This is a genomic window from Streptomyces sp. NPDC088747 (assembly GCF_044751025.1).
Classification (GTDB): Bacteria; Actinomycetota; Actinomycetes; order Streptomycetales; family Streptomycetaceae; genus Streptomyces.
This window is the reverse complement of record NZ_JBIVKZ010000019.1, coordinates 57,672-115,342: the sequence shown is the minus strand read 5'-3', so window position 1 is coordinate 115,342 and position 57,671 is coordinate 57,672. Positions and strand designations below refer to the sequence as shown.

41 protein-coding genes, 1 tRNA gene, 2 pseudogenes and 1 riboswitch (1 of these 45 only partly in view) are annotated in these 57,671 nt (G+C 70.5%); of the genes and pseudogenes, 33 read left to right on the top strand and 11 right to left on the bottom strand.

The genetic code is table 11. The features are described from left to right. The 8 genes from shc to ACIP79_RS34660 form a co-directional block, all read left to right on the top strand. Positions 1-648, top strand: the final stretch of a protein-coding gene (shc, locus tag ACIP79_RS34695; RefSeq protein WP_401229890.1) for a squalene--hopene cyclase. Its footprint begins 1,359 nt before the window's first position; the window shows 648 of its 2,007 coding nt (coding positions 1,360-2,007); its start codon lies beyond the left edge, outside the window; it ends in the stop codon at positions 646-648. After that, entirely contained in the window at positions 645-1,286 is a 642-nt protein-coding gene (locus ACIP79_RS34690; RefSeq protein WP_401229887.1) for a 1-hydroxy-2-methyl-2-butenyl 4-diphosphate reductase, read from the top strand. Before shc ends, ACIP79_RS34690 begins: the two co-directional genes overlap by 4 nt. 5 nt (positions 1,287-1,291) lie before the next feature. Then, a complete protein-coding gene (gene hpnH, locus ACIP79_RS34685) occupies positions 1,292-2,314 on the top strand; it encodes an adenosyl-hopene transferase HpnH (protein ID WP_383687475.1) in 1,023 nt (340 codons plus the stop codon). 4 nt (positions 2,315-2,318) lie between these two features. Then, positions 2,319-3,476 carry a flavodoxin-dependent (E)-4-hydroxy-3-methylbut-2-enyl-diphosphate synthase gene (gene ispG, locus ACIP79_RS34680; RefSeq protein ID WP_401229884.1) on the top strand — a complete coding sequence of 386 codons (1,158 nt, stop codon included), beginning with the start codon at positions 2,319-2,321 and terminating at the stop codon, positions 3,474-3,476. 28 nt (positions 3,477-3,504) lie between these two features. Beyond that, entirely contained in the window at positions 3,505-5,400 is a 1,896-nt protein-coding gene (dxs, locus tag ACIP79_RS34675) for a 1-deoxy-D-xylulose-5-phosphate synthase (protein ID WP_401229881.1), read from the top strand. After that, the gene (locus ACIP79_RS34670) at positions 5,397-6,791 is read left to right on the top strand and encodes an aspartate aminotransferase family protein (protein ID WP_401229878.1); all 1,395 of its coding nucleotides are present in this window, start codon (positions 5,397-5,399) and stop codon (positions 6,789-6,791) included. The genes dxs and ACIP79_RS34670 overlap by 4 nt, the downstream gene beginning before the upstream one ends. A gap of 67 nt (positions 6,792-6,858) precedes the next feature. Then, positions 6,859-7,503: a helix-turn-helix domain-containing protein gene (locus tag ACIP79_RS34665; RefSeq protein WP_401229876.1), complete on the top strand. Its 645-nt coding sequence runs from the start codon at positions 6,859-6,861 to the stop codon at positions 7,501-7,503. Next, positions 7,500-7,652 (top strand): DUF6126 family protein, encoded by a 153-nt coding sequence (locus ACIP79_RS34660; protein WP_383686723.1) that lies wholly within the window; start codon positions 7,500-7,502, stop codon positions 7,650-7,652. The genes ACIP79_RS34665 and ACIP79_RS34660 overlap by 4 nt, the downstream gene beginning before the upstream one ends. A 55-nt stretch (positions 7,653-7,707) precedes the next feature. Here ACIP79_RS34660 and ACIP79_RS34655 read toward each other — a convergent pair whose 3' ends face one another. Then, the gene (locus ACIP79_RS34655; protein WP_401229873.1) at positions 7,708-8,505 is read right to left on the bottom strand and encodes a tyrosine-protein phosphatase; all 798 of its coding nucleotides are present in this window, start codon (positions 8,503-8,505) and stop codon (positions 7,708-7,710) included. 513 nt (positions 8,506-9,018) lie between these two features. Next, positions 9,019-9,194, top strand: a riboswitch (cyclic di-AMP (ydaO/yuaA leader). A gap of 4 nt (positions 9,195-9,198) precedes the next feature. Between ACIP79_RS34655 and ACIP79_RS34650 the strand changes: the two genes are divergently transcribed. From ACIP79_RS34650 to ACIP79_RS34640, 3 genes are all read left to right on the top strand, one after another. Continuing rightward, the gene (locus ACIP79_RS34650; RefSeq protein WP_401229871.1) at positions 9,199-10,119 is read left to right on the top strand and encodes a peptidoglycan DD-metalloendopeptidase family protein; all 921 of its coding nucleotides are present in this window, start codon (positions 9,199-9,201) and stop codon (positions 10,117-10,119) included. A 201-nt stretch (positions 10,120-10,320) separates the two neighbouring features. Next, positions 10,321-11,037 carry a DUF6250 domain-containing protein gene (locus tag ACIP79_RS34645; protein WP_401229868.1) on the top strand — a complete coding sequence of 239 codons (717 nt, stop codon included), beginning with the start codon at positions 10,321-10,323 and terminating at the stop codon, positions 11,035-11,037. A 143-nt stretch (positions 11,038-11,180) separates the two neighbouring features. Continuing rightward, positions 11,181-11,966, top strand: a complete 786-nt coding sequence (locus tag ACIP79_RS34640; RefSeq protein ID WP_401230082.1) for an SGNH/GDSL hydrolase family protein — start codon at positions 11,181-11,183, stop codon at positions 11,964-11,966. A 112-nt stretch (positions 11,967-12,078) separates the two neighbouring features. Here ACIP79_RS34640 and ACIP79_RS34635 read toward each other — a convergent pair whose 3' ends face one another. Next, entirely contained in the window at positions 12,079-12,699 is a 621-nt protein-coding gene (locus ACIP79_RS34635; RefSeq protein WP_383686733.1) for a TetR/AcrR family transcriptional regulator, read from the bottom strand. Positions 12,700-12,782: 83 nt separating this feature from the next. Next, a complete protein-coding gene (locus ACIP79_RS34630; RefSeq protein WP_401229865.1) occupies positions 12,783-13,961 on the bottom strand; it encodes a Glu/Leu/Phe/Val dehydrogenase dimerization domain-containing protein in 1,179 nt (392 codons plus the stop codon). Between the two features lie 367 nt (positions 13,962-14,328). On the opposite strand from ACIP79_RS34630, the gene ACIP79_RS34625 reads away from it, so the two are divergent. The 17 genes from ACIP79_RS34625 (at position 14,329) to ACIP79_RS34545 (ending at position 33,760) form a co-directional block, all read left to right on the top strand. After that, positions 14,329-15,564: an MBL fold metallo-hydrolase gene (locus ACIP79_RS34625; RefSeq protein WP_401229862.1), complete on the top strand. Its 1,236-nt coding sequence runs from the start codon at positions 14,329-14,331 to the stop codon at positions 15,562-15,564. Positions 15,565-15,957: 393 nt separating this feature from the next. Beyond that, a complete protein-coding gene (locus tag ACIP79_RS34620; protein WP_401229860.1) occupies positions 15,958-18,234 on the top strand; it encodes an ATP-binding protein in 2,277 nt (758 codons plus the stop codon). 146 nt (positions 18,235-18,380) lie between these two features. Continuing rightward, a complete protein-coding gene (locus ACIP79_RS34615; RefSeq protein WP_383689139.1) occupies positions 18,381-18,815 on the top strand; it encodes a roadblock/LC7 domain-containing protein in 435 nt (144 codons plus the stop codon). A 2-nt stretch (positions 18,816-18,817) separates the two neighbouring features. Beyond that, positions 18,818-19,189, top strand: a complete 372-nt coding sequence (locus tag ACIP79_RS34610; RefSeq protein WP_383689142.1) for a DUF742 domain-containing protein — start codon at positions 18,818-18,820, stop codon at positions 19,187-19,189. Beyond that, positions 19,167-19,766: a GTP-binding protein gene (locus ACIP79_RS34605; protein WP_401229858.1), complete on the top strand. Its 600-nt coding sequence runs from the start codon at positions 19,167-19,169 to the stop codon at positions 19,764-19,766. Before ACIP79_RS34610 ends, ACIP79_RS34605 begins: the two co-directional genes overlap by 23 nt. 123 nt (positions 19,767-19,889) lie before the next feature. Further along, positions 19,890-20,507, top strand: a complete 618-nt coding sequence (locus ACIP79_RS34600; protein ID WP_401229855.1) for a GAF domain-containing protein — start codon at positions 19,890-19,892, stop codon at positions 20,505-20,507. Positions 20,508-20,735: 228 nt separating this feature from the next. Next, complete coding sequence (gene tdh / locus ACIP79_RS34595) at positions 20,736-21,764, top strand: L-threonine 3-dehydrogenase (protein WP_401229852.1); 1,029 nt, start codon at positions 20,736-20,738, stop codon at positions 21,762-21,764. Between the two features lie 19 nt (positions 21,765-21,783). Then, on the top strand, positions 21,784-22,977 hold the full coding sequence (locus ACIP79_RS34590) for a glycine C-acetyltransferase (protein ID WP_401230079.1): 1,194 nt from the start codon (positions 21,784-21,786) through the stop codon (positions 22,975-22,977). A gap of 42 nt (positions 22,978-23,019) precedes the next feature. Continuing rightward, positions 23,020-23,922 (top strand): LysR family transcriptional regulator, encoded by a 903-nt coding sequence (locus ACIP79_RS34585; protein WP_383687669.1) that lies wholly within the window; start codon positions 23,020-23,022, stop codon positions 23,920-23,922. Between the two features lie 189 nt (positions 23,923-24,111). Beyond that, complete coding sequence (locus tag ACIP79_RS34580; RefSeq protein WP_383687667.1) at positions 24,112-24,471, top strand: MmcQ/YjbR family DNA-binding protein; 360 nt, start codon at positions 24,112-24,114, stop codon at positions 24,469-24,471. A gap of 542 nt (positions 24,472-25,013) precedes the next feature. Then, positions 25,014-26,315, top strand: coding sequence for an MFS transporter (locus ACIP79_RS34575; protein ID WP_401230076.1), 1,302 nt, complete (start codon positions 25,014-25,016; stop codon positions 26,313-26,315). A gap of 159 nt (positions 26,316-26,474) precedes the next feature. After that, positions 26,475-26,548: transfer RNA gene (locus ACIP79_RS34570), tRNA-Pro, on the top strand. 234 nt (positions 26,549-26,782) lie between these two features. Continuing rightward, entirely contained in the window at positions 26,783-27,661 is an 879-nt protein-coding gene (locus ACIP79_RS34565; RefSeq protein WP_401229847.1) for a helix-turn-helix domain-containing protein, read from the top strand. Between the two features lie 167 nt (positions 27,662-27,828). After that, positions 27,829-28,692: an ABC transporter ATP-binding protein gene (locus tag ACIP79_RS34560; protein ID WP_401229844.1), complete on the top strand. Its 864-nt coding sequence runs from the start codon at positions 27,829-27,831 to the stop codon at positions 28,690-28,692. A gap of 106 nt (positions 28,693-28,798) precedes the next feature. Beyond that, positions 28,799-29,860, top strand: a complete 1,062-nt coding sequence (locus ACIP79_RS34555; RefSeq protein WP_401229841.1) for an iron-siderophore ABC transporter substrate-binding protein — start codon at positions 28,799-28,801, stop codon at positions 29,858-29,860. Continuing rightward, positions 29,857-31,962 carry an iron ABC transporter permease gene (locus ACIP79_RS34550; RefSeq protein WP_401229838.1) on the top strand — a complete coding sequence of 702 codons (2,106 nt, stop codon included), beginning with the start codon at positions 29,857-29,859 and terminating at the stop codon, positions 31,960-31,962. Before ACIP79_RS34555 ends, ACIP79_RS34550 begins: the two co-directional genes overlap by 4 nt. A gap of 625 nt (positions 31,963-32,587) precedes the next feature. Further along, positions 32,588-33,760, top strand: a complete 1,173-nt coding sequence (locus ACIP79_RS34545) for a peptidase C39 family protein (protein ID WP_401229835.1) — start codon at positions 32,588-32,590, stop codon at positions 33,758-33,760. Here the strand turns inward: ACIP79_RS34545 and ACIP79_RS34540 are convergent. The 3 genes and pseudogenes from ACIP79_RS34540 to ACIP79_RS34530 form a co-directional block, all read right to left on the bottom strand. After that, positions 33,679-35,565 carry an FHA domain-containing protein gene (locus ACIP79_RS34540; RefSeq protein WP_401229833.1) on the bottom strand — a complete coding sequence of 629 codons (1,887 nt, stop codon included), beginning with the start codon at positions 35,563-35,565 and terminating at the stop codon, positions 33,679-33,681. The two genes, ACIP79_RS34545 and ACIP79_RS34540, sit on opposite strands and share 82 nt — an antisense overlap. Before the next feature lie 129 nt (positions 35,566-35,694). After that, a complete protein-coding gene (locus ACIP79_RS34535) occupies positions 35,695-36,231 on the bottom strand; it encodes a hypothetical protein (protein ID WP_401230096.1) in 537 nt (178 codons plus the stop codon). A gap of 576 nt (positions 36,232-36,807) precedes the next feature. After that, a pseudogene (locus ACIP79_RS34530) lies at positions 36,808-37,734 on the bottom strand (serine/threonine-protein kinase); the annotation flags it as partial. Positions 37,735-38,167: 433 nt separating this feature from the next. Between ACIP79_RS34530 and ACIP79_RS34525 the strand changes: the two are divergent. Next, positions 38,168-39,649 (top strand): glycerophosphodiester phosphodiesterase family protein, encoded by a 1,482-nt coding sequence (locus ACIP79_RS34525; protein WP_401229831.1) that lies wholly within the window; start codon positions 38,168-38,170, stop codon positions 39,647-39,649. Positions 39,650-39,786: 137 nt separating this feature from the next. On the opposite strand, the gene ACIP79_RS34520 is transcribed toward ACIP79_RS34525, so the two are convergent. Further along, a complete protein-coding gene (locus tag ACIP79_RS34520) occupies positions 39,787-41,340 on the bottom strand; it encodes a polysaccharide lyase family 1 protein (protein ID WP_401229828.1) in 1,554 nt (517 codons plus the stop codon). 464 nt (positions 41,341-41,804) lie between these two features. Between ACIP79_RS34520 and ACIP79_RS34515 the strand changes: the two are divergent. Both ACIP79_RS34515 and ACIP79_RS34510 read left to right on the top strand, forming a co-directional pair. Then, a pseudogene (locus ACIP79_RS34515) lies at positions 41,805-42,453 on the top strand (SDR family NAD(P)-dependent oxidoreductase); the annotation flags it as partial. A 75-nt stretch (positions 42,454-42,528) separates the two neighbouring features. After that, positions 42,529-42,933, top strand: coding sequence for a cupin domain-containing protein (locus tag ACIP79_RS34510; RefSeq protein ID WP_401229826.1), 405 nt, complete (start codon positions 42,529-42,531; stop codon positions 42,931-42,933). 87 nt (positions 42,934-43,020) lie between these two features. Here the strand turns inward: ACIP79_RS34510 and ACIP79_RS34505 are convergent, their stop codons facing one another. After that, positions 43,021-45,357: a M4 family metallopeptidase gene (locus ACIP79_RS34505; RefSeq protein WP_401229824.1), complete on the bottom strand. Its 2,337-nt coding sequence runs from the start codon at positions 45,355-45,357 to the stop codon at positions 43,021-43,023. Positions 45,358-45,973: 616 nt separating this feature from the next. On the opposite strand from ACIP79_RS34505, the gene ACIP79_RS34500 reads away from it, so the two are divergent. After that, the gene (locus ACIP79_RS34500; RefSeq protein ID WP_401229822.1) at positions 45,974-46,684 is read left to right on the top strand and encodes an ATP-binding protein; all 711 of its coding nucleotides are present in this window, start codon (positions 45,974-45,976) and stop codon (positions 46,682-46,684) included. After that, positions 46,681-47,337, top strand: coding sequence for a response regulator (locus ACIP79_RS34495; protein WP_383684907.1), 657 nt, complete (start codon positions 46,681-46,683; stop codon positions 47,335-47,337). Before ACIP79_RS34500 ends, ACIP79_RS34495 begins: the two co-directional genes overlap by 4 nt. Positions 47,338-47,365: 28 nt before the next feature. On the opposite strand, the gene ACIP79_RS34490 is transcribed toward ACIP79_RS34495, so the two are convergent. From ACIP79_RS34490 to ACIP79_RS34480, 3 genes are all read right to left on the bottom strand, one after another. After that, positions 47,366-47,884, bottom strand: a complete 519-nt coding sequence (locus ACIP79_RS34490; protein WP_401229819.1) for a pyridoxamine 5'-phosphate oxidase family protein — start codon at positions 47,882-47,884, stop codon at positions 47,366-47,368. A gap of 146 nt (positions 47,885-48,030) precedes the next feature. Beyond that, the gene (locus ACIP79_RS34485) at positions 48,031-48,498 is read right to left on the bottom strand and encodes an SUKH-3 domain-containing protein (protein ID WP_401229817.1); all 468 of its coding nucleotides are present in this window, start codon (positions 48,496-48,498) and stop codon (positions 48,031-48,033) included. Between the two features lie 4 nt (positions 48,499-48,502). Further along, the gene (locus ACIP79_RS34480) at positions 48,503-57,379 is read right to left on the bottom strand and encodes a SpvB/TcaC N-terminal domain-containing protein (RefSeq protein WP_401229814.1); all 8,877 of its coding nucleotides are present in this window, start codon (positions 57,377-57,379) and stop codon (positions 48,503-48,505) included. Between the last annotated feature and the right edge of the window lie 292 nt (positions 57,380-57,671).

Genomic DNA, 57,671 nt, shown 5'->3' with positions numbered 1-57,671 from the left:
GACAACACCAGTGCCTTTCCCAACCGGCTGCCGTTCTGCGACTTCGGCGAGGTCATCGATCCGCCGTCCGCCGACGTCACCGCGCACGTCGTCGAGATGCTCGCCTTCGAAGGACTCTCGCACGATCCGCGTACCCGTCGGGGCATCGAGTGGCTGCTCGCGAACCAGGAGGCGAACGGTTCCTGGTTCGGCCGCTGGGGCGTCAACTACGTCTACGGAACAGGGTCGGTGGTGCCCGCCCTGATCGCCGCCGGACTGCCCGCCTCGCACCCCGCGATCCGCCGGGCGGTGGCCTGGCTGGAGACCGTGCAGAACGACGACGGGGGCTGGGGCGAGGACCTGCGCTCCTACCACGACATCGCCGAGTGGAGTGGCCGCGGCGCCTCGACTGCCTCCCAGACCGGGTGGGCGCTGCTCGCGCTCCTCGCGGCGGGGGAGCGCGACTCCAAGGCCGCCGAGCGTGGGGTGCGGTGGCTCGCGGAGACCCAGCTGGCGGACGGCTCCTGGGACGAGCCGTACTTCACCGGTACCGGGTTCCCGTGGGACTTCTCCATCAACTACAACCTCTACCGCCAGGTCTTCCCGCTCACCGCGCTCGGCCGGTACGTCAACGGCGAGCCGCTCACCGCGGCAGAGGGGGGCCGATGAGTACGAAGGCGGACCAGGCCCCGCTGCTCATCGCCTGCGCGCTCGGCATCGAGCACCTCGCGCTGCGCAGCGGCGACCGCGGCGGCGCCGGCGGACCCGTCACCGTGCTGCGTACGGGCATGGGACCCAGGGCCGCCGAGCGGTCGGTCACCCGGATCCTCGCGGATCCGGCACTGCACGAGGCGGCCGTCCTGGCCACGGGGTTCTGCGCGGGGCTCGCCCCGGGCATGCACCCCGGGGACGTGGTCGTCGCCGAGGAAACCCGGGACGCGCGCGGCAGCACGCCGTGCGTGGGCACCGAACTGCTGGTCAAGGAACTGGTGCGGGCCGTGCCCGGGCGCACCGTCCACACGGGGCCGCTCACTGGCTCCGATCACGTCGTCCGCGGTCACGAACGGTCGGATCTGTTCGCGACCGGCGCGATCGCGGTCGACATGGAATCGGCTTCCACGCTCCACAGCGCCGTGCGCATGGGCGCGCGCCCGGTTGCGGCCGTACGAGTGGTCGTGGACGCTCCAGAACATGAACTCGTCCGAATCGGGACGGTGCGCGGTGGAATATCAGCTTTCCGTGTTCTTCGTGCCGTCCTTCCCGCTTTTTATGAATGGCACCGTTCTTTGCTGCTCCCTCGGAGGTGAGCCAGATGGCCATGCCGCTTCGGCAGTCCATGAAGGTCGCTGCATACCTGTTTGAACAGAAGCTCAGGAAGCGGGACAAGTTCGCGCTGATCGTCGAGCTGGAACCTCTCTTCGCGTGCAATCTCGCGTGCGAGGGCTGTGGCAAGATCCAGCATCCCGCCGGGGTGCTGAAGCAGCGGATGCCCGTGGCCCAGGCCGTGGGCGCGGTGCTGGAGTCGGGTGCCCCGATGGTGTCCATCGCCGGCGGCGAGCCGCTGATGCACCCTCAGATCGACGAGATCGTCCGGCAGTTGGTGGCCAAGAAGAAGTTCGTCTTCCTCTGCACCAACGCGATGCTGTTGCGCAAGAAGATGGACAAGTTCAAGCCCTCGCCGTACTTCGCCTGGGCCGTGCACATCGACGGACTGCGTGAGCGGCACGACGCGTCCGTCGCCAAGGAGGGCGTCTTCGACGAGGCGGTCGAGGCCATCAAGGAGGCCAAGCGGCGCGGCTTCCGGGTCACCACCAACTCGACCTTCTTCAACACCGACACCCCGCAGACCATCATCGAGGTCCTCAACTACCTCAACGACGACCTGAAGGTCGACGAGATGATGCTGTCGCCCGCCTACGCCTACGAGAAGGCTCCCGACCAGGAGCACTTCCTCGGCGTGCAGCAGACGCGGGAGCTGTTCAAGAAGGCCTTCGCGGGCGGCAACCGGCGTCGCTGGCGGCTCAACCACAGCCCGCTCTTCCTGGACTTCCTGGAGGGCAAGGTCGACTTCCCCTGCACGGCCTGGGCGATCCCGAGCTACTCGCTCTTCGGCTGGCAGAAACCCTGCTATCTGATGAGCGACGGATACGTCCAGACGTACAGGCAGCTCCTGGAGGAGACCGACTGGGACTCCTACGGCCGCGGCAAGGACGACCGGTGTGCCAACTGCATGGCGCACTGCGGCTACGAGCCGACCGCCGTCCTCGCCACCCTGGGCTCCCTGAAGGAGTCCATCCGCGCCTCCCGTGAGACCTTCTCGGAAAGCCGCGTGTGACGCCATGACCGCCGTTTCCTTGGGCCTCCCCGGGGTGCCGGTCCGACCGATCGCGGAGCGCCGCCACTCGCGGCAGATCCAGGTCGGACCGGTGGCGGTCGGGGGCGGAGCGCCGGTGTCGGTGCAGTCGATGACGACGACGCGTACGTCGGACATCGGTGCCACCCTGCAGCAGATCGCGGAACTCACCGCGTCCGGCTGCCAGATCGTCCGCGTCGCCTGTCCCACACAGGACGACGCGGACGCCCTCGCGACCATCGCCAGGAAGTCCCAGATCCCGGTGATCGCGGACATCCACTTCCAGCCGAAGTACGTGTTCGCGGCCATCGACGCGGGATGTGCGGCGGTGCGGGTGAACCCGGGCAACATCAAGCAGTTCGACGACAAGGTGCGGGAGATCGCGCGGGCCGCCTCGGACGCGGGCACCCCGATCCGCATCGGGGTCAACGCCGGTTCGCTGGACCAGCGTTTGCTGAAGAAGTACGGGAAGGCGACGCCCGAGGCGCTCGTCGAGTCGGCGCTGTGGGAGGCGTCGCTCTTCGAGGAACACGGGTTCCGGGACATCAAGATCTCGGTGAAGCACAACGACCCCGTGGTCATGGTCAACGCCTACCGGCAACTGGCGGCGCAGTGCGACTACCCGCTGCATCTCGGTGTGACGGAGGCGGGGCCGGCGTTCCAGGGGACCATCAAGTCGGCTGTCGCCTTCGGGGCGTTGCTCAGCGAGGGCATCGGGGACACCATCCGGGTGTCCCTGAGCGCGCCGCCCGCCGAGGAGTGCAAGGTCGGCATGCAGATCCTGGAGTCGCTCGGACTGCGGGAGCGGCGCCTGGAGATCGTCTCGTGCCCGTCCTGCGGGCGCGCCCAGGTCGACGTGTACAAGCTGGCCGACGAGGTCACGGCCGGTCTGGAGGGGATGGAGGTCCCGTTGCGCGTCGCGGTCATGGGCTGCGTCGTCAACGGCCCCGGCGAGGCGCGGGAGGCGGACCTGGGGGTCGCCTCCGGCAACGGCAAGGGGCAGATCTTCGTCAAGGGCGAGGTCATCAAGACCGTGCCCGAGTCGAAGATCGTGGAGACCCTCATCGAAGAGGCGATGAAGATCGCCGAGCAGATGGAGAACGACGGCGTCGCTTCCGGCGAACCAGCCGTCACCGTGAGTTGATCAGCACGGACCGAGAGGGGGCCCGAGCGTGACAATTCTGGAGAGCATCCGGGGACCACGCGACCTGAAGGCGCTGTCCGAGGCAGAGATCGGTGAACTGGCCGACGAGATACGGGAGTTCCTGGTGCACGCGGTCGCGAGGACCGGCGGTCACCTCGGACCCAACCTGGGGGTGGTGGAACTCTCCATCGCGCTCCACCGTGCCTTCGAGTCGCCCGTCGACCGCATCCTGTGGGACACCGGCCATCAGAGCTACGTACACAAGCTGCTGACGGGGCGTCAGGACTTCTCCAAGCTGCGCGGCAAGGGCGGCCTGTCCGGCTACCCCTCGCGTGAGGAGTCCGAGCACGACATCATCGAGAACAGCCACGCCTCCACGGCGCTCGGCTGGGCGGACGGTCTGGCCAAGGCCCGTCAGGTGCAGGGCGAGAAGGGGCACGTCGTCGCGGTCATCGGCGACGGCGCGCTCACCGGGGGCATGGCCTGGGAGGCGCTGAACAACATCGCGGCCGCCAAGGACCAGCCGCTGATCATCGTCGTCAACGACAACGAGCGCTCGTACTCGCCGACCATCGGCGGTCTCGCCAACCACCTGGCGACCCTGCGGACGACCGACGGCTACGAGCGCGTTCTCGCCTGGGGCAAGGACGTACTGCTGCGGACGCCCGTCGTGGGGAACACCGTGTACGAGTCGCTGCACGGCGCGAAGAAGGGGTTCAAGGACGCCTTCGCGCCGCAGGGCATGTTCGAGGACCTCGGGCTCAAGTACGTCGGCCCGATCGACGGGCACGACGTGGGGGCCGTGGAGTCCGCGCTGCGGCGGGCGAAACGCTTCCACGGACCCGTGCTGATCCACTGCCTCACGGAGAAGGGGCGCGGCTACGAACCCGCGCTCGCGCACGAGGAGGACCACTTCCACACGGTCGGCGTGATGGACCCGCTCACCTGCGAGCCCCTCGCGCCCTCCAACGGGCCCTCCTGGACCTCGGTGTTCGGCGACGAGATCGTCAGGATCGGGGCGGAGCGGGAGGACGTCGTGGCGATCACGGCGGCCATGCTGCATCCCGTGGGGCTCGCCAAGTTCGCCGAGAGGTTCCCCGACCGGGTGTGGGACGTCGGCATCGCCGAGCAGCACGCCACGGTCTCCGCGGCCGGGCTCGCCACCGGCGGCCTGCACCCCGTCGTCGCCGTCTACGCCACCTTCCTCAACCGCGCCTTCGACCAGCTCCTGATGGACGTGGCGCTGCACCGCTGCGGTGTCACCTTCGTCCTCGACCGGGCCGGCGTCACGGGCGTGGACGGCGCCTCGCACAACGGCATGTGGGACATGTCCATCCTCCAGGTCGTGCCGGGGCTCAGGATCGCCGCGCCGCGCGACGCGGACCAACTGCGGGCGCAGCTGCGGGAAGCGGTCGCCGTCGACGACGCGCCGACGCTGATCCGCTTCCCGAAGGAGTCGGTGGGACCGGCGATCCCGGCGCTCGACCACGTGGGCGGAACGGACGTCCTGCACCGGGGGGAGAAACCCTCGGTGCTCCTGGTGGCCGTCGGTGTCATGGCACCGGTCTGCCTCCAGACCGCCGAACTCCTCGAAGCCCGCGGCGTCGGGTGCACCGTCGTCGACCCCCGCTGGGTCAAGCCGGTCGACCCCGCGCTGCCGGGCCTCGCCGCCGAACACCGGCTGGTCGCGATCGTCGAGGACAACAGCCGGGCGGCCGGGGTCGGCGCGGCGGTCGCGCTGGCGCTCGGGGACGCCGAAGTCGACGTGCCCGTAAGGCGGTTCGGCATTCCGGAACAGTTCCTCCCGCACGCCAAACGTGCTGAGGTGCTGGCGGACATCGGGCTCACGCCGGTCGAGATCGCCGGGCGGATCAGCGCCGGACTGGCAGTCAAGGACGAACTGTCCAAGGAGAAACAGGAATGACCATCGGAAAAGGGGAGTTCGACCTCGGCGCGCTGCTCGCCGAACGCGGGGCCGAGCGCTACGAGCTGCACACCAAGTACCTGAACCACCAGCTCCCGCGCATGCTGCACACCATCGGCTTCGACAAGGTCTACGAGCGGGCCGAGGGCGCGCACTTCTGGGACGCGGACGGCAACGACTACCTGGACATGCTCGCCGGGTTCGGGGTGATGGGCCTCGGCCGCCATCACCCCGTGGTCCGCAAGGCACTGCACGACGTCCTCGACGCCTCGCTCGCCGACCTCACCCGCTTCGACTGCCAGCCGCTGCCCGGACTCCTCGCGGAGCGGCTGCTCATCCACAGCCCGCACCTGGACCGGGTGTTCTTCGGCAACAGCGGCACGGAGGCCGTCGAGACCGCGCTGAAGTTCGCCCGGTACGCCACCGGGAAGCCGCGGATCCTGTACTGCTCGCACGCCTTCCACGGGCTGACCACCGGATCGCTCTCCGTGAACGGCGAGGACGGGTTCCGCGACGGGTTCGCGCCGCTGCTGCCCGACACGGCTCTCCCGCTCGGCGATCTCGACGCCCTGGCAAGGGAGTTGAAGAAGGGCGACGTCGCCGCGCTCATCGTCGAACCCATCCAGGGCAAGGGAGTGCACGAGACACCGCCCGGATACCTGCGCGCCGCCCAGGAGTTGCTGCACCGGCACAAGGCACTGCTCATCGTCGACGAGGTGCAGACGGGCCTCGGGCGGACCGGGGACTTCTACGCCTATCAGCACGAGGAGGGTGTGGAGCCGGACCTGGTGTGCGTGGCCAAGGCGCTGTCCGGCGGCTATGTGCCCGTCGGAGCGACCCTCGGCAAGGACTGGATCTTCAAGAAGGTCTACTCGTCGATCGACCGTGTCCTGGTGCACTCGGCGAGCTTCGGATCGAACGCGCAGGCCATGGCGGCGGGCCTCGCCGTGCTCTCGGTCATGGAGAACGAGCAGATCGTGGCCAACGCCCGTGTCACGGGAGAGCTGTTGAAATCCCGGCTCGCCGCGCTCGTGGACAAGTACGAACTGCTCAGCGACGTACGCGGCCGCGGGCTGATGATCGGCATCGAGTTCGGACGGCCCCAGTCGCTCAAGCTGCGCAGCCGCTGGGCGATGCTCCAGGCCGCGCGCAAGGGGCTGTTCGCCCAGATGGTGGTCGTGCCGCTGCTGCAACGGCACCGTATCCTCACCCAGGTCTCCGGCGATCACCTGGAGGTGATCAAACTGATCCCGCCGCTGGTGGTCGACGAAGGGGACGTCGACCGCTTCGTGGACGCCTTCACCGCCGTGATGGACGAAGCTCACGGCGGCGGCGGGCTGATGTGGGACTTCGGGAAGACACTGGTGAAGCAGGCGGTGGCGAACCGCTGAGACCTGAGGATTTTGCCTCTGAGGCAAGAAAATTGCCTCGGAGGCAAGCCTGGGGCTCAATGGAGGCATGAGTACCGCCGAGGGTTCCCACCCTTCCCCGCGCGGGGAGACCGACGGCCTGCACGTCGTCGCACCCCAGCTGCGTGAGCTGCGGCGCCGTGCCTCCCTGACCCTGGAGGCCGCGGCACGGGACGCCGGGCTCTCGCCGGCCCATCTCTCACGCCTGGAGACCGGACAGCGCCAGCCCTCGCTGCCGATGCTGCTCGCACTCGCCCGCATCTACGGTACGACGGTCTCGGAGCTGCTCGGCGAGACGGTCGCCGAGCGGGACGCCGTGGTGCGCGCCGCCGACATGGAGCCGACCGCGGCGGGCGGCTGGACCTACTGGCAGGCCGGCGGCTCCGGACGCGCGATGCAGGCTCTGCGCGTGCACGTCCCCCACGGCTCGCAGGGCGACATCGTGCGGGTCCACCCCGGTGAGGAGTGGCTCCACGTCCTGCGGGGGCGGCTGCGGCTGCGCCTCGGCGACACCGCGCACGTGCTCGCACCGGGGGACAGCGCGCACTTCGACTCGCTCACCCCGCACCGCATCGCCGCCGCCGACCGGGACGGCGCCGAGCTGCTCTTCGTACACACCCTGCTGCAGAGCCCTTCCGCCGCGCTGTGCCTGGGCCCGGCGACGGGCCACCCGAACCTGGGAGAGACGCCATGACCGAACCCACGGAACCCGGCCCGCGCCGCTCCATGGAGGACAAACTCCCGCCGGCGCTGTGGATCCGGCTGCTGATCTACGTCGCCGTGGGCCACCTCTTCGCGGGATTCGTCTACCTGCTCTTCACGCTGGGCGCGCAGAACCAGTAGGCGTCGGCCGGACCGGACGACCTGACCGGCAGGGCCGCCTGTCGAGCGGCCCGCGTCAGTCGAGGAGACGCTCGCGCAGCCGGTCGCGCAGCTCCGGGGTGATCCCGAGGGCCGTCTCCAGGTAGGCGTCGACGCCGCCCCACTTCTCCTCGATCGTCTCGAAGGCCGCGGTCAGGTACTCGGCGCGCGCGTCGAAGAGGGGGCTGAGCAGCTCCATGACCTCAGGGGAGTACGCCGAGGCGGAGGAACCGCTGCGCTGCACCCTGTAGCGGCGGTGCGCGGCGTTCGACTCCAGGTAGTCGGTGACGATGGCCTCGCGCTCGACCCCGACGGCGAGGAGCGTCACGGCTATGGAGAGGCCGGCGCGGTCCTTGCCCGCGGCGCAGTGCATCAGCGCGGGAACACTGTCCTCGGCCAGCGACCGCAGCACCTGGGAGTGCTCGGCGGTGCGGTCCCTGATGATCGCGCGGTAGGAGTTGATCATCCTGTCCGCACCCTTGCCGTCCGCGAGGAGGCCGCGCAGCTGATCGAGATCGCCGTCCCGGACCATCTTCCAGAACTCGGCGCCGTCGGCCGGGTCGGTCAGCGGGAGGTTCACGTTCCGCACGCCCGGGAGCTCGACGTCCGGGCCCTCCAGCTTCTGGTCCGAGGCGTTGCGGAAGTCGAAGATCGTGTGCAGGCCGAGTGAGCTGAGGAACACCGTGTCGTCCCCCGTGGCGTGCGCGAGGTGTCCGCTGCGGAACAGCACCCCGTACTTCACCCGGCGGCCGTCCACGGTGGGCAGGCCTCCTACGTCCCGGAAGTTGCGCACTGCGGTCAGCTCGGGCTCGGTCGACGGCACCTGCTGCGTCACGTGGGCTCCTCCCGGTCAGCCGTCGGCGCTGCTCGGCTCGCCCGCCGACGGACGTTGCGCTCCCGACGATACGACATGGGTTCGTGGGGCATGGAGTTGTCCACAGGCGTTGTTCTGGCGGGTGCGGAGCCGTTGCCCGCAGGGCGCCCGGCGGCGGCGGTGGCTGTCGCGGGCGGCGGTGGCGGTGCGAGGAAATCGATGCGGCAGATATCCACCCACGTAACATGTGACCGTTCTGTCCGTATTGGTTGCTTCATTCCAACTGGCCCTGGAATAGGGCATCCTGTGTCGACGTGCGTGAGCAGCGTCATATCCGTGACGATGTGTTGCGGCCCCGATTTGTCAACCTGCCGGAATTCCCGCGCGATTTGGCGGGTCGGAAAGGCCCTTTCTCCACGGAGGGTGACGGTGATTTCTGGATGGATCACGAATGGATCTTCCACAGAAAACCCACATGGTTGTAGGCGCGGTCTCATCTCGCTTACGTTCGCCCTCAATCCGGACGGACGCCCAATCCTGCCGCCGCCCGGAATCCGCACACTCACCCGTATGTGGCAGGAGCGGGGGACCCACAGGTATGACGCCTGTTCCGGTCTCCGGAACGGCTAGGGGTATAGCCGCGCAGCAGCGCGGCCGGGCATCTCCAGTCCGCACCCGACAGCTCACCTCGCAGGCGCCGGAGAGGAATTCGTCATGCCCGCGAAGGGTAAGCACCGCCGTCCCAAGTCCCAGCGTTTCACGCGCTCGATCGCCGTGGCCGGAACGGGTGGCGCCGCACTCGCGCTGCCGCTGATGGGAGCCACCGGAGCCCATGCGGCGACCCCGGCCTCCACCGTTTCCGCGGCAACGGGAAAGACCGCCACGGTTTCCCAGCAGACCGCCGCCACGCCCGCTTCGGCTCAGAAGACCGCGGCGAAGACGTACGCGGTTCGCGCCGGTGACTCGCTCTCGAAGATCGCCGACGACCAGAGTGTCAGCGGCGGCTGGAAGAAGCTGTACTCGGACAACCGCAAGGCCGTCGGCGAGGACCCGGCCCTGATCCATCCGGGTCTGAAGCTGACGATCGGCAAGAAGGCCGCCGCTTCGAGCGGCACGGCCAAGTCGTCCAAGTCCTCTAAGTCGACCGAGTCGTCGAAGTCGTCGGCCAAGGCGGCGACCGAGACCGCCACCACGGCCACCGACACCGCGGCTTCCAGCAGTGACTCCGGCTACACGCTGCCGGTCGAGGGCGCCACCATCGGCACCAACTACAAGGTCGCCGGCAGCATGTGGTCCAGCGGCTACCACACGGGCGTCGACTTCGTGGTCCCGACCGGCACCACCATCAAGTCCATCGCGGCCGGCACCGTCGTCTCCGCGGGCTGGGGCGGCGCGTACGGCAACCAGGTCGTCATCCAGCACGCCGACGGCCAGTACTCGCAGTACGCCCACATGTCCTCCCTCTCCGTCTCGGCCGGCCAGACCGTGACCGAGGGGCAGCAGATCGGGCTCTCCGGCGCGACCGGCAACGTGACCGGACCCCACCTGCACTTCGAGATCCGCACCACGCCGGACTACGGCTCGGACGTCGACCCGGCCGCGTACCTGCGCTCGCACGGTGTGACCGTCGGCTGACGCCGCCCCCTTCTCGCCGAAGGCCGGACCCCACGATCCCCGGGGCCCGGCCTTCGGCGTTTCTCTCAGCACATTGCGGTCTCGTGGCGCGGCCGGGGAAAGCGTCGACATGCCCGTCGAGGTGGTCGCACAGTGATCTCCGTAAGCGCTTGCCGCACCGGAGCGGACGTTCACCGGTGCCCCTCGTACGGAAGGTGTCGCATGACCACGCGCAGAGCCTTTGGAGCCCTGGCCGCCGGTGCCGCCCTCACGGCGCTCGTCCCGGCGGGGGACGCGAGTGCCGCGCCGAGGTACCGCCGCGGCGGACTGACGGCCGCGGACGACTTCCGGCACGGCCTGGGGCAGTGGGTCACCGAACTCGAGGACGGTGGCACCGTCACCGCCGCGCGCGGCGTGCTGGAGATCGACGTGCCGGGCGGCGCGACCGTCTGGTTCAGGAGGAGGCTGCGAGGGCCGTACGTCGTCGAGTACACCGCCACGCCCGTCTCCGCGGGCGGGGTCAACGACCGTGTCTCCGACCTGAACAATTTCTGGAACGCCGTCGACGTGCGCTCCCCGCACGACATCTTCGCCACCACGCGGGGCGGCGCCCTCGCGGAGTACGACCACCTCAGGACGTACTACGTCGGCTACGGCGCCAACACCAACACCACGACCAGGCTGCGCAGATACGTCGGCGAGGCGGGCGTCCGTCCCCTGGTCCTCGACTACACGGAGCCGTTGCTCACGGCGAACGAGCCGAACCGCGTCCGGATCGTCTCCGACGGCTCCACCGTCCGGTGGTTGAACAACGGGCGGCTGGTATTCGACTACAGCGACCCCGAGCCGTACACGAGTGGGCACTTCGCGTTCCGTACCACCTGGAGCCACTTCCGGATTACGGACTTCCGGGTGTGGAGGCTGTTCAACCGCCCCTAGAAGAGCCTTATTCCAGGCTTGACCCAGACTTTATGAGTGGCTTATCTCACCACACGTCAACCCTTTCCTACGGTCGCGTAGCTCACATCAGAGGTGAATCATGGCCCGATGTGGCAGACGATTCGAAGAGTGGCGACAGATCAGTGATCGGGTCGTACGTAGCGGTGGGGGACAGCTTCACCGAAGGCGTCGGCGACCCCGGGCCGGACGGGTCCTTCGTCGGTTGGGCCGACCGTTTCGCGGTCCTGCTCGCCGACCGGCGACCCGAGGGCGATTTCACCTACACCAATCTCGCCGTACGCGGAAAACTGCTCGACCAGATCGTCGAGCACCAGCTCTCGCGGGCGAAGGAGCTCGCGCCGGACATGGTCTCCTTCTGCGCGGGCGGCAACGACATCATCCGGCCGGGCGTCGACCCCGACGAGGTCGCCGAGCGCTTCGAGCGAGCGGTCGCCGACCTCACCTCCGTCGTCGGCACCGTCCTGGTGACGACCGGGTTCGACACCCGTGGCGTGCCCGTGCTGAGGCACATGCGCGGCAAGATCGCCACGTACAACGGACATCTCCGGGCCATCGCCGACCGGTACGGCTGCCCCGTCCTCGACCTGTGGTCCCTGAAGACGATTCAGGACCGCCGCGCCTGGGACGGCGACCGCCTGCACCTGTCACCCGAGGGCCACACCCGCGTGGCGCTTCGGGCCGGACAGGTCCTCGGCATCGAGGTACCGGCGGACCCGGACCAGCCGTGGCCGGCGCTCCCGCCGCGCGGCATGATGGAGGTCAGGCGCGACAACATCCACTGGGCGCGCGAGTACCTGGTCCCGTGGATCGGGCGGCGGTTGCGCGGCGAGTCCTCCGGGGACCATGTGGCGGCCAAGGGGACGCTCTCGCCCGACGACATCAAGACCTGGATCGAAGCGGTGGCCTGAGCCGGAACGGCGGTGCGTCCAGAGGTACCGGATCGGCCGGCGCGGCCTGAAGTGTCGGACCGGCGATGCGTCCCGAGGTATCGGAACGGCGGTGCGTCCAGAGGTACGCGGCTCAGCGCACCGCCGCCGTCAACGCCTCCCGGTCGAGGCCGAGTTCGCGGGCGAGGGCCTCGTCGACCCACTCGTGGGCCCGCGCCTGTGACACCGAGCCCGTGTACGCGGTCATCTGTACGGCGAGTCCGTCGAGCAGTGCCGTGAGGCGAAGGGCGGTGCCGGTGGGGTCCGCGCAGCGGAACTCGTCCGCGGCCACTCCCTCCGCGATCACCTCGATGAGCGCGGCCTTCCACTGCTTGTCGAGGTAGCGGGTGACCTCTCTGAGCGCGGGCTCGCGCAGGGACGCGGCCCAGCCCTCGATCCACAGCCGCCACCCCTTGGCCTGCCCGGTCGGCGCGTACCAGCGCAGCGCCGTCCGGAGCCGGCGCAGTGCCGAGGTGCGCCGGCCGAGCAGCTTGCGCAGATGGGCGAGGTCGTCCTCGGCGGCGTGGGCGAACGCCTCGGCGAGCAGTTTCTCCTTGGTCGAGAAGTGGTACAGCACCAGCGCGTTGCTGACCCCGAGCGCCGAGGCCACGTCGGCGATCCGCACCGCAGCCACGCCCCGCGCCTCGATCTGTTCGACGGCGGCCCGCAGCAACTCCTCGCGCCGCTCCGCCACGTTCAACCGCACTCTCGCCACGCGGCAACCCTAATCCCTCGCCGACGGCGATGGCGGTGCCGGGTCTTCGGGACGGCTCCGGAGGTACCGGCGGGCGGGCGCGGTCAGTTGTACCAGCCGAACCGCTCCGCGATCACCGGCAGCCGGTCGGCGACGATGGCGTGCGCGGCGGCCCGCGGTGTGGTCCCGTCGGCCTCCGCACGGGCCAGCATCTGGTCGATGAGGGCGCGCATGGAGCGCCGGGTGTACGCGAAGGCCTCGTCGGCGTCCGCGCCGATGTCACCGAACAGCGTCCACCACCACCAGGCGTTCGTACCGGAGTTGACCACCACGTCCGGCAGGACGGTGACTCCGCGCGCGGCGAGCAGTTCCTCGGCCTCCGCCAGTACGGGCATGTTGGCGGCCTCGACGATCCAACGGGCGCCGATCTGCCGCTGGTTGACGGTGTCGATCGCATACGACACCGCCGCGGGCACCAGCACCTCCGCCTCCGTCGACAGCCAGGCGTCGCCCGGCAGTTCACGGTCGGCCGGGCGCAGCGCCGAGCGGTCGACCGTCCCGTACGCGTCCCGTGCCGCGAGCAGGGAGTCGACGTCGAGGCCCGCCGGGTTGCCGATCGTGCCCTTGATGTCGGCGACGGCCACCACGGAGAGTCCCGCGCGGGTGAGGAAGCGTGCGGTGGCGCCGCCCATGGTGCCCAGACCCTGCACGGCGACGCGCGTTCCCGCGTACGGCATCCCGGCGCGGTCCAGCGCCGCGAGCACCGACTCCGCGACGCCGCAGCCGCCGACCAGCTCGTCGAGCCCGATCCCGTCCACCTCGACCTCGAAGGCGTCCGCCAGCCGGCGTCTAGCCGTGGCCTCGTCGTCGAGCAGCGGGTACACGGCCTGGATGGAGGAGACGAGCCCTGCCTCGACGGCCGCCCGGTCGACCAGGTCCTGGGTCAGGCCGAGGTCCTCGCCCATGGTCCAGAAGCTCTCGATGTACGGGCGCATGGCGCGCAGGTAGCGCACCAGCAGGCCGTACGCCGCCGCGTCCTGTGGGTCGCAGTCGATGCCGCCCTTGGCGCCGCCGAGCGGGATGTAGCGGCCTTCGGGGTGGTAGTGCAGGGCTTCCTTCATGGTCATGCCGCGGGCGAGCCCGGTGACCTCGTCGAGCGTGCAGCCCTCCCGCATCCGCAGTCCGCCGCTGGCGACCCCCCGTACGAGCCGGTCGACCACGAGGAAGCCCTGGTGGCCGGTGATGTGGTCGGTCCAGGTGAGCGTCATCAGGGGTGCGGTCACGGAGGTCTCCTCGGGGTGCGGCGGCAGGGGGCGTGGTCCAGCGGCGCGAGGCCCACCGCCGTGGGGTGCCGGAGTCCTCGGGTACATGGTGTCCCTGGGAGCGGCCGGACGGGTGGGGCCGGACGGTCACAGTACGCGTACTGAACCATGAGTCAGTAGTGGGCCTCGCGGCACGGAAGTGGGCCCGAGGCGACGGGATCTCCGGGAATGAGCGGGAGGGGATCTCCAGGAATGAAGGGCGTGCGCCGTGGGGTTGACGAGGGAGAGGCCGCACGGTCGCGGACATCGCACTGTGACAGGGCCGACCCCGGCACTGTCGGAGGCGGCGACCATAATGGAGGCCTGACTGACTCCACCTGGAGGTACTGTGACCGGTTTCCGTACCCTGAGCGCCGGGCTCCGCGCTCTGCGGCCCGCCGCCTTCGGCGCGGATCCCCGTGGTGAGCGACTGGAGCGCATCCGCACCTCGCCCAACTTCGCGGACGGTGTCTTCAAGAACCCGGAGGGTGCTCCACGGCCCGAGGGCGCCATGCGCGAGGTCGCGAAGGCCTTCTTCCGTAAGGAGGAACGTGTCCTGCGGGCCCCGACGGGCACGGTCCCCGTGCACTCCACGACCCTCGCCGACCTGGGCAGGCCCGCGCCGAGCGGGCTGCGGCTGACCTGGATGGGGCACTCCAGCGTTCTCGCCGAGATCGACGGACAGCGGGTGCTCTTCGACCCGGTCTGGGGCGAGCGCTGTTCCCCGTTCGACTTCGCCGGACCCAAGCGGCTGCACCCCGTCCCGCTGCCGCTGGCCGCCCTGGGACCCGTCGACGTCGTCGTCATCTCGCACGACCACTACGACCACCTCGACCTGCCCTCGATCAAGGCCCTGGCCGACACGGACACGGTGTTCGCGGTGCCGCTCGGCGTCGGTGCCCACCTGGAGCACTGGGGCGTGCCGGCGGACCGGCTGCGCGAGCTGGACTGGAACGAGACGACGAAGGTCGGCGGTGTCTCGCTGACCGCGACCCCCGCCCGTCACTTCTGCGGCCGCGGCCTGCGCAACACGCAGCACACTCTCTGGGCGTCCTGGGCGGTCGCCGGTGACGAGCACCGGATCTACCACAGCGGTGACACCGGCTATTTCGAGGGCTTCAAGGACATCGGCGCCGAGCACGGCCCGTTCGACGCCACCATGATCCAGATCGGCGCGTACAGCGAGTACTGGCCCGACATCCACATGACGCCCGAGGAGGGCATGCGCGCCCACCTGGATCTTCAGGGCGGGCGCCAGGGCCTCGACGGCGAGCGGCCTGGCGGCGTCATGATGCCGATCCACTGGGCGACGTTCAACCTGGCGACGCACCCGTGGGCGGAGCCCGGCGAGGGCACGGTCGCCGCCGCCGACGCGGTCGGCGCGCGTGTCGCGCTGCCCCGGCCCGGCGAGCCCTTCGAGCCGACGGCCGAGACCGTCCCGTCCGACCCCTGGTGGCGCGCCGTGGCCGTCCCTCCCGCGGGCGGATGGCCCGAGGCGGCCAAGGGCACGGCCGACACACCGGGTGACGTCGAGAGCGGAACCACGACGGACACCGGAAACCCCGAAACGGTCCCCGCGGGCTGAGAACCCGATCACCGGGACGCGGTTCCCGATCGACGGCGAGGGCCGAGGAGCACAGTGCTCCTCGGCCCTCGCCGTTTGTTGTCGACCGCTTCTGACCAGGTCTGATCGAATCCCGGCTCTACGGGAACACGTGTCCGCGAGCGTTATCGGTCTGTCGTGCGACGGCTCATACCAGAGCGGGACCCTGCCCGGGGGACTTTGTCAACTGCCCACCGCACCTGATGCGTTGCCGACTACTGTCAGTTGCCGTCGGGCGACGCGGGGCCGAATTCTTCGGCTCTTCTCGACCGGCACCGCGAAGACGCTCGACCCGGTCGCGCAGACCCGCGGGAGCCCCAGGGGATCTCCGACCCGTCGGCCCCCTACCCCCGACGTACCAGTACGAGGACGCCGATGTCTCACCTTCGCGCACCGGCCGCACGCGCAGACCGCCGTGAGGGCGGACGGCACGGACGGCCGGTCGCCCACACAGCGCCGTCGCTGCCCGAGACCCACCTGCGGCCCCAGCTGCTGCGCCTGGCGGTGCTGCCGCCCACCGCGGTGGCACTCAGCGCGTGCGCGGCCGTGCTGTTCACCGTCCGCTCCACCGGCGCCCGGCCCGGCCTCACCCTCTGGATCGTGCTCACCGGAGCGCTGGGCGTGGCGCTCGCGGGCATCGTCATCGCCGCCGTGGCCGCCGACCGCGCCGCCACCTCCGTACGGGACCGGATAGGCGCCCTGCGCCGCACCAGCGCGCGCACCGAGGGCGACCTGCGTGCCCTCGTCGAGGGGCTGCGCCGTGGTGAGAGCCCGCCCGCGCGCAAGGCACACCGGCAGCCGCCCGTGGACGCCGACGACTTCGAACTGCTCGCCGCCGACCTCTCCCGCGCCCACGACGGTGCCGTCACGGCCGTCGTGCAGGCCGCCCAGCTATCCAGCCACGTCGGCAGCGAGCAGAAGGTCGAGGTCTTCGTCAATCTGGCGCGGCGGCTTCAGTCCCTCGTGCACCGCGAGATCTCCATCCTCGACGAACTCGAGAACGAGATCGAGGACCCCGATCTGCTCAAGGGCCTCTTCCACATCGACCATCTCGCCACCCGAATCCGGCGGCACGCCGAGAACCTCGCCGTGCTCGGCGGCGCCGTCTCGCGCCGCCAGTGGAGCAACCCCGTCTCCATGACCGAGGTGCTGCGGTCCGCGATCGCCGAGGTCGAGCAGTACTCCCGGGTCAAACTGGTGCCCCCGATCGACGGCACCCTGCGCGGACACGCCGTCGCCGACGTCATCCATCTGCTGGCCGAACTTGTCGAGAACGCCACGGTGTTCTCCGCCCCGCACACCCAGGTCCTGCTGCGCGTCAATCTCGTGACCGCGGGACTCGCCGTCGAGGTCGAGGACCGGGGCCTCGGCATGCCGCTGGGCGAGCAGAACAAGATGAACGCCCTGCTCGCCGACCCCGATCAGGTCAATGTCGCCAGCCTGCTCCAGGACGGCCGCATCGGCTTGTTCGTGGTCTCGCAGATCGCCCGACGGCACGGCATCCACGTACGGCTTCAGACCAACATCTACGGCGGTGTCCAGGCCGTACTCGTCGTACCGCAGGCCCTGTTGGGATCGGCGCAGGGCGAAGCGGGAGACGCGGCGCGCGCGCAGCCCCACGAGTTGGGCGGCGACCGGCGTCCGCCGGCGAGACCGCAGGCGCCGTCGCCCCAGGGGAACGGTGCGGTCGCCCCCGTGCCCCGGCAGACGCAGCTGGAGCAGGCGCCGGGCACGGGGACCGCGGATCGAGGTGGTCCCGCGCCGCTGCCCCTGCGCGGTACCCGCGTGGAGCGGCCCAACCCGGCCGAGGCGGTGCCCGGCATCCGGCCCGACGACCGGCACACGGTGACGGAGAACGCGGGGCTGCCGCCCGTCGCGCGCGGTGGCGCGGTCCGCGGCACCGTGGGCAAGCCCCGACTGCCCACGCGGCGCGCCCAGGAACACATCGCACCCCAGTTGCGCGAGGCGCCCGCACCCCGTCAGGACACGGAGTTCGTCGCCGGTCACGACCCCGGCCTCATGGCGGCTTTCCAGCGGGGGATCGGGCTCGCGGAGGCGGTCAACGCCGAAACGGCACGCGCCGAGGCTCCGGTCACGGACGCGCGGATCCCGGGCGACTCCTCCTCGCTGCCCCCACTTGAGATCGTCCGGGTGGACACGTCGCACGCGCCGCAGCCGGGCGGCGCCGATGGCGGCCACAGCCAGGTGGACCCCCTCGGTGTCTCCCGCCCGGATCAACAGCGCTTGGACGCCTCGCACTTGGAGCGGCCGGACGCTGAGGGGGCGTACGCGGTCGGGTCTTACTCGGAGGGCTCTTACGCGGACGGTTCGTACGTGGAGGGCTCGTACGTGTCCGGGCCGCGCGTAACGGGGGCGCGCGAGGACGCGGTCGGCCGTGTCGGCGAAGCGGCGTCAGCGGGCGGCGCCGCCATGGACGTACGGCCGATGGAGTCGCGTCCGGCGGGCGGGCCGCCGGACGGCGGGACCCCCGCGGGCGCGGCGTACACGGCGGAAGCGCACACGGCCCACGCGCCCGCGCCGCACGAGGTGCATGGGGCGCGCGAGGTGCATGGGGCGCGCGATGCCGGGATCGCGCCCGCGCACGGACAGGACTTCACCACCCGGCACGACGGGAGCACACCGGCCGGATGACCAGCGCACCCCCCACACCCACCCCCCTCCCCACACCCACCCCCCTCCCCACACCCACCCCCCTCCACGCCCTCACCCCCCTCCACGCCCTCACCCCCACCTCCTCCGCTTCGGCAGACCTTCGTACATCAAGGAGTCGATCCACCATGGCGAGCGATGCGCCGACCGGCCATGTATCCGATCTCGACTGGCTGATGAGCGGCCTGGTACAGCGCGTACCGCACACGACCAGCGCGGTGCTGCTGTCCTGCGACGGACTCGTCAAGTCGGTCCACGGTCTGGACACGGACAGCGCCGACCACATGGCCGCGCTGGCCTCCGGCCTCTACTCCCTGGGACGCAGCGCGGGTGCCCGCTTCGGCGACGGCGGCGACGTACGCCAGGTGGTCGTAGAGCTCGACTCGACCCTGCTGTTCGTCTCCACGGCGGGCTCCGGCACCTGTCTCGCCGTACTGGCCGGGCGGGAGGCCGACGCGGCGGTGCTCGGCTACGAGATGGCGATGCTGGTCAAGAGTGTCCGGCCGTATCTGGTGACCGCACCCCGGCAGCCCGCGGCCGAACCCTCGGCGATGAGGCCTTGAGCGTGGTCGCGGCCGGCGACGGGCCCTGGCTCGACGACGCGGCCGGCCGACTGGTGCGCCCCTACACGGTGAGCAACGGCCGGACCCGGCCCACCACCGCGCTCGACCTCCTGTCACAGGTGATGGCCACCGGAGCCACCCCCCTCGGCTACCTCGGGCCCGAGCACACCATGGCCCTCGAACTGTGCCGGGCCCCCATCTCGGTCGCGGAGATCGCCGCACACCTGAAGCTGCCGGCGGCGGTCACGAAGGTGCTGCTGTCCGACCTCGTGGACTGCGGGGCGCTGACGACGAAACCTCCCGTGTTCCACCACAACCCCACTGACCAGTCTCTTCTGGAGGCAGTGCTCGATGGACTACGACGACAGCTCTGACCTGTTTCCGACCGCGCTGAAGATCCTGGTCGCGGGCGGGTTCGGGGTCGGCAAGACGACCTTCGTCGGCGCGGTGAGCGAGATCGCGCCGCTCAGCACGGAGGAGCTGCTCACCACGGTCAGTGCCGCGACCGACAGTCTCGACGGCGTCGAGAACAAGATGGAGACGACCGTCGCCATGGACTTCGGCCGTATCACCCTCGATCCGGAACACGTGCTGTATCTGTTCGGGACGCCCGGACAGGAGCGGTTCTGGTTCATGTGGGACGAGCTCTCCGAGGGGGCGCTCGGCGCGGTTATCCTCGCCGACACGCGGCGCCTGGAGGACTGCTTCGCGGCCGTCGACTTCTTCGAACAGCGCGGTCTCGGATTCATCGTCGCGGTCAACGAGTTCGACGGCTCCTACCGTTACGAGCCCGAGGAGGTGCGCGCGGCCATCGACCTCGACCCCGGGATCCCCATCGTGCGCTGCGACGCCCGGATCTCCAGCTCGGGCGTGCAGACCCTGCTGGTCCTGGTGCGGCACCTGCTCGCCCACGCGCCGGCCCACTCACCCAGTCACGGGGCCCGTACGTGAAGTCCGCCGAGCGATGGAACTCGCACATGACGTCCGCGCCGAGTCACGGAGCCCTTGCATGACGCCCGCCCCGAACGACGGAGATCTCTGTATGTCACCCGACCCAAGTGGTGGAGCCCGTATATGAGTTACGAGCCGCGGCGGCCTGCCGGGCGTCTGCTGTTGACCCCGGAGGACAAGGACGCTCCCGCCCGGGTGCGACGACTGCGCAGGCTGGGCCTGGGGGAGCACGCGGAGCCCGCCTTCGACGCCTTCGCGGACCGGCTCGCCGAGGTCGCCGCGGTGCCCTACTCGATGGTCAACTTCATCGACGAGAACCGGCAGTTCTTCGCCGGGCTGCACACCCCGGGCGGCGGTGCCCCGGCTCACGGCGGCTCGGGCGACCGGCTGATCACGGCCGCCGCGGCGGCGGACGGCTCAGGCCTGGGCGTCGGCCGGTATCTGACCCGCGACTACGGTTTCTGCCCCCATGTGGTGGTCCGGCGCAAGGCGTTGGTCCTGGAGGACGTCTGTGACTACCCGCGGTTCGCCGGGAACCCGGTCGTCGACGAGATCGGGGTCCGTTCCTATCTCGGTGCCCCGCTGATCGACCACACGGGCATCGCCCTCGGCACGGTCTGCGCCGTCGACATGGAGCCGCGCCCGTGGGGGAGAGCGGGGCTGGAGACCATCAAGTCGATGGCGGCGGAGCTGGTCGCGCAGATCGAACTGCGGGAGCGCGGACGGCTGCCGGAGGAGTGAGGCCCGGGGGCGGAGGGGTGAGGCCCGTGGTCGGAGGAGTGCGGCCCGAGGTCGGAGAAGTGAAGCCCGGGGTGGCGTGAAGCGGAGCTGTGGCCGCGCTTAAGAAATCCTCGATGGACCGGGGCGCCGTCGTACGGCAGATTTCTACGGGATCCCACCCCTCTCCCCGGTACGGGCCGGCCGTCTCGGCGTGCCCCGCTCCGGGACCTCACCCACAGGAGCCGTACCGTGAAGGCGCTGGTCAAGGAGAAGGCGGAACCCGGGCTCTGGCTCGTGGACGTTCCGGAACCGCAGGCCGGCCCCGGCGACGTACTGATCAAGGTTCTCAGGACGGGGATCTGCGGCACCGACCTGCACATCCGGTCCTGGGACGGCTGGGCGCGGCAGGCCATCCGTACGCCGCTGGTGCTCGGGCACGAGTTCGTCGGCGAGGTGGTCGGGACCGGGCGCGACGTCGCCGACATCAAGATCGGCGACCGGGTCAGCGGCGAGGGCCATCTGGTGTGCGGCAAGTGCCGCAACTGTCTGGCCGGGCGGCGCCACCTCTGCCGCGCCACGGTCGGCCTGGGCGTCGGCCGCGACGGCGCGTTCGCCGAGTACGTGGTCCTGCCCGCCGCCAACGTGTGGGTGCACCGCGTCCCCGTGGACCTGGACGTCGCCGCGATCTTCGACCCGTTCGGCAACGCCGTGCACACGGCCCTGTCCTTCCCGCTGGTCGGCGAGGACGTACTGATCACCGGCGCCGGACCCATCGGCCTGATGGCCGCCGCGGTGGCCCGGCACGCGGGCGCCCGCAACGTCGTCGTCACCGACGTCAGCGAGGAGCGCCTCGAACTCGCCCGCAAGATCGGCGCGAGCCTCGCCCACAACGTCTCCGACGCGACGATCGCCGACGGCCAGCGCGAGCTGGGACTGCGCGAGGGCTTCGACATCGGACTGGAGATGTCGGGGCGGCCCGAGGCGATGCGCGACATGATCGCCAACATGACGCACGGCGGCCGGATCGCGATGCTCGGCCTGCCCGCCGAGGAGTTCCCGGTCGACTGGTCCCGGATCGTCACCTCCATGATCACGATCAAGGGCATCTACGGCCGTGAGATGTTCGAGACCTGGTACGCGATGTCGGTCCTGCTCGAAGGCGGCCTCGACCTCTCACCCGTGATCACCGGCCGGTACGGCCACCGCGACTTCGAGGCCGCCTTCGCCGACGCGGCGAGCGGCCGCGGCGGCAAGGTCATCCTCGACTGGACCCTCTGAGGACTCAAAGGAACTGATGATGTTCGATTCCGTACGCGACGAGCTGCGCACCACCCTCGACGAAATCCGCGCCGCCGGGCTCCACAAGCCCGAGCGCGTGATCGGCACCCCGCAGTCGGCGACCGTGAGCGTCACCTCGGGCGGGCGCCCCGGCGAGGTCCTCAACTTCTGCGCCAACAACTACCTCGGCCTCGCCGACCACCCCGAGGTCGTCGCCGCCGCCCACGCGGCCCTCGACCGCTGGGGCTACGGCATGGCGTCCGTGCGCTTCATCTGCGGTACGCAGGAGGTGCACAAGGAGCTGGAGGCGCGGCTGTCGGCGTTCCTCGGCCAGGAGGACACCATCCTCTACTCCTCCTGCTTCGACGCCAACGGCGGAGTCTTCGAGACCCTGCTCGGCGCCGAGGACGCGGTCATCTCCGACGCCCTCAACCACGCCTCGATCATCGACGGCATCCGGCTCTCCAAGGCCCGCCGCTTCCGGTACGCCAACCGTGATCTCGCCGACCTGGAGCGGCAGTTGAAGGAGGCGGCGGGTGCCCGGCGCCGGCTCATCGTCACCGACGGCGTCTTCTCCATGGACGGGTACGTGGCCCCCCTGCGGGAGATCTGCGACCTCGCCGACCGCTACGACGCCATGGTCATGGTCGACGACTCGCACGCCGTCGGCTTCGTCGGCCCCGGCGGACGCGGCACGCCCGAACTCCACGGCGTCATGGACCGCGTCGACATCATCACCGGCACCCTCGGCAAGGCGCTCGGCGGGGCGTCCGGCGGTTACGTCGCCGCCCGCGCCGAGATCGTCGCCCTGCTGCGCCAGCGTTCGCGTCCGTACCTCTTCTCGAACACGCTCGCCCCGGTGATCGCCGCGGCGTCCCTCAAGGTGCTCGACCTGCTGGAGTCGGCGGACGACCTGCGGGTCCGGCTCGCCGAGAACACCGCGCTGTTCCGTCGCCGGATGGCCGAGGAGGGCTTCGACATCCTCCCCGGCGACCACGCGATCGCCCCCGTCATGATCGGCGACGCGACCGTAGCCGGACGCCTCGCGGAGCGCCTCCTGGAACACGGCGTGTACGTGATCGCCTTCTCGTACCCGGTGGTCCCGCAGGGACAGGCGCGGATCCGGGTCCAGCTGTCCGCCGGGCACTCGACCGAGGACGTGAACCGGGCGGTGGACGCGTTCGTCGCTGCTCGGGGGGAGCTGGACGCCTGAGCGGGGCCCGTCCGGTGCGCCCGGCCTGAGAGAATCGGGCACATGATCGAAGCGCGGCGGCTCCACATCCTTCGTGCGGTGGCGGACCACCGCACGGTGACGGCGGCTGCCGCCGCGCTCTATCTCACGCCCTCAGCCGTTTCCCAGCAGCTGACCGCCCTGGAGCAGGAGACCGGCCACCGGCTGGTGGAGCGCGGCGCGAAGGGCGTACGGCTGACTCCGGCCGGCGAGATCCTGCTCAGCCACACCAACACGGTTCTGGCCCAGCTGGAGCGGGCGGAGGCGGAGCTCGCCGCCTACGGCTCGGGCGCGGCCGGCACGGTCACCGTCGCCTCCTTCGCCACCGGCATCGCGCTGGTCGTCGCGCCCGCGGTGGCCCGGCTCGCGGTGTCGGCGCCCGGCATCCGCATCCGCGTCCAGGACGCCGAGGGCGACGCCAGCCTGCCGATGGTCCTCGACCGGCAGGTCGATGTCGCGGTCGCCGTCGAGTACCGCGGGGCGCCACGGGCCGACGACCCGCGCCTGACCCACGTACCGCTGTACGCCGAGCCCTTCGACGCGGTGGTCCCGGTCGGCCACCGCCTCGCCGACGCCGACGAGGTGCCGCTCGCCGAGCTGGCCAAGGACACCTGGATCGGCCCCTACCCGGGGAACCCGTGCCACGAGGTGGTCGTCCTCGCCTGCGAGAGCGCCGGTTTCGAACCCCGCCTCGAACACTCCTCGGACGACTTCCGCGCGGTGGTGGCCCTGGCTTCGGCCGACGCGGGCGTCGCGCTCGTACCGCGCTCCGCGCTGCGCGGCATGGACCTCACGGGTGTGGTTGTCCGCCCGGTCGACGGGGTGGCGCCGACTCGTCGGGTCTTCGCGGCGGTGCGACGGGGAGCGGAGGGGCATCCGTTGATTCGGCCGGTGGTGGATGCGCTTGTGGGGGTTGCGGAGGGGTAACCCGGGGCGGGGCAGGGCGGGTCCGGGCGAGGTGCTGCCGTGGGGTGTCTTCGCTGACTTCGCTGTCTTCGCTGTTCGCCGTCATGCCGGGGTGGCGTCAGGCGGATGCTTTGCCGGTGGACGGTTCGTTGCCGGGAGGGGGAACGGGGCCCGGCGTGATTGTCGGTGGTATTGGTTACGGTGCCTGTCATGCCGGATGCCGAAGACGTACGCCGTACCGCCCTGTCCCTGCCGGACACGACGGAGCAGATCGCCTGGAACATGCCGACGTTCCGGGTCGCGGGAAAGATGTTCGCCACGTTGCCGGAGGACGAGACCTCCATCGCCGTGCGCTGCCCGAAGGAGGAGCGGGACGAGCTCGCCAGGGCCGAGCCCGGGAAGTTCTGGATCGCCGATCACGAGGCGGGCTTCGCCTGGGTCCGGGTCCGACTGGCGACCCTGGAGGACGAGGACGAACTCCGCGACATCCTCGCCGATTCCTGGCGTCAGGCCGCTCCGACCCGACTGCTCGACTCCTACCCGGAGTTGGGTCTGCCGTCCGTCGGCTGAGACTCCCGAAGCGTTGTCAGTGCGCCGTGGCATGATCCGAAGACGGGAGCGGGACGCCGAGGCGGGGGGCGAGTGGGATGGGCGGGATGGGCGGGGGAGCGGGGCGTCGGCCTTCGGGTGACGGCGGGGCGCGATGGGAGCCGTCGGCCGGGGAGAGCTCGACGCCCGGGGCGGGCGACGGTGCCACGGGTGATGGCGGGGCGGCCGACAGTGGCGTGGTCAATGGCGGCGTGGTCAATGGCGGGACGGTCAACGGTGGGGCGTCAGCTGACGGAAGTGGGCCCGGTCCGGTTCCTCCGGCGCTCGGGAAGCCATCGGACGCCGAGCTGACCCGGGAGCCGGGAGCCGGTGCCGACGAACACCACGGCGCCCGCGTCCGGGACTTGGCTGACCGGATCTCCGCCGGGCGGCCGGCGGGACGGATTACCGCCCTCAACCGTGGCGCGGACAGGTCCTCACGCCGTGGTGGGGGCAAGTCCGCACGGCGTGCTGCGGACAAGTCCCTCGGTCGTGGTCCGGGCAAGCCCCCGGGCCGCCGCGACCTGGCCGCCGAGCGTGCCCCGCGACCCGTCTGGTCACGGGACTTCGCGTTGTTCTTCGTCGCGCGAGCCCTCGCCCGGCTCGGTGACACGATCCTGCCGGTGGCGCTGGCCGCGGGACTTCTCCAGTACGGCTACGGGGTGGGCGCGGTAGGACTGGCGATGGCCGCGTCGGCCGCCCCCTTCGCAGGGCTGGTCGTCTTCGGCGGGGTGATCGCCGACCGGTTCAGCACCCGCAAACTGATGATCGGCGCCGACCTGGTCCGATTGGTCACCCAGGCACTCACGGCCGGGCTCTTCTTCGCCGGCCATGTGGTCCTCTGGCAGATCTGTGTGATCGGCGCCGTCAACGGCGTGGCGGGCGCGGTCTTCCAGCCCGGCGTCGCCAGTACGGTCCCGCGCCTGGCCACCGACGTACAAGGGGCCAACGGCGCGATACGGATCGCCGAGTCCGCCGCCCAGCTCGCGGGCCCCGCCCTGGCGGGATTGCTGGTCGCGTTCGCGTCGGCCGGAGCGGTCTTCGCGGCGCACGCGGGCACGTACGCGCTCAGCGCCCTGTGTCTGCTGCTGCTCCGGCTGCCGCCGGCCGTGCCCGGAAGCCATGCCCAGGGCGGCACCTTCAGAGCCGATCTCGTCGTGGGCTGGCGGGAGTTCAGGTCCAGAACCTGGCTCTGGGGAGTCATCGTCATCTGGTGCGTGTACATGATCTTCTGCTGGGGGCCCACGGTCCCCCTGGTGGCGACGGAGGTGGTCCAGCAGTACGGCCCGCGCGCCTATGGCCTGGTCAACTCGGCCCTCGGTGCGGGCACGGTCATAGGCGGCCTGATCGCGCTGCGGCTGCGCCCTCGCCGCATGCTGCGGGTCGGTGCGATCGCCCTCTTCGCGTTCGCCTGCTTCCCCGCCGCGGTCGGGGCGGGGCTCGGCGTCTGGGCGATGTCGGCCGGAGCGGTGATAGCGGGCGCGGGCCTGTCGGTGTGGGGCGTGATGTGGGCGACCAGCGTGCAGACCCAGGTCGCACCGGACGTCCTCAACCGCATACACGCCTACGACGTCGCCGGCTCCCTCGCGATGATGCCCGTCGGGCAGGCACTGGCGGGACCGGCCGCGACGCTCCTCGGCGCGGACCACGTCCTCCTCGTCGCCGGCCTCATGACCCTCGTTGTCGCGACGGCCCTGTTGTCGGTGCCCGCGATACGTGGGTTGGTGCGGGTCGACAACACCGCTTCGGCCTCGGCCTCCGCTCTCGTCGCGAGACCGCGTCCGACCGCGGCGAAACCCGCCCCTGTACGACGGGACCACCGCTGAGGCGTGGGCCGAGAGGGCGACCAGGTAGGCGTCGCCGCCCGCCCGTATCTCTCGCCGGTCGGCAGTTCCACCGTAGAAACGCGGGCGCGATCAGTATCGCGAGTGCGGTATTGTTTCCGTGCGCGTTCGGCCTGGGGAAACACCAGGTCAGACGGGCGCCGGGACGTGGCGCAGCTTGGTAGCGCACTTGACTGGGGGTCAAGGGGTCGCAGGTTCAAATCCTGTCGTCCCGACTCGTGAGAGTCGTAGGTCTGGGCCGGTTGCGGAGAGAGATCCGTGACCGGCCCCAGGCCGTTCTTGAGGCGGGTCATGTTCGCGGACGCCCGCGGCGGGTGACCGGACGGCCGCGGCGGATGCCCGGACGGCCGAGAGCCGAACCAGGGGCGTCGAGGTACGCCGTACCGAACCGTTCCCTCGATCGCGGGCCACGGCCAGGCACCCTCGACGCCCCTGGTTAGACTCCCCGCATGATCCGAGCGTCCCGTGGTGAGGCGAGCCCCGGGATGTGGCGGCGTGAGGCGGGCACCGTGGTGCGCGGGGCCGGGGAGCTTCCGGAGCAGGTGGCGGGCTCGTTCACCATCATCGCGGGGCACCACGTTCCCCGCGTTCCCACCGAGTGGGCGCCGCACTCGCACTCCCTGCACGAGCTCGTGTGGGTACGAGGGGGAACGCTGACCTCCCGGGTGGAGGACCGCGTCTTCACCGTGACCGAGGGGCGCGGGCTGTGGATGCCCGCCGGAGTGGTGCACGGGGGCAGGGCGACGGCGGGCGCGGAGTTCCACGACGCCTTCTTCGCTCCCGACCGCACACCGTTCGCGTTGGCCTTCGAGGAACCGAAGGCGATCGCGATGACGCCGTTGCTGGAGTCGCTGCTGACCCATCTGTCGCGCACGGATCTCGACGCGGCGGCGAGGGCGCGGGCGGAGTCGGTCGTGTTCGACGTGCTCCAGCCGTCGGAACGCCAGCTCGCGCTGCAACTGCCCGGCGACCCCCGGATCGACGCGATCGCCGAAGCCCTCCTGGACGATCCCGGCGACTGCCGCTCGCTGGAGGAGTGGGCGCGGTGGCTGGGGGTCAGCGACCGCACGATCACCCGAGCGTTCCGCCATACGACGGGTCTGTCCTTCGCACAGTGGCGGCAGGTGCTGCGCGTGCACCGGGCGCTGACACTCCTCTCCGAGGGCTTCGACGTCACGACCGTCTCCGAGACGCTCGGCTACGCGCAGCCGAGCTCCTTCATCGCGGCGTTCCGGCGGGTCATGGGAACCACGCCGGGCACCTTCTTCGGAACGGCCGACGCCACCGTGGATGTCCGGAATCCCGTATCGGGTGTCCAGAACACCTGATTGTCGACAGGGCGAGCGGAATATAGCCTTCTCGGAGTTAGGTAACCTTAGTTGATGCTCGCCGCGAACGGTGTGTCTTCCGTGCGTGGGAGAGTCCGCGGCCCAGCCGGTGAAGTCCGGACGGAGGGTGCCGCGGTCCCTGCCCCTCCGAGCGTCCGGAACCACCCATGTTCACAAGCCTCTCCCGGCGCGCCGGTCGCCCCGCGGACGACACCGCCACACCGGTGACCGCCCTCAACGGGCATGACCTGGTGCTGCGGTACAGCGGCGAAGCCGTCGTCCACGGCGTCTCGCTCGCTCTTGAACCGGGCCGTGCCACCGCCCTGGTGGGGCCGAACGGGAGCGGGAAGTCCACGCTGCTGCGCGCGCTCTCCCGACTGCACCGGGTGGACGGCGGCCGGGTGACGCTCGGCGCCCCCGAGGGACAGCCCGAGCGCGACGCGGCTCTGCTCAGCGCCCGTCAGTTCGCCCGCGAGGTCACGCTGTTCTCGCAGTCGAGGCCCGCGCCCCAGGGGCTGACGGTCACGGAGGTCGTGGCGTTCGGACGCCACCCCTACCGGCGCGGCTTCGCCGGACCGACCGCCGAGGACCGTACCGCCATCGACCACGCCATGGGCGTCACCGGCGTGCGGGACATGGCCGGACGGCCCGTCGGTGAACTCTCCGGCGGTGAGATGCAGCGGGTCTGGCTCGCGGCCTGCCTGGCACAGGACACCGGCGTCGTGCTGCTGGACGAGCCGACCAACCACCTGGACCTGCGCTACCAGATCGAGACGCTCGACCTGGTGCGCGATCTCGTCGAGGAGCACGGCATCGCCGTCGGCATCGTGCTGCACGACCTCGACCAGGCGTCCTGCGTAGCGGACTCGCTGGTCCTGATGAAATCCGGCCGCGTCCACGCGGTGGGCGCACCTGTCGACGTCCTCACCGCGCGCAACATCGGCGAGGTCTACGACATCCGTGTCGAGGTCGCCGTCGACCCCCGCACGCGCCGTCTCCGTATCGACCCGATCGGGCGGCACTCCGCCTGAAGCGGCACCTCCGCCGCCCCGTCGCACAGCAAGAGCCCCGTTCGCGCACCAAGAACGAACGGCATGCACGAACAGCAAGAACGAACAGCAAGAAAGAGGATCCTTCATGAACCGTGCCCGTCGCCTGGCGGCGTCAGCCGCCGCGGGGCTCGTCGTCCTCGCCGCATCGTCCTGCGGAACCACCGACGTCGACCACGCCGAGACCGGCAGCAGCGCCAGTGCGTCGCCCGCGTCCAAGAGCTGCGCGGACGACACCACGACCACCTCGACGCAGCCGGTCTCCTTCAAGGACGGCGTCGGCCGGCAGGTGAAGCTCGACAAGCCCGCCAAGCGGATCGCGGTCCTGGAATGGCAGCAGGTCGAGGACGCGCTGACCCTGTGCGTCACCCCCACCGCGGTCTCCGACGCCAAGGGATACCGCACCTGGGTCAGCGCGGAGACGCTGCCCGGCGGAGTGACGGACATCGGGACCCGTGAGGAGCCCGACCTCGACATCCTCTACGCCGCCAAGCCCGACCTGATCATCGTGGAGGCGTTCGACTCCGACGACGAGACCATCAAGAAGCTGGAGAAGCGCGGCGTCCCCGTGATGGCGACGCGCGGGGCGAACCCGGCCGACCAGATCGGGAACATGCGGGACGTGTTCAGCATGATCGGCAAGGCGACTGGGCGCACCGAGCGGGCCGACCAGGTGCTCAAGGAGTTCGACCAGCACCTGGCGACGGCCAAGAAGCAGGTCACCGACGCCGATCTGCCCACGAAGGACTTCCTGTTCTTCGACGGCTGGCTCGAAGGAGGCAACCTCACCGTCCGCCCCTACAGCAAGGGCGCCCTGTTCACCGAGATAGGCGAAGAGCTCGGCATGAACCCCGCCTGGACCGACGACGTCAACAAGGCCCACGGGGACGGCGGCGTCGACCCCGACTACGGCCTCGCGCAGACCGACGTCGAGGGACTCACCGCGGTGGGGAACGCCAACCTCTTCTACGCCAACGACGAAGGTGCCGGCGGCTACGTCGAGGCCCTGAAGAAGAACCCGATCTGGAAGACCCTCCCGGCCGTGAAGGAAGGACGCGCGCACGCGTTCCCGGCGCGGGTGTGGGGCGCCGGCGGGCCGCGCTCCTGCGAGCAGGCGATCGACGCGTACGTCAACGTACTCGACAAGTGAGCGCGTCACCGACCTCGACAGCCGCGGGGAGAGCGCTGCCGCGCGCCGGACACGGCGGCGGCGCTCCCTCCGGGGTGGCGGTCCTCGCGCTGCTTCTCGTCGCGACCGTCGTGGTGGGCATGTGGCATCTGACGCAGGGGACCTCGGGCGTCGGCGTCGGCGACCTGGTGCGGCATCTCGCCGGGGAACCGGACAGAGCAGGCGGGCCTCCGGTCGGCGAGATCCTCACCGGGTCGCGGCTGCCCCGGCTGTTCGCGGGCGTGGCGGTGGGCTTCGCCCTCGGCTGCGCCGGCGCGCTGCTCCAGTCCGTCACGCACAACGCGCTCGCCTCGCCCGACACCCTCGCGGTCACGGCCGGGGCCTACTTCACGCTCACCCTCGTCGCGGCCTTCGGTCTCGCCGTCCCGCTCTGGGCGTCGGGCGCCGTCGCCTTCGCCGGCGGTCTGGTCGCGGCGGCGCTCGTCCTGCTCCTCGCGGGCCGGGCCGCCGGGACCACGGGCACCCGCCTCATCCTCGCCGGATCGGCCATGGCGATGGCCCTGGATGCGGCGACCGGAATGCTCCTCATCCTGTTCAGCCAGAACACGACCGGACTGTTCGCCTGGGGAAGCGGTTCGCTCGCGCAGCTCAACATCGACGCGTCGGTCCGCGCCTACCCCCTCGTCGCCGTGGTGCTGTGTGTCGCGCTGGCGCTGTCCCGGCGGCTGGACGTGATGAACCTCGGCGACGACGCCGCGTCCACCCTCGGCGTACCGATCCGGACCACCCGCGTGACCGCGGTGCTCTGCGCGGTACTTCTGACCAGCACGGCGGTGACTCTGGCGGGCCCGATCTCCTTCGTCGGGCTCGGCGCACCCGTCCTGGCCCGCCTCATCGCGGGGCGCGTCCGGGCGCTGCGCCGACACCTCCTGCTGGTGCCCGCCGCCGGACTGCTCGGCGCGCTGCTCATCCTGCTCGCGGACGCGTCGCTGCGCGCGCTCCAAGGGGCGGACGGTGCCGCCTCCATTCCCACGGGCGTGCCGACCGCCCTGCTCGGCTCCGTCGTGATCGTGGTCCTCGCGCTCCGCCTCCGCGACACGGGCGGGCTACGTCAGCCGCCGCACGCACGGGTCGCCGTACGATCCCGCCGCGGGTTCCTGCTCGTCGTACTCGGCTCGGTGGCACTGCTGGCCGGGGCGGTCCTCGTCGCGATGCTGGCGGGAAGCCTCTGGCTGCGTACGGGGGACATCGTGCTCTGGGCGCAGGGCACGGCCCCCGACCTGATCGGCCAGGCGCTCGACGACCGGGTCCCACGCGTGATCGCCGCTGTCCTCGCCGGCGCGGCGCTCGGACTGGCCGGATGCGTCGTGCAGGGCGCGGTACGCAACCCGCTCGCGGAGCCGGGAGTGCTCGGCATCACGGCGGGCGCCGGGCTCGGCGCCGCGAGCGTCGTCACGTCGGGTCTGTCCGGCGGACGGCCGGTGCTGATCGTCGTCGCGGTCGCGGCGGGGCTCGCCACGTTCGCGGTGATCGCCCTGCTGTCCTGGCGCGGCGGGTTCCTGCCCGACCGCTTCGTCCTGATCGGCATCGGCTGCGGGTACGGCCTCAGCTCCATCACCACCTTCCTTCTGCTGCGTGCCGACCCGTACAACACGCCCCGGATCTTCACCTGGCTCTCCGGCACGACGTACGGCCGCACGCTGCCCGACGTCGTACCGGTCGCGGTGGCTCTGGCGCTGGCGCTTCCCGTGCTGCTCGCCGTGCGTGGCAGGCTCGATCTCCTCGCCGTCGACGAGGACACCCCGCGCATCGTCGGCGTCGGGGTGGAACGCGCCCGACTCGCCGCGCTGGCGATCTCCGCGGTGCTCGCGGCGCTCAGCGTGGTCGCTGTCGGCGTCGTCGGCTTCGTGGGGCTCGTCGCCCCGCACCTCGCCCGCTCGCTGGTGGGCGCCCGGCACGGCCGCTCGATCCCGGTCTCGATGCTGCTCGGCGGACTGCTCGTGTGCGTGGCCGACGCCCTCGGCCGCACGGTCGTCGCACCGGCCCAGGTACCGGCGGGGCTCATGATCGCCCTGGTCGGCGCTCCGTACTTCGTCTGGGTGCTGCGGCGGTCCCGCGCGTGACGTCCGACGGGCATGACGTCCGTCGGGCCGGGCGTGGGCGCACGCCGGCGGGGTGCCCGTCGGCACCGACGACAACCGGGGGCGCTGCGCGTCTGCGACGCTACGGCGTGGGCTCGGACGGCTTCCGACCGCCGACCGGCTCAGTTGGCTTCTATTTCCGCGGGCGCGGGTTGTCGTTGATGGGCTCGGAGCGTTGGAGTGTCAGAGAGACTCCAACGCGGGGGCGTCGGGCTGTCGATGGCCGGGGCTGGATCCCCGGGCCGGATATCCGGGGCTGGATCCCCGGCCTGGACATCCGGGCTGGATCCCCGGCCTGGATCCCCGGCCGGTCGGACTGGTCCGCCGCCGGTTCAGTCCAGGTTCCTCGGCGCGGTCGGCCGGTTCAGTTCAGGTTCGTTGGTCTGGTCGGCTGGTTCGGACCAGGCTCCTCGGCCCGGTCTACCGGCCAGCCCAGCCCCCGACCTGGTCTTACCGCCCCAGTCCAGCCCCCGTTGCCCAGTCTGCCGACTCAGCCTCCCGCCTGCCGACGGGTGCGCACCCTCGGACCCGAGGTGGTGGCACCTCCGCCACGTGCCCGCGGGTGACTCCCCGCCTTTCACCCTCTCCGACCCGTCAGGAGCGCCGAATGTCGTCCCCGCAGGAAACGCCCGTGAAGAGCATCGTCGTCCCGTTCGAGTCCGGCACGGTGCCGGCCCCGCTGGGGCGGCTCGGACAGGGCGAGGTGGTTGAGCGGTGGCACGCGGTCGACCGCTCCGCGTACGACCCTCACCTCGTGGCCGTGCCGGGGGACGACGGCGGGCGCTGGGCCGCCGCCGCGCTCGTGACGGCCCGCCCGCACACCGACTACCTGAAGATCGTCGACGCCATCGGGGACGTACCGGCGGCCGTCGAAGCCGTCGTCGCGCACGCCCGCCGCCGGGAGCTCGCGCAGGTCAAGTGGGAGGGATGGACGGCGAGCCCCGAGGTCGCCGCTGCTGCCGGGTTCGTGCCGTTGAGCCCGCCGGTCACGGAGTCGCAGGACGCCGCCGGGCTGGCTGACGGCTACGTCCGCTGGTTGCGCGGCGGCGTGGCGACCGAGCCCCCGTACTACGGTCAGACCACGCACTTCACCTGCGGTGCCGTCGCCGCCCTGGTCGCGCAGGCACACGCGGGGACGCTGTCGCGGGAGGCGCTGGGCCGCGGGGCGGAGCTGACGTTGTGGCGCGACGCGACCAACTTCCCCGCCTGCGAGCCCGTCGGACTGGCCGTCGCCGTACGCCGAGCCTGGCCCTCGTCCCCCGTCACGGTCCACCTCGACACCGACCGGCCCGTACTGATCGACCACCATCCGGAGGACGAACAGGAATGGCGCGCCCTGCTCCAGCGCACGTCGCGGGCGGACGCCGGGCGGATCGGCGTTCCGATCGACCCGCGCCACCTCACCCTGAACGCGATCAGGGACGCGATCGGCCGAGGGGAGCACGTGCTGCTCCTGGTGTCGCTCGCCGGGATGCAGGGGTTCGACGTTCCGCACTGGGTGCTCTGCCACGGCGCCGTGCCCGGCGCCGTGGTGATCGAGGACCCCTGGGCCAACACGGAGACGGGGGACACGTGGGTCGACGCCCATCTGCTGCCCGTCGCCGACGCGTCCCTCGACACGATGTCGACCCTCTCCCCTCTTTCCCCGGACCGCTTCCATGGCGCCGTGGTCATAGGCCGGGAGGATCCGGCGAAGGCTCAGGCAGGGTTCACGGACGGGGCGTCCTGCACCGCGGGACCCAACGGGAGGTTCCGGGGATCGGCGGGGCGAGGGACGTAGACGGGGGAGTCCGACTGGTAGAAGAGGTCGATGTCGGCCTCTTCGCCGCCGACGATCAGGGTGTCCCAGGCCCCACTCTCCTGGAGCGTGCGGAGCGTGGCGGGATCCAGCGCGGAGAGGTGGACGCGCAGTTCCTCGTCTGTGGGCATGCCCGGCATACGGGGTGCGAGCCGCGCGCGTATCGCGCTCATCCTCTCCAACAGGGCGTCGAGGTGGGCCTGCTGGGACTCGGAGCCCACGCTCGGCAGCGGTTCCATACTCCGGGCGATGATGTCCTTGATGGCGCGGGTGGCGCCCTGCTCGTCGGTGGTGACCATCGCGTTCCAGGCCCGGCTCTTGTGCCGGTACTGAAGCATGGACATCGCCGCCTCGTGCCGGATGAAGTCGGCGTCACGCAACGGCTTACCCCGCCAGGCGCGGCTGAGTGAGCGGGCCAGCGAAGTGGCCGAGGCGAGACCGCTGTTGAGGCCGCGGCCCGGCCAGAAGTGGATGGCGTTGGCCGCGTCGCCCAGCAGGAAGCCGTACGTCCCGGGAGTCGTCGCGGTCGGGCGGCTCAACTGCGCCGTGAACCGGGGCCGTTGCACCATGTCGAGCCGGAACGACGTGACCGCGGTGAGCTCGTCCTCGGACATGCCGAACAGCTTGAGCCCTTCCCGGATCCGCTTCCACAGGGGCGAACTGCGCAGCAGGGCGGGCAGGAAGAGGGTTCCGTGCGACGGGCAGCGGAACTCGTTGTCCTCCTCGCGGGTCATGACGCAGGGGCGGGCGGCGATGCACTCCTCGAAGACCTGACGGACCGGGTCGATGCCGACGACGTTCTTCGCCTCCTCGCGCGTGAGGCGCATGTTCAGGAAGCCCTCGCCGCGCAGCGAGTTGAGGAGGAACCTGTTCTGCGACACGGTCAGCAGCACGCTCATCGGGTCGGAGAGCGGGGACTTCACGCGCAGCCCCAGCACCACGTCCTGCAGATGGTCGCCTTCGAGGGAGTAGATCGAGGCGTCGGCCGCGCCGAAACGGTCCTTGTAGTGCTCGCGGGTGCGGGACCGTCCGCCCTCACAGACCACCAGGACGTGTTCCTGCGCGAGCCGCCCCTGGTACTCGGTGGGGTCGAACCGCTTCGGTATCAGCTGGATCGCGCTGCTCTTGTTCGCCAGGTCCAGCAGGCGGTCCTCGATGTACGCGATCCGGATGTTGCGGGGAGGCCTGCCCTCCACGGAGTCCGGTCCTACGGGCCACATCTCCGTGTAGTCACCCGAGTCGAACAGTGCCGACTGCATCTCCTCGGGCAGGGCGAGGTACTGCCGGCTCTGGACGGTCACCACCTGCTGGCGACGGGTGTTTCCGTGGGTCTCGTCCTTCCAGACCACGGATGAGCCGTTCCTGATCCACCGGCCTTCGTAGACCTTGATGGCGACCCGCCCGCGCAACATGTTCTCCAGCGTCAGCGCGAAGGCCAGGCCGACCGGGCCGCCGCCGGTGATCGTGACGCGGAGCAGACCGGGGTCCTCGGAGGCCTTGGTGCGGGGCATGTCGAGGAGGGAGAGGTCCATGACCGTCTCCATGGCCTCCTGCGACTCGTAGAGGAAGGTCTCGTCACCGATCCGGATGCGGTCGTTGGGGAGCAGGACGTGCCGGGTGACGCGCTCGTCGTTGACGAAGGTCCCGTTCCGGCTGCGGTCGTACAGGACGAAGCCGGCGTCCTCCTGCAGGATTTCGGCGTGCAGACGGGAGGCACTGACGCTGACGATCACGACGCCGCTGTCGCTCTTGCGGCCGAACGTCAGGGGCGCGGCGCTCAGAACCACGCTCTGACCAGTGAAGGGACCCGTTTGCCCCACGATGACCGATGGCACTCGTACTCCTAGCGGACGACACTCAACAGGGAAAAGAGACCGCGTGACGCGGCCGCTCCGGCATCAGGACGGAGCCGTCACTCACGCGCAGGTCAGGGACAGCGGGACCATGTTGGACCTGCCCTGGAGCGGGGCGTTGAGCTCCACACCGATCGCGCTCTCGAGGGTTCCGCTCTTCGCCCACGTGGTCAGGCTGACGCTGACCTGTGTGGTGAGGCTTCCACCGTTCGGGAACGACAGGGTCCTCCACTGCTCGTCGGTGACCGAACCGTCCGTGGACACCCACCGGTAGGAGAACTGCGCCGGGAGCCGTTCCACCGTGAACGTCGCCGTGAAAGTGGGCGCTTCGCCGTCCGGAGGCGGGCACTGGCCCGAGTACGTCGTCCGTGAACCCGTCACCTGCATCTGCACTCCCTCGGAAGCGGAGGTGTCCTGCCCGCCGTTCGCCGTGCCGGGAGCGGCTGCCTCGTCGGCGTTCTGCGAGGGGTCCTTCGTGGCCGAAGTCCCTGAACCGGCGCCCGCGGCGTTGCCGGACTTTCCGTCCCCGTCGCCGTTGTTGAGGAGCGCGTATCCGGTCCCGGCCAGCGCCAGCACACACAGGGCCGCGCCCGCCGCCACCAGAACGGTGCTTCGCTTGCGCTTGGTGCGTCGTGAGGGGGCAGGGGGAAGGGTGCCTGTGGCCGTGGTGTCCGGGGAGGCAGGGTACGTGGGTGTCGGCGGCGATGAGAAGTGAGTGGCGGCTTGGTGGGGTGCCGGTTGCGGAGCGGCCTCCTGTGGTGCCGGCTGCGTGGCGACCGGCTCCGTCGCGGAGTGCGTGGCGGTGAACTGCTGCGAGGAATCCGTGGCCGCGGGCTGCTGCTCGGTCCGAGCCGGGGACGCCTGCCGTGGGTCCTGGGGTGCGGCTTGGACCGGGGACGCCTGTCGTGGGTCCGGGGTCTCGGCCTGGGCGGGAGACGCCTGGGTGGTGTGCTGGGTCTCGGCCTGAACCGGGGACGCCTGGGTCGTGTACCGCGTCTCGGCTTCGGCGGGGGACGCCTGGGTGGTGTGCTGGGTCTCGGCCTGGGCCGGGGTCGGCTGGGTCGTGTGCCGGGTTTCGGCCTCGGCGGGGGACGCCTGTCGTGGGTCCGGGGTCCTGGCCTGGGCGGGGGATTCCTGCGTCGAGTAGCGCGTCTCGGCCTGGGTCAGGGACGTCTGGGGCGTGAACTGGGTCTCGGGCTCTTCCGCGACGGTCGGCGGGACCGGAGACGACGTCCGTGCGGGTTCCGCGTCGAGCGTGCCGCCCTAGCTGACCAACCGCAGGTCGTGCGCGGCCTGTTCGGCGCCGAGGCGCTCCTCCGGATCCTTCTGCAGGAGTCCTTCGATGACCGGAGTGAGGGCTCCGGCGCGGCGGGGCGGGGGCAACTCCGCGTCCACGATGGCCCGCAGGGTGCTGAGAGGCGTGTTCTTGCGGAAGGGCGAGCCTCCCTCGACGACCGCGTAGAGCAGCACGCCGAGCGACCACAGGTCCGACGCGAAGGCCGGCCGTTGGCCCAACGCCCGCTCCGGAGCGAGGAATTCGGGAGACCCGACGACCTCGCCGGTCATGGTGAGCGCCGTGCTGCCCTCGATTTCGGCGATGCCGAAGTCGGTGAGCACCACTCGGCCGTCCTTGGCCATCAGCACGTTGGCCGGCTTGACGTCGCGATGCAGTACGCCCGCCTCGTCGGCGGCGCGGAGCGCGGCGAGCACCTCACCGCCGATCGACGCGGCGCGCTGAGGGGTGAGCGTCCCCTCCGCCTTCAGCAGGTCGGCCAGGGACTGACCACGTACCAGCTCCATGACGATCCACGGCCGGCCCTCTTCCATGGCCACGTCGTAGACGGTCACCACGCTCCGGTGCGACACCCGGGCCGCCGCCCACGCCTCGCGCTCCAGCCGCGTGTACATCCGCTCGATGGCGGCCGTGGGCAGCCCGACGGGCGCCCGGACCTCCTTGATGGCGACCTCGCGCTGCAACACCTGGTCGTGGGCCCGCCACACGGTTCCCATGCCACCCTCGCCCAGGGGCGACAGCAGCGCGTAGCGGCCGGCGACCACTCGTGGGGGGACCGACTCTTCGGGCCCGGAGTCCTCGTTGGCCATCGGGGCGAATCTTCCTTTCGTCACGCAAGCGGCTCGTCGGAGCGCGGATGCCGCCCTTGGAGTCGATCCCCGCGCACGACCGCACTCGGCGGAACCGCAGGTCGTCCGCAGGATCGCAGTGCCGTATCGCTGTCGCGAGATCAAGATGGTGCACGAGAGGGTGAGCCCTCCCGCGTCTGTTCCGGTGACGATCGTACTGCCGTGCGAGGGTGGTGCGTGCCGAAGTCTGCGCGGTTGTGCCTGAGTCTGATCGGTGGTCAACTGCGCGGGTATTCCGACGCGTTGACCTCGGACTCTCCCGGCACTCCTCGCACAGCAGTGGCCGTGCGAGGACTGATCCGGCGGCGGGGCTCTCCACCTATTCAATGGGTGGACGTCGGCGGGGCGTTCGACGTATGCCAGTTCTTCGTGCCGTCACCACACTCTTCGAGCCATGAAGAGATCAACTGTGAGCGGACTTGCGGCAATTGCCGCCTCGCTAACCCTGGCCGTGACCGCCGTGACCGCCGTGACGGTCACCGACGGCCGTCCGTCGGCCGGCATGGGGTTGGCCGTCGAGTCGGGCGGAAGCGGCGCGTCGTACATCTTCGGCGGGTCGGGCAGGCCCGGGAGTACGGCGGCCGTGCGCGCCTACCGCGACCTGCTCGACCACGGGCCCGACGCGAAGCTCCTCACCGTGGCGCACCGAGGCCAGTGGCGGGACGCCCCGGAGAACTCCCTGGCATCCTTCCGGGCGGCCTTCGACGACGGCGCCGAGATCATCGAGACGGACATCCAGTTGACGAAGGACGGCGTTCCCGTCCTGATGCACGACACCACCGTGGACCGCACCACGAACGGCACCGGCGCGGTCTCCGGGATGACGTTCGCCCAGATCAGGCAGCTCCGGTTGAGGGAAGGACTCGGTGGCGGGCAGGCGGCGCTCACCGACGCCCAAGTGCCCACGCTCGATGAGGCGATGAGGCTCGCCAAGAACCGGGGCCTGGTCAACCTGGACAAGGGCTGGCAGTTCCGGGAGGAGATCTGGCAGGTGCTCGTCCGCACCGGCACCGTCCGTAACGGCATCTACAAGAGCGATGCCCCGGTGCCCGAGGTGCAGGCATTCCGTTCGGACCACGACGGCGCCGTCTACATGCACATCATCACGGACGCCAACCTGACGGCCGCGGTGGAGTTCGGCGACGACCAGCCGGTGGCCTACGAGGTCAACTACGACACCGTCCAGGACGCCGTCGCCCGCAGGCCGTTCCTCGACTCCCTGGCCGAACACGGCCGCGTCTGGAACAACACCATGTGGAACGGTCTGGCGGACCACATGACCGACGAGGCGTCGCTGACCGACCCGTCGCGGGGCTGGGAGGCTCTGGTGCGCGGTTTCCGTACCACGGTCTTCCAGACGGACGACGTCGAGAAGCTGGAGTCCTGGCTCCGCACCGGCGAGGGCGACCCGCTGCCGCGCGGCGGCGTACGAGTCCAGGCCGAGGACTTCCTTCCGGGCAAGGACAAGGGCTACCACGACGAGGACGCCGGGAACACGGGCGGCCTGAAGATGCGTCCCGGTGAGGACGTCGACATCGACGACGCCGACGGCAACGTCCGTGTCGGGTGGATGCGCGGCGGAGAGTGGCTGACCTATGACGTGGACGTACCGCGCCGGGGGACCTACGAGCTCTCCGCCAGGGTGTCCTCGCCGTACAGCCCCGCGGGCACGTACACCGTCTCCTTCGACGGCGGCGCGGACAGCGAGCGGGTGGACGTGCACAACACCACCAGCCACAACAAGGAAGTCCTCCAGCCCAGCGGCGTACGGCAGTCACTGACCGCGGGCCGTCACACCCTCCGGATCAGCCTCCCCAGGGACGCCTACCAGAACTGGAACCTCGACTACCTCCAACTCGCCCCGGTCCGCGACTGACACGGGCCCGCGACGCAGGACAACCGTTACACGGTGAGCCGGAGGGGAGCGGACCAGGTCGCCGGTCCTCGGCGGGCGCCGCCACGCGGACGCCTGCCGAGGACCGGTCGGCACTATGGCTACGGTCGGCCTGTTCGTCAGCCGGCGTACGTCTCGAACTCGGCGATCTTCGGTGTGCCGGTCGAGCCGGTGATCTCGAAGGTGACCTTGCTCAGGGAGGTCCGGGGGAAGGTGATGACGCCCGCGCCGCTGCCCGAGGTCAGGACGGCGCCGGTGTCGGCGTTGAGGAGCCGCCACGAGCCGATGGCGCCCGCGGAGTCGGAGGTCTCACGGATGTTGACCTTCGAAATGCCGGTGGCCGCGCCCCACTTGATGGAGATCGAGCCGGTCGCTCCGGAGGGGGACCAGTAGGTGGCGAGGTCGCTGTCACGGACGTTGCCGTAGCTCGTCCCCGACGCCTTGCTGGAACCGTCGGAACCGGCGCCCACGCTGAGGTTGGTGCCGCTGGGCTGGGTCGGCTCGCCGGTGGGCGTCGGGGTCGGCGTCGCGGTGTCGGTCGGGGTCGGGGTCGAAGTCGGCGTCTGGGGAGTGCAGTTGCCGTTCGAGACCTTCAGACCCGTGTTGGCGCCCGCCGTCTGTGCCACGACGGTCGGTACGCAGGAGGCCGCGTCGAGAGTGTAGGAGTAGGGGACGGTCACCGTGGTGGTGGACTGGAGGTTGGGGCCGGCCGGGTTGGTGTCGGTGCCGGGGGAGGACCAGGTGACGTTGTCCAGTACGTTTCCGCTGACCTGCCAGTAGCCGGCCGCGTCGGTGTAGAAGGTGCCCAGCACGTCCTTGGAGTCCTTGAAGTAGTTGTTGTCGACCTTGGCCTTCGCTCCGGCCCGGGAGTTGATGCCGGACTCGTTCAGCTTCACGTAGTAGTTGTTGTAGACGTGCGCGACACCGCCGCGCAGCAACGGGGTACGGGAGTCGATGTTCTCGTACAGGTTGTGGTTGAACGTGACGTAGCCGTTGGAGGTGTCCGACTCGCTGGAGCCGATCAGGCCGCCGCGGCCCGAGTTGCGCAGGGTGCTGTAGGACAGGGTCACGTACTGGGTGTTGTCCTTCATGTCGAAGAGCCCGTCGTACCCTTCCGACTCGCCGCCCGACGCCAGCAGATCGACGTGGTCGACCCATACGTTGCGTACGCCGCTCTCCATGCCGATGGCGTCACCTCCGTTGGAGGTGGGCGAGCCGGACTTCTTCACGTTCTTCACGGTCACGTTCTGGATGATGATGTTGCTGGATTCACGTATGTGGATACCCAGTTGATCGAAGACGGCGCCGCCGCCGACCCCGACGATCGTGACGTTGCTGATCTGCTTGAGCTCGATCACCCCGGCGGCGGTGTTGCAGCTCCCGCCGGACACCTTCGCGGTGTTGCCGTGGTTGATGGTCCCCTCGACCTCGATGATGATCGGGGTGCTGCTGCCGGCCCGCCCGCACAGGGCCGTGTGGATCGCCGTGCCGGTGCTGGCCCGGACCGTCTGGCCGCCCGCGCCACCGGTCGTACCGCCGTTCTGGGTCGCGTAGCCGGTGGCGCCGGCCGAGGCGGCGGACGCCTCCATCGTCGACAGGGCCACGCCCGCCGCTGACGCGAGAGCCAGGGTGGTCAACGCCGCGCCGAGGCGCAGGGCGACTGGTCGTCTCATGGTCTTCTCCTCTGTGTCGGGGGTGGTTCCTTGCCGGTCGCCGGGTCGCCGGGTCGCCGGGCGCGCGGAATCCCGGCGTGACGGCGGGCGGGCATGCCGAGGCCGTGGGAACCCCGCGCCGGATCGATGGCGGCTCATACGCGGGGCGCGGCGAATGCCGGGACCTCCGCTCCACCGGGGCGGGGGTGGGGGGGGCGTACGGCGATGCGGAAAGCGCTTTCTGATTGGTGAGAATAGAGTCGTACATGGACGACTGACAAGTATGTGAACCAATACGGAACGAGCTGCTCCGATTCACTGGTGCGGTGTGCCCGATGCCCGATGCCCGATGCCCGGCGGCGCGGTGGCCCGGCGCCTCGCGCTCAGCCTTAGTGCGTGCTAGCCCGGCCGGTGGGCCGGAGAATCTCCGTGGCCGCCCAGGCCGCCAGCAGCCGCAGAGCGTCGTGGTCCGGGGTGTTCGGCGTGCCGTCGACGCCGCGGTCGAGCGATTCGGCCGCATCGACGTGCTGATCAACAACGCCGCCAACTTCTACGCCGGTTACTTCGAGGAGATCTCCGACGCGCAGATGCGCGCCCAGATCGAGACGAACCTCTTCGGCCCGATGAACGTCACCCACGCCGTGCTGCCCGTCATGCGGGCCCAGCGCTACGGGCACGTCATCACCCTCTCCTCCCTCGCCGGCGTGGTCGGCCTGGAGTTCTGCGTCGCCTACGCCGCCGCGAAGTTCGGCGTCGAGGGCTTCATGGAGTCCCTCCGCTACGACGTGGAGCCGTACGGCATCCGTACGACGATCGTCGAGCCGGGCTTCTTCCGCACCGAGCTGCTGGTGGACGCCTCCACCACCTGGGCGGAGCTGTCCGTCGACGACTACGCCGAGCGCACCGCGGCCACCAGGAAGGTCTGGGGTCCATGAACGGGCAGCAGGCCGGAGACCCCGCGAAGCTCGCTGCCGCCCTGCTGACGATCGCCGGGCGGGAGCAGCCTCCGTCGCGTTTCGTCGCCGGTGCCGACGCCATCGAATCCGTCGCCGCCGCCAAGGGCGGGACCTGCTCGCGCAGGCCGAGGCGTCACGTGAGCTGGGCGGCGACCTCGCCCACGACGCCGCCGCCTGAGCGGCTGCCCACGGCCGTCCACTCCCGCCCCCCCCACCCATCCCATCCACCCACAGGCGATCAAGGAAAAGAGCGATGGAACACATCACCTCCACCCCCACCACGAAGGCCCCCGCCGAGCGCTTCACCGGCGACGTCTACCTCAACATGATCGAAGCCCCCACGGAACCGGCCCGTCTGGCGGCAGCCCTGGTGCGCTTCGCCCCCGGCGCGCGCACCAACTGGCACTCCCACGCCAACGGCCAGGTCCTGTACATCACCGACGGCGTCGGCCTGGTCGGTACCCGTGACGGCAGCGTGGCGCGCGTCAGTGCCGGCGAGACCCTCAAGTGCCCGGCCGGTGAGGAGCACTGGCACGGCGGCACGGACACCAACCTCATGGCTCACGTCGCCCTGGTGGTCGGCGACGGCAACGGCGACGGCACCACCTGGCTGGAGCCCGTCACCGACGAGCAGTACGCCGCCGCCCTCGCCGGCTGACGCTGGTGACCACACGCCCGCTCCCTCCCACTGCCTTGCGGGACGGAGCGGGCGGCCTCCCGCGACGTTGGACCAAGTGACTTGAAGTCAGAAGGTCATGCTCCAGCGGTCCAGGTAGCCGGGGTCGACGGTGAAGATCCCCGGGGTGTTGTCGGTGACGCGCAGCTTCCACACGCCGTTGGCGGGCAGCGCGGAGGCGTCGACGGTGAACGTGGCGTGCAGTTCGGTGCCGGTGTCCCAGACGAAGTCCTTGACGAGGAGCACGGTGCCGTCCTCGGCGACGAGTTGGATGATCTGGCCTCCGATGAAGTCGTGGACCAGATCGACGGTGACCTGGAGGTCCGAGGGGGCGTCGCCGGTGCGGCCGGTGACACGCAGCGGCGACTCGATCGTCCGCCAGTTGGGGATGTCGTAGCGGTCCGGGTTGACGAAGTGGTCGTCACCGGACGCCAGGACGGTCCAGCTGTAGGGCAGTTGGAGCTTCTCCGCCGCGGAGTTGGTGATGGTGACGGTGACCGCGAAGGTGCCGGCACGGGTGGGCGTGCCGGTGATACGGCCGTCGGCCGACCCGAGGGCCAGTCCGTCGGGGAGTCCGTCGGCGGAGTAGGCGAGCGCACCGGGGCGGGTGGACGTGGCGGTGATCTGACGGCTGACCGGCTGTCCGACGGCCGCCTCGCGGGTGGAGGGGGCGTCGGCCGCGATGTGGTTGACGTAGCGGGGACCGACGTTGACCGCCGCCCACGCGTTGCCGACCGCCTCGTAGGCGTCGCTGGTCGTGCCGAACAGGTCGGCGGCGGCCCGCAGGGTGGCGGTGCGGGCGCCGGCGTAGTCGGTGGTGCTGGTCATGTAACGGGTCAGCGCGCGGTACCAGACGTTGGTCGCGTTCGCCAGGCCCAGGGCGGCGACGGGCTTGCCGTCATAGGTCGGGCTGTCGTAGGCCACGCCGTTGATGGTCCTGCCGCCGCTGCCCTCGGCCAGCAGGTAGAAGAAGTGGTTGGCGGGACCGGAGCTGAAGTGCGGGTCCAGCTTCTTCGTGCCGGCGGTCCAGTAGTCCTGTGACGTGCCCTTCGCGGACGCGTCCTTGGACGGCTGGTCCATGTAACGCAGGGGCTTGCCGGTGCCGCGGACGTCCGCGAGTTCCCCGATGAGGTAGTCGGGCGTGTCCTGGGCGTTGTTCGCGAAGAACTCGACCGCGGTGCCCATGATGTCGCTGGTCGCCTCGTTGAGCCCGCCGGATTCACCCGTGTAGATCAGACCGGCGGTCGCGGAGGTGACGCCGTGGGTCATCTCGTGCGCTGCGATGTCCAGTTCGGTGAGCGGGCGCATACCGTCCAGGCCGTCGCCGTACGTCATGCAGAAGCACAGGTCGTCCCAGAACGCGTTGGCGTACTTGGTCCCGTAGTGCACGTTGGTGACGGCGCCGACCCCGTCGTCGGCTATGCCGTTGCGGCCGAAACGGTCGTGGTAGAAGTCCCAGGTCCGCTGGGCTCCGTAGGTGGCGTCGACCGCCGCCGTCTGCGCCGAGGCCGGACTGCCGTCGCCCCACACGTCGTCCGCGTCCGTCACCAGGGTGCGGACGCCGCCGGTGACGTCGTAGGTGCGGTGGTTGCCGCGCTGGACGTCGGTGAGCCGGAAGACGTCCGCGTCGCGCGTCGACGCGAGTGGGACCGTACCGCTGTACTGGCTGTGACCCTCGCCGGCCTGGATGTCGTCGTAGGAGGCGAGGCGGGCGCCGCTTACGGCGTCGGTGATCACATGGACGCGGCTCGGTGTGTGATCCTCGCGCACACCGGTGACAACGTTGTCCCAAGCCAGTCGTGGGGAGCTGTCGGTTGCCCAGACGACCTGCCGTGCCGGGGCCGCCCGTTCGGAGGTGAGGGATCCCTGCTCGTCGGCCGCCGCCAGCGCGGCCTTCTTCGCCGCGGCCGAGGAGACCACGGGTCTGGTCGCGGGCACCGAGAGCGCGGATGGTGTGGTGCGCGTGACGCTCTGCTCGCCCGCGCGCTCGTGGACGATCACGTCGGCACCGATCACCGGGAGTCCGGCGTAGGTGCGGGAGTAGCGCGTGTGCACGGTGCCGTCGGCGTCCTTCGCGACGTCCTGGGCGACCAGCGTTTCCCTGCTGCCCATGCGGAGGTCGCGTGCCGTGTCGGGAGCGGACTCGGCGGCGCCGTCGAGCAGTTGGTCACGCTGCGCGCGGGACAGGGGGACGCCCCGCGCCCCGGGTCTGGGTTCGGCGTCGATGTGCCGGGACGACGAGGTGGTATCGGTGCCCTTCTCCAGGGCCGAGGCGGGCTGGGCTGTCGGAGCGGTGATCGCGAGCACCGTCAGAGCGGTGGCGAGCGCGGTCGTCAGCCGGCCGCGCTGTCGTGCCGTACGCGGGAGCGCGGATGAACGGCGAACTCCCGGGGCTGAGTTGGTCATGCGGGCAGCTCCTTTCGCCGGCTGTCGGCGGACAGCGGCGGAAGACGGGGAGACCACGGGCCGTCGGCCTGCGGTGAGAAGCGAGGCGGGTGCCGCTCGAGCGCGGACAGATCGTTTCAGGGCGTCTGGAAACTGTCACCACTGCGGAGATCGATGTCCGGAAATCGGTCAACGGCCCACTTCCGGAGGGTGATCGGGAAGGGTGTCACCACGTGTGGCTTTACGAAGCGGCAATACGGCGCTAACCAGCAAGGTTGGCCATTTCCGACCGGCCGCGCGCCGCTCTGTCCGGGGTGTGGAACGGCGTTCGAGGGGTGGAGAGCGCCGCGATCCGGGACGCGACCGGGACGAGTCCGCGTGCGGTGTCCGCGGAGAAGTCACCGGGCTCGGGATCTCAGGGACGGCGCGGGCGGTTCGCGGGGTGCTCCCCGCTGTCGTCAGCCCGTACCCCCGTCGGATGACAGCCCTTAGTACCCGGGTACTAGCCGCCCCGGCACATTCACCTCCGCGGTGCCGCCGAGTGGCCACCGGGCACTTCTAGCGTGATCGCATGAGGCCCGCGTCGGCCTCTCGCTCAGCGTCTTCCCGCCCCTGCATGTTCTTCGGGAGTGTTTTCGTGGCCACGTTCCTCTACCGGCTCGGCCGGTTCTCCTATCGACGACGACGGCTCGTCCTGATGCTGTGGATCGCCGTGCTGGCCGTCGTCGGCATAGGCGCGGCCACGGTGTCCAGCAGTTCGGCGGACACCTTCGCGGTCCCCGGCACACAGTCCCAGCGGGCGGTGGACCTGCTGAAGGCGGAGTTCCCGCAGGTGTCCGCCGACGGCGCCACGGCACGCGTGGTGTTCGAGGCGCCGGACGGCCAGACGCTGACCTCCGCGGCCAACAAGGCCGAAGTCGAGTCCCTGGTCGGCGAGTTGAAGTCGGCGTTCCAGGTGGCGAGCGTCGCCGACCCCTACGAGGGCGCCACGGTCAGTGAGGACGGCACCGCTCTGGCCCCGGGACTCCAACTCGCCGTCTACCGCGTGGTCCAGGAAGCCCTGACCAACGCCCTCAAGCACGCGGGCCCCGACACCACGGTCCACGTGACCGTCACCTCCGACGCCGCCGCCGTACGCCTCGTCGTCGAGGACACCGGCCCGCCCCGCACCCCGCCCCGGCCCGCCGCCCGTGAACCGGAGGGCGGGCAGGGGCTGGTCGGCATGCGGGAACGGGCAGCCCTCTACGGTGGCACCCTCACCGCCGGCCCCAACTCCCGTGGCGGCTGGACCGTCCGCGCCCAATTCCTCCTCGCCACCCCGCCAGCCACGGAGAAACGACTCGCATGACCACTGTCCTCATCGTCGACGACCAGGCCCTGCAACGCCTCGGCTTCAGCATGCTCCTTGAGCAGCATCCCGACCTGACCGTGGTCGGCGAAGCCACCCACGGCGGCGAAGCGGTCCGGATGAGCGCCGAACTGCGCCCCGACGTCGTCCTGATGGACGTCCGCATGCCCGCCATGGACGGCATCGAGGCCACCCGCCGCATCGTCACCTCCGGCGGCCGCTCCCGCGTTCTCGTCCTGACCACCTTCGACCTCGACGAATACGCGTACGCCGCTCTGCGCGCCGGAGCCAGCGGCTTCCTGCTCAAGGACGCGCTGCCCGAGGAACTCGTCGCCGGTATCCGGGCGGTGGCCGCCGGGGACGCCGTCATCGCCCCCGGCCTGACCCGCAAGCTCATCGACGCCTACACCCACCAACTGCCCGGCGCCACCGCGGAACAGCAGCGCCGGCTCGCCGACCTCACCCAACGCGAGGCCGAGGTCCTCACCGCCATCGCCACCGGCTGGAGCAACACCGAGATCGCCGAGCGCTTCCACCTCGCCGAGTCCACCGTCAAGTCCCACGTCAGCCGCATCCTCACGAAGATCGGCGCCCGGGACCGGGTACAGGCCGTGATCTTCGCGTACGACACCGGACTCGTCCGACCGGTCTGACGGGGTTCCACCTGATCCGGTGTTCAACTCACCCCCTCGTACCGTCGTCGCTCCGCCCCCGGCGTTCCGCGCGCTGCCGGACGAGTTCCTCGACGGCGCTGGGCATGGTCGTCTCGAAGTCGATCAGCTTCGCCCACGTCGGCGTGAGCACGATGCGGACCATGCCGTCGTAGAGCGAGCGGACCTCGGCCTCCCACTCGACGCGTTGCTCGGCCGTCATGGTGTAGGAGCCGTTCATCTCCAGGTACTCCTCGGGAATGCCCTCGACCTCGTCGAGTTCCACGGTGCCGCGGACGAGCAGGATCTTGGGCGGGTGCACCTCGGTGTCGATCGTGATGGCGACGGTGGGGTTCTGGCGGAGTGAGGCCAGCTTCGGAGCGTTCTTGGACGTGCACATCACGGCCTCCTCGCCGTTCCAGGCGAAGGCGATCGGAATGTTCCGCGGTGTGCCGTCCTTCGCCACGTAGGCCAGTCGGCAGAGGTCACGGGCCAGCAGTTCCTGGCTCAGCGGGCGGTTGAGGACTTCGGTGATCCGGTCGTCCGTCATGGGGGCCTCCCGAATATCGTGCGACCACGGTGGCCGCTTCCGACCCTGGGACGGAGCGGTCACGCCGTTCTCGACACCCTCACGAACCTTCCTCCGCGGACCCCGCGGACCTCGCCGACACCGTGAACCTCTCCGGAACCGCCGAATCACGTCGTGTCGTCAGGAGGGTCGACCTCGTACCCGGCCACCCCGGTCACGAGGTGTTCCAGGGCGGTGTCGACGGGGCCGAGGCGCAGGACCCAGGTCATGACCAGGTACATGACGCCCTCGCTGTCGATGGCCAGGTACATCTCGCCGTTCGCGTACTCGCCCGCCGGGCAGAACGCCCGGCGGTAGCGGTCGGAGAGATAGGTGAAGAGCTCCTCCTCGTCGGCGAGCAGGTCGGGGTCGGTGTCGAAGGGCTGGCGTGCGCAGGTGATGCCCGGTCCGCCGATCCGCACCTTGAGGCCGCCGAACTCGCGGAGGAACTCCTCGGCCGCGCCGTGGAGACGGAATCCGCGCAGGGAGCGCTGCCAGGGACCGATGTCGGTCCGGCGCCCCGGATACCACCCGGCGCCGCGCAGGACGGCCTCGACGCCGGGTGGGAAACGGGGTGTGCCGGTGACGTCACTCATCCCGTCACTTCACCACGTCCTTCGTCACGAACTCGATCGCGAATTCACGGACCAGTGGTTTACAGCTGGCGCAGGGACCCAGTTCCTCCAGGTAGCTCTTGTTGCCCGGCGGCCGGATCTTGAACGCCGCGGCGGTGGCACCCTGTGGATCGACGCCGCCGGTCCTGAGGACCGAGAGACACGCGGGCAGCCCGCAGCCTCCGTGGTTCGCTCCCTGTTCGGCCTTGGGAATCGAGCCGAGGACGCCTCCCACCTTCGGATCCGTCACTCGTTTCGCGCCCTCCGAGGCTCCCATGCTGGTCCGGACGACCGAGGGCTGTCCGGGCACCTTCACCGCCTCGACCGCGCCGGGCTGCTGACCACGCGGCAGCTTCGACAGGTCGATGGCGTGACTGCGTGCCGCGATGTAGGCGGTGTCGACGGCCGTGGCCACGCTCTTGCCGACCCGCGTGCCCACGTATCCGCCCACGGTCCCGCCGACGAGAGCCCCGCCGGCCATGCCCGCCCGTTCCGCGTACTCCGAGTCGCTCAACTGCCGCCCGGTCCAGGCCTCCTTGCCGGTGGTGAGGGTGTAGCCCTCGGTGGCCACCCCGTAGGCGCCGGCCGCGGCGACCGTGGTGCCGACCGCCCAGGTGGTCACCGTCGCCGCCGTGGCGCCCGCGGCCGCTCCCGCCAGCGCCCCGACGCCCGCAGCCGCCACGGCGGGCAGTGCGACCACCGCCGCGGCCACGACCACACCGCCGACCACCGCGTAGCCGACGCCCTTCGCCGCGCCCCAAGCCACGTCACGCCAGGTCCAGTCGGCCCCCGAGGAGTCGAAGTAGTTCGTCGGACTGTTGTTGGCGTACGAGTAGGAGGCGAGGTTGGACGGTGTGTGGACACCGCCGTTCGGCGAGCCGTCCAGATAGCTGCCGAGTGCCGGATCGGGTGACTGCCAGACACCCGAGCGCGGGTCGTAGTAGCGCGCCCCGTGGTAGTAGTAGCCGGTCTCCGGGTCGAACTCCTTGCCGGTGTACTGGTACGGCGTCTTCGCGCCGTTGTACTCGTCGACCCAGGTCTCCCCGGACGGGAAGTAGTTGAGGTGCTCGACCAGCCGGCCGTCGTCGTCGCTGCCGAAGGCCGTGGAGCCCAACTGGTCGCCGTGGTAGTAGAACTGGTCCTTCTCGAAGAACGGCCCGTGCCGCGCCGTCTTGCTGGCGATGCGGGTCGTGCCGACGAAGATGTGCTTGTACTCGCTCAGGCTCCGCGTCGTGAAGTACTGGTTCGGGTAGAGCGTGGTCTGCGCGCCGTCCTTGACGACCCGGTTGCCCTGGTCGTCGTAGAGGAAGCGGACGGTGGGAGGCCAGCCCGGCGCGTTGCACGACGAGGGCAGTTGGGGCCGGGTGACGAGCGGCGAGAAGTCGTGGACGCAGGCGAGGCGGTTCTCCTCGTCCCAGATCTGCTGCCGGCGCGGGCCCAGCGGCCTGTCCGAGTCGCTGTCGATCTGGTTGCCGTTCGCGTCGTACTTCAGGTCGTCGTGGCCCACCTTGGACGGGGCGTGCGGACGTCCGCCGCGGAAGGCGTACGCCTGGTCGTACGTGGTGTTCTTCTGGACCAGTTCGTGGTCGCCGCCGAGGACGAGGGCGTGCCGCTGGTCCTTGCGGGTGGTGTTGTGGACGGTGTCGTACGAGGTCGACAACTGGTAGGTGTCGGTCGTGTGCTTGGTGACCTGGTACGAGCCGCTCGCACCGGTGAGCCGGTAGAGGTTGTCGTACTGGTAGGTCTGCGTGGAGGGGCCGCCGGGCCTGGCCGGGACGCTGCCCGAGGGCTGCTCGGTGGTGTTGGCCTGCCGGGTGAGGTTGCCGACCTCGTCGTAGTCGTAGCTGAGTTTCTGGAAGGCCTGTCCGGTGGGGAGTTCGGAGTCGAGGGTCGCCAGCCGGCGGTCCTCGGCGTCGTAACTGAAGCGGGTGCTGGTGCCGTTGCCCAGCTTCATGGACGTCCGCTGGCCGAACTCGTCGTACGTCATCTCCTTGAGGTAGGGGTAGCGGAAGCCGTTGTTGTGGCCGGTGGCCGCGCGGACCTCGCCGCCGCTGTCGTAGTCGTACGACAGCACCTCGCCGTCCGGATAGGTCAGCCGCAGGACGCGGCCGAAACTGTCGTAGCGGTACTTGGTGGTGAAGGCCCGGTCGAGGATGCCGCTGGGGAGGGTGCGGGTCTCCTCGACCGTCTCGCCGAGCGGTCCGTACTCACGCAGGGTCTTGCCGGCCGCGTCCTCGGTCTTGGTGATCCGGCCCGCGCCGTTGCCGTGCGCGCCGGGACCGCCGTAGGTGTAGCGGACGTCGTTGCCCTTGAAGAGCGGGTAGTCGATCTTCGTGAGCCGGTTCTGGTCGTAGGAGTAACTGATCGCCAGGTCCTTGGACTTGGCCGCGAGATTGGCGGTGACCTCCCGGATCACGTTGCCGGCGGAGTCGTAGGTCGTGGTCGTACGGCCCGCGTCGGGGCTCTCGACCGAGGTGCGCCGCCCGAAGTCGTCGTACGTGGACCTGGTGACGTTGCCCTTGTCGTCGGTGACCCTGGTGGGCTCGCCCAGCGGGTTGTAGGCGTAGCTGGTCCAGATCGGGGCGTCGCCGTCGCGGGCTCCGGGTTCGCGTACGGCGGTCTGCTGCTGGCGCACATCGCTGTAGGCGTGGCCCTGGTTGCCCTTGGCGTCGGTGGCCAGCGTCTCGAACTGCACGGTGCCCGCGCGGTCCTCCCCGAAGCCGTACGCCGTGGTGGTGACCGTTTGGTCGGGCAGGACGGTGCGGACCGTGCGGTCCAGCACGTCGTAGGTGTTGGTGGTCGGCCGCACGTCGTCGAAGGCCGGGTTGAAGACGGTGTTCGCGTCGCCCTTGGGCTCGGCGACCGGGTAGTACTGGCGGACGGTGCGGCCGAGGGAGTCGTAGACGGTCCGGCCGGAGACGGTCATCACGTCCTCGCCGCGGACCGTGGCGTCCTTCTTCGTCTGGACGACGCGCCCCAGCCCGTCGCCGAAGGTCACCGTGTCGATCGTGTCCTTCTTCACCGACCCGTCCGAGGCGCGGTCGAGGTGGCGGGTGACCGCGTAGGGCACCGCGGCGTCCGGGTGGTACGCGAAGGCGATCGTCGGGATGTCCGCCTTCTCGTCGTTCGGCCCGGTCACCGAGGTGACCCGCCCGACGGCGTCGTAAGTGGTGGTCTCCTTCTGCCCGTTGATGTCGGTACTGGTCTCCGTCCGGCCGAACCTCAGGTCGTAGGTCGCCGTGGAGCGATAGCCGAAGCTGTCGTCGGTCGCCGTGACGTAGGTGCCGGTCGGCTCGTCGTACTCGTAGCGGCGTTCGTAGCGCTGACCTCGGTGGTTGGCCGGTGACTTGATCGTCTTCAGCATGCCGTCGCCGTAGTACGACAGGTCGGTGATCGCCGTGCCGCCGTCGGCCAACTCTGCGCTGTGCCGCGTGACTTCACCGTTGGCGCAGTCCACCGACGACTCGCTGGAGCGCATGAGCCTGCCGTCACCGCGCACCTCGGAGGCACGGGCGGTGCCCACGATGTGGGTGTCGGCGCACTCGGTGTACTCCGTGAGGGTCTCCACGTCGTCCTGCGGGCCCGCCTCCCCGAGGTCCAGGGTGCGCACCACGTTGCCGACGCCGTCGTACGACATCACCGTGGCCGTCCGTTTGCCGGGCTCGGGACGGCCCTCGTACCAGAGGGTGTCGGTGCGTACCAGTTGCGGGAACACCGTCGCGGTGGTGGACCGGCCGTTCGTCTCCTCGCCGGAGTCCACGTCGCGCAGTTCGTAGGTGTGCCGGGATTCGGTGAACAGGGCGCCGGAGGCGTCGGCGACGGTCTCCCGGGTGAGCAGGTTCCGGGTGTAGTGGCCGGTGGTGTCGAACTCCAGCGTCCCGGTCCGGAGGATCTCGCCCTTCTCGTCGACCTGCGAGGTGGCGACGGAGCCGTAGCCGCGGAACTCGCGCTCCAGGCGGTCGTACACGCCGTCCTTGTAGGTGATGGCCGCCCGCTGGGTGTCGGGGCCGTCGCCCGCGAGGCCGTCGCTGACCTCGACGCCGGTCAGCACATAGCGCGAGCCCGGCTGGTCGTAGGTGTTGCCGTCACGGGTGTAGTCCAGGTCGACGCGCGAACCGAGGGGTTGCTGGACGCTCTTGAGGAGGTTGGTGCGGCCGGTCTGGTTGGCGGCGACCGTCAGCTCACTGTCGTCGGTCGAGGCGAGGTGGTCGGCGAAGCCGTCGCCGTCGATGTCGCGGAGCATCTGCTGGGCGCGGGAGGCGCCGGTGGACACGTTCGCGCCCGGGTTGATGATCAGGAAGCCCAGACCGGGGAATCCGACCGAGACCCGGAAGTAGGCACCGCCGCCGACGTTCGCGTTGCTGTCGGAGTTGATACCGCCGAGGCTGCCGTTGAAGGGCACGGGCTCGGCGAAGCCGTTGCCGGTGTTCAGGGCGACCTTGATGGGGTCCCCGGTGAAGACGCGGTCGGCGAGGCCGTCGCCGTTGACGTCCATCAGGGAGTTCTTCGTCCCGGAGGTCTCCTGGTCGAAGGAGGCGCCGCCGCCGAAGCCGTAGAAGTCGGTGTTGAAGCCGATGTTGAGGCCGCTGCTGCTGCCTGACCCCTCGTTCAGCCTGCCGCCGGGCCACGGCTCGGCAGCGCCGAAGCGGTAGCCGAGGTTGAGGGCGGCGCGGCCGTTCTCGTAGACGCGGTCGGGGAGCGCGTCGCCGTTGATGTCCAGCAGGTCGAAGGTGCCGTCGGAGGTGCTGGTGCCGAGGCTGCCGCCGACGCCGAGCGGGGGCATGTCGTTGCCCGCGCTGGAGGTGTTGGTGGTGCCCGTGGCGGGCGGGTCGGCGTGGCCCCGGCCGGTGGTGATGGTCCGGGCGGCGCTGCCGGCGCTCGCGTTGCCGCTGCGGGTGCTCGACTCGCGCACCGAGCCGTCCGGCACCGAGCCCCGGGTGGCGCCCAGGACGCCGGTGGGGTCGGTGTACTGGATTCCGCCGGCGCCGATGACGTCCGGGAACCCGTCGGCGTTCATGTCGAGGTAGTCCAGCTCGGACTTGGCGGTACCGCGCGCGACGCTGCCGCCGACGCTTCCCACGCCGCCGCCGAGGCTGCCGGTCAGCGAGGTCTGCTCGTTGCGGGACATCCTGGGCACGGCCTGCGCCTCGGAGAGGGCCTCCGCGCTCGGCAGCCCGATCGTCCGACCGCCGAAGCGCGCGCTGGAGACCGTGCCGGCGGCCACCCAGGAGAAGTCGCCGGAGCCCCAGCGGCCGAACTCGGGCTGCGGGGTGAAGGGAACCAGGTTCGGCGGAGCGATCCGCGGGTCCTCCTCGAACTCCTCCTGGTCCCGCTCCGGGTCGACGTCCTCGGGGAGCTGGTCCTTGATGTCCTCGAAGTCGGGCGTCAAGTCGGCCTGCCGGAGGGGCTGTTCGGCCCGCTCCCGGTTGCCGTTGTAGCCGAACGTGTCCCAGCCGCGGTAGGGGCGGCCGAAGACGCCCTCCGGGGCCGCGCCGTACACGGTGGCGGGCACGCTCTCGTCGCCGACGGTCACCGTGTGCTCGCTGATCCGGCCGGTCAGCCCGGTGTCGGAGACGGCGAAGTCGAAGTACAGCTCGTCGCCCGCCTCGGCAGGCACCCGCACCGCGGGCGGCTCGGCGCCCAGGACGACGGTCTCCTTGGCGAGGAGGGCACCGCGCTTCTTGACGGTGAAGACCGCGCTGCCCTCGACGCCCGGCCCGGCCGTGAGCCGCGGGGTGACCGTGAACGTGCCGGAGCTCGGCGCGGTGAAGGTCGTGGGCGGCGAGGTCGCGCTGCTGACGGGGTAGGTGTCGATGTCGAAGGGGGGAACGAACTCCAGTGTGTCGTCGGCGAGTTCGCGTACTCCCTCGGCCGCGGTGTACGTGGCGAGCGGCGTCCACTCCAGCGCGTTCACGTCGATCGCCGAGTCGGTCTTCAGCCGCCAGGCCAGGCGCTGGCCCTTGGTGACGGGGACCGTCACGTCGACCGGGACGGTGCCGGTGTCGGCGGCGTCGACGCGCTGTTCCAGGACCGGTTCGTCGCCGCGGGTGATCAGGACGGTGACGCCGTCGGTGGTGGCGGCCTTCTTGGTGACGTCGCCGGTCAGGTGCACGGTGCCGTCCACGGGCGCGGTGACGGTGGCCGCCCGGCCGGCGAGGGTGAAGTCGGCGGCTGCCGAATAGGCGCCCTGCGAGAGCCCGTTGGCGTCCGTCGCCGCGATGCCGGAGTACGTGACGGCCGGATTCCAGGCGACCTGGTCGCCCGAGCCGTCGAACACCGACCCGACCCGGAAGTACAGGTGCTCGCCGCGACGGACCTCGACGGAGTCGACACCCTCGGGGTGGTGCGCCGCGTGGTCGTCGGCGCCGACGCGGGCCGCCCACAGCTCCTGGTCCTCGTGCTGGACGGCCACGCGCACGCCGTCGGGATCGGCGAACTCCTCCAGGTCCTCGGGGAGTTCCTCCAGGGTGACGGAGCCGCTGACGCGTACGGTCCCGTCGTACGGCGCGGTCCAGCGGCGCACGCTGTCGACGAGCGGGAAGGAGTCGATGCGCCGCTCGCGGTCCTCGCCGTAGCCGGGCAGCAGCCCGTCCGTGTCGAGTTGCCCCGAGCCGATCGGCACGGGCGTGTCGGCCGCCGTCCCGAAGACCGGCGTGCCGTCGGAACCGACCCGCCCGAAGAGCACGGAGGAGCCGTTCACCAGGTCGAGGATGCCGTCGGCGTTGACGTCGGTGAAGTACCGCTCGGTGGTGGAGAAGGTGTCGACGTGGTTCAACTGGGCGGCCGCGCTGCCGAGATAGCCCTCGATGCCGACGGTGCGGGAGGTGGACGTCTCGCTCAGCAGGGCCGGGAGGTTGCGCAGGGGAGTGGTGGTGTCCGCGAACTTCGGTTGCCCGCCCGGCCGGGAGAGGTTCTTGCGGAAGACGAACCCGTCGCCGCCGCGGAACACCTTGTCGGGCAGGCTGTCGCCGTCCACGTCCGTCAGGGCCAGCAGGCCTTCGCTGGAGCCGCGGCTGTAGCCCGCCTTGACGCCGATGGAACCGGACTTGGTGGGGCCGGCTCCGTAGCCGACGTACAGATGACCGCCGACACTGCGTGAGGTGTTGCCGTTGAGGGCGCCGGCCTCTCCCGCGCCGGGTCTCACGGTGTTCACGGCGCCGCTGCGAACGTTGTCGTCGGGCGAGGACCAGTCGACCCTGGCGAACGCGTCGTAGGTGCCGTCGGCCTCGCGGATGTCGTCGAAATAGCTGAACTCGTGCTTGTTGAAGGCCTTTCCGTCGGCGTCGAACTGCTCGACGGCCGCGAGCAGCGTCTTGTGGAAGGCGCCGGTGGTGTAGGTGAGGCCGTAGCTGCGGACCGGCCTGTCGTTCAGCCGGATCTCGACGCGGCGCAGCAGATCGGCCGTGACACGCTTGAAGCCGCCGCGCGCGTCGATACTGACGTCCTCGCGGCGCGGTTCGTCCAGTTCGCGGTCGCGCACGAAGGTCACGGTGTACGGACCGTCGGTGTCGCCGCGGCCGGTGTAGGCGATCTTCTTCAGGTACAGCTCGCGGCCGGTGACCGTGCCGCCCTCGACACCGGCGTCCTCGACCCGGGTGTACTGGTAGCGGACCGTGTTGTCATGACGGTCCGTCACCTGCCGCAGCGCCCAGCGGAAGACACTGCCTCCGTCGTCGGCGAGTGTCGCGCCCTCACCGCCGTAGAGGTAGCGGACCCCGGACTTGTCGGTGACCTCCCATGAGTAGTTCGCGGGTGAGTCGCCCTTGCGGACGATGCGGGAGAACCCGCCCTCTACGCGGGTGTGGAAGACCTTGTCGGCCGAGCGCGGGCCCGGCTTGCCGCGGTGCGCGACGGGCGTCAGCTGGGCGTCGCCCATCGTGTACGTCTCGGTCTCCGTCGCCGTGTCGTAGCGCGGCACGCCCCAGCGGGTGTCGACGGCGATCGACGGCACCGCGAGGTCCCAGCCGGTCCCCAGCCAGCCGTTGGCCGAGGCCGAAGAGTACGTCACCGAGAGCCCGGGTTCGAGACCGGACCGGCCCGCGGGCAGTTCCAGCGGGTACGCCAGTCGGGCTTCGCCCTGGCCGCTCGCGGTCGGCGCGGCGATCTGGTTCACGCCGGTTGCGGGGTCCGCCGCCTGGATGCCCTGGATCTGCGTCGGGTCGTACGAGATCTGCTCGGGGCCCTCGGGGGCGTTGACGGCCGCGTTCACCATGTCGGTGAAGTGGTCCGTGCGCGAGACGACGAGATGGGTCTTCTCGTCGACGGAGACCCGCTCCAGCGCCTGCCAGCACTCCCCGGCTTCGTCGAAGTAGTAGGTGCGCACGTCGTCCGCCGTCAGGCCGGCGGCCTTGAGCGCGTCGGGGTCGTACGGGAGCGAGACGGTGAGGCCGGCCTCGAAGCGGTGCGGGGTCGGGGTGAACCGGTAGCCCTCCGGGCCCTCGGTCACGTTCTCCATGCCCGCGCCGAGTCCGGGCAGTTCGCGCTCGGCGAGTGGTTGGATGCCGACCTCGGTCGGGGTGTCGACCGCCTCCGCGGACACGGCCACCTCGGCGCCCTGGTGGGCCAGGCGTCTGGTCAGTCCGGTCCCGGGCGAGACCAGGACCTTCGAGGAGGGTGCGGCGGCGGCCGCGGCGCTCTCCTCCGGTCTGTCCCCCGGTATGCATCCGCCGGTCGCGGGGACGGCCGCCAGGGCCTGTGTCCGGGCGCCCGGCAGGACGTCGCACGACATCATCGAGACGACGAGCGCCATCCCCAGCAGGACGACGATCAATGGATTGCGCTTGCGTAACCGACCGGACATCGTCTCGGCCCACCCCTCCATCGCGACGGACACCGCAGCGAGCTGATGGAGGCGTGCGGGCACGACCGTCGCCTGGCGACACAAGGAATCCCCGAGTCCCGACGGCACCGCGAACAGCGCTCTCCCACACAGGTCGCCCACGCATCATCGCGATGGGCATGGACACGCCACTAGGGAAGAACCGGCCAAGGCACACGGAATCTTGAGCATTTCTTCACGCAATGCTCACGGAGTCGTGGAGGGGTGACCGGGGCCCGCTAACTGTGCCTGGCCGTGCGGCCGTTGGCCTGCGGACGGTTCGTCGTCGTGGTGATGCCGGTGCGGACCCGAGAGCGCCGCCGCCGGACAGCGATGT

What these genes read in the sequence shown, in the direction of transcription:
- ACIP79_RS34690 (WP_401229887.1), top strand. Translation starts at nt 645, where the DNA reads ATGAGTACGAAGGCGGACCAGGCCCCGCTGCTCATCGCCTGCGCGCTC.
- hpnH (WP_383687475.1), top strand. Translation starts at nt 1,292, where the DNA reads ATGGCCATGCCGCTTCGGCAGTCCATGAAGGTCGCTGCATACCTGTTT.
- ispG (WP_401229884.1), top strand. Translation starts at nt 2,319, where the DNA reads ATGACCGCCGTTTCCTTGGGCCTCCCCGGGGTGCCGGTCCGACCGATC.
- ACIP79_RS34670 (WP_401229878.1), top strand. Translation starts at nt 5,397, where the DNA reads ATGACCATCGGAAAAGGGGAGTTCGACCTCGGCGCGCTGCTCGCCGAA.
- ACIP79_RS34665 (WP_401229876.1), top strand. Translation starts at nt 6,859, where the DNA reads ATGAGTACCGCCGAGGGTTCCCACCCTTCCCCGCGCGGGGAGACCGAC.
- ACIP79_RS34660 (WP_383686723.1), top strand. Translation starts at nt 7,500, where the DNA reads ATGACCGAACCCACGGAACCCGGCCCGCGCCGCTCCATGGAGGACAAA.
- ACIP79_RS34650 (WP_401229871.1), top strand. Translation starts at nt 9,199, where the DNA reads ATGCCCGCGAAGGGTAAGCACCGCCGTCCCAAGTCCCAGCGTTTCACG.
- ACIP79_RS34645 (WP_401229868.1), top strand. Translation starts at nt 10,321, where the DNA reads ATGACCACGCGCAGAGCCTTTGGAGCCCTGGCCGCCGGTGCCGCCCTC.
- ACIP79_RS34620 (WP_401229860.1), top strand. Translation starts at nt 15,958, where the DNA reads ATGTCTCACCTTCGCGCACCGGCCGCACGCGCAGACCGCCGTGAGGGC.
- ACIP79_RS34615 (WP_383689139.1), top strand. Translation starts at nt 18,381, where the DNA reads ATGGCGAGCGATGCGCCGACCGGCCATGTATCCGATCTCGACTGGCTG.
- ACIP79_RS34605 (WP_401229858.1), top strand. Translation starts at nt 19,167, where the DNA reads ATGGACTACGACGACAGCTCTGACCTGTTTCCGACCGCGCTGAAGATC.
- ACIP79_RS34600 (WP_401229855.1), top strand. Translation starts at nt 19,890, where the DNA reads ATGAGTTACGAGCCGCGGCGGCCTGCCGGGCGTCTGCTGTTGACCCCG.
- ACIP79_RS34590 (WP_401230079.1), top strand. Translation starts at nt 21,784, where the DNA reads ATGTTCGATTCCGTACGCGACGAGCTGCGCACCACCCTCGACGAAATC.
- ACIP79_RS34585 (WP_383687669.1), top strand. Translation starts at nt 23,020, where the DNA reads ATGATCGAAGCGCGGCGGCTCCACATCCTTCGTGCGGTGGCGGACCAC.
- ACIP79_RS34580 (WP_383687667.1), top strand. Translation starts at nt 24,112, where the DNA reads ATGCCGGATGCCGAAGACGTACGCCGTACCGCCCTGTCCCTGCCGGAC.
- ACIP79_RS34565 (WP_401229847.1), top strand. Translation starts at nt 26,783, where the DNA reads ATGATCCGAGCGTCCCGTGGTGAGGCGAGCCCCGGGATGTGGCGGCGT.
- ACIP79_RS34560 (WP_401229844.1), top strand. Translation starts at nt 27,829, where the DNA reads ATGTTCACAAGCCTCTCCCGGCGCGCCGGTCGCCCCGCGGACGACACC.
- ACIP79_RS34555 (WP_401229841.1), top strand. Translation starts at nt 28,799, where the DNA reads ATGAACCGTGCCCGTCGCCTGGCGGCGTCAGCCGCCGCGGGGCTCGTC.
- ACIP79_RS34545 (WP_401229835.1), top strand. Translation starts at nt 32,588, where the DNA reads ATGTCGTCCCCGCAGGAAACGCCCGTGAAGAGCATCGTCGTCCCGTTC.
- ACIP79_RS34525 (WP_401229831.1), top strand. Translation starts at nt 38,168, where the DNA reads ATGAAGAGATCAACTGTGAGCGGACTTGCGGCAATTGCCGCCTCGCTA.
- ACIP79_RS34520 (WP_401229828.1), bottom strand. Translation starts at nt 41,340, where the DNA reads ATGAGACGACCAGTCGCCCTGCGCCTCGGCGCGGCGTTGACCACCCTG.
- ACIP79_RS34510 (WP_401229826.1), top strand. Translation starts at nt 42,529, where the DNA reads ATGGAACACATCACCTCCACCCCCACCACGAAGGCCCCCGCCGAGCGC.
- ACIP79_RS34505 (WP_401229824.1), bottom strand. Translation starts at nt 45,357, where the DNA reads ATGACCAACTCAGCCCCGGGAGTTCGCCGTTCATCCGCGCTCCCGCGT.
- ACIP79_RS34495 (WP_383684907.1), top strand. Translation starts at nt 46,681, where the DNA reads ATGACCACTGTCCTCATCGTCGACGACCAGGCCCTGCAACGCCTCGGC.
- ACIP79_RS34490 (WP_401229819.1), bottom strand. Translation starts at nt 47,884, where the DNA reads ATGACGGACGACCGGATCACCGAAGTCCTCAACCGCCCGCTGAGCCAG.
- ACIP79_RS34485 (WP_401229817.1), bottom strand. Translation starts at nt 48,498, where the DNA reads ATGAGTGACGTCACCGGCACACCCCGTTTCCCACCCGGCGTCGAGGCC.